Origin of the sequence: Psychrobacter sp. ANT_H56B (genome assembly GCF_008369245.1) — a bacterium.
In the GTDB taxonomy this organism is placed as follows: domain Bacteria; phylum Pseudomonadota; class Gammaproteobacteria; order Pseudomonadales; family Moraxellaceae; genus Psychrobacter; species Psychrobacter cryohalolentis.
Map to the genome: position 1 here is coordinate 288,358 of NZ_VOBF01000001.1, position 57,671 is coordinate 346,028.

Consider the following 57,671-nt stretch of genomic DNA (forward strand, 5'->3'; position numbering starts at 1 on the left):
GCAGGGCTATCGTGGCAACTGATAGCTGGTGCGGTTGCTTTGTCGATCCCGCTTGTTGCCTTTGCTTGGAATTTTTTGTTACACGACTATCAGCGTACCCGTGTACTCACACTATTCAATCCTGAGGCAGATGTGCAAGGTGCTGGCTGGAATATCATTCAGTCCAAAACTGCTATCGGCTCCGGCGGTCTAACGGGTAAAGGTTATTTAGAGGGTACGCAGTCGCATTTACATTTCTTACCAGAAGGTCATACCGACTTTATTATCGCAGCTTTCTCTGAAGAGTTTGGCTTGCTTGGCGTCATACTATTGATGTTTATTTATGCATGCTTATTGACCCGCGCCTTATATATCGCCTTTTCTCATCCTGATACTTATAGCCGACTATTAGCAGGCGCGATTGCGATGTCGTTTTTTGTGTATGTTTTTGTCAATGTTGGTATGGTCGGCGGTATTTTACCTGTCGTTGGCGTACCTCTGCCTTTTATCAGTTATGGTGGTACTGCCATTGTTACTTTAATGGCAGGTTTTGGTTTACTGATGTCCATTCATACGCACAAGTCAGACTAAGTATCTCCATTTTTATACCTAAAGAGACAATATTTTAATAATACGGTCTCTTTTTTTATACCCCCTATAAGCTATATCAAAATGCAATGAGTTTTTCAGAAATTAAATATTCAATAGCTTATGTCAGTATCTAAAACAGTGAAAATGGCGATGATACATAGATGGCTGAATACATAAACATAACATAACATAGCATGTTTCAAAATTGAATCGATTAACAAATAACCGCACAAATTTGACTTAAAATCTAGTTACTAAGTAACTATACGTAAAGATAGAATGTGCAAAAATCTTAGTAAATAAGTTCATTTTTGCCCATTTTATTTGTAATCAATTATATATGAACTATTATAAAAACTATAATTTTATTACTCCCTATTCAATCATAAGATTATGATTTAATTACTAATATTTTCAAATACTATCCTTGAAAATTCTACCTAATATTCAGTATTTAGGATTGAATACCAGTCTGTTTTATTCCTTGTCTTTTACAATTATTTGCGTTAATCTCGTCTTAGTGTCATTTATACATAACCCGTACAGACCTACTAAGAAAGTTAGCATTTAATTATATTGTCGTTGTAGCTCATCCGTATAGTTAGCAACTTGTAGATTTTAGACTTTCAAAGTCACTACTTAATTAACGGTTTAATAACAAACTCATACGTAAAACTCTCGAAACCCTTTATTAACTTAGCAATGTTAAAAAGGCTGTTTATCGAATATTAGTATCTGATTTTAGTTGTTGATGAATATTTTAATTAAGATTGTTAACTATCATTTGAGCGTGTCATAAGTGGATTATTTATAATCATCAATCCAGTTATGATCATGAATTAAAAATTACCATACGTTAGAACTTATAAAATCCGAATGATAAAATCAGTCATTATAAAGAAGATAGATTGATATCGGTTTTGGAGTTTGCGGTATTGTTAGATTGGTCTAACACTATCTCGCTCAATCTAAGATGTTTTTAGAGTTAGGTTCTAAGGTATAAGTCATAGAGGTATTTATGAATAAGCGTTTATCTGGTTTACTTACAATGTCAGCGGTACTATTTGCTGGCTCTGCAATCGCTTCTAATGCAAATGCTGTAGAATCAAGAACCTCCCTTGCTATGATCTCGCAAGATAACGCCTCCCATATCGACCGTGTACTTGGTGAACTTAGTCGTCAACATGACGGCGCATCAAGCTTAGTCAAGTCTGCACGCCAACCTGCTTCATTAGCGCTTAGCAGCTCACTGTTAGCCAGTGATACCGCCCAAGTCAGTAATGATGAAGATGTGTTAGAGCGCTTAACAGCTGTTGCCTCTAACTCTGTCAGCAAATTCAAGCAAACTGGTTTAGCTTCTTGGTATGGTCGCCAGTTTCATGGTCGCAAAACCGCCAGTGGCGAAACTTTTGATATGAATGGTTTAACGGCTGCACATCGCTCATTGCCATTAAACTGTTATGTTAGAGTGACCAACAAAACCAATGGTAAAAGCGTCATCGTTAAAGTAAATGATCGTGGTCCGTTCCATGGTAATCGTGTGATGGATTTATCTTATGGTGCTGCCAAAAAACTTGGTATTACTGCTAAAGGTGTCGGTAACGTCGCGATTGAGCGTGTTTCAGGACCTTCTTCTTAAACCATTAACGTTTTAGACCATTCGCGGTTTAAGCCTTTAACGGTTTTGTACAAATATTTTTAGATTTAAATAAAAGCGCCTAACTAATTGATAGTTAGGCGCTTTTTCGTGTCTTAAATTTACAAGGTTTATAGTTATAAATGTTAGATCAACAAACTATAACTCGAATGCACTCGCAATCGCATCATCAAGACGTTCGACTGCAATGACATTAATGCCTTTAAACTGCGGCGCATCTTTGGCAGGTGCATTAGCTTTAGGAATAATAGCATGCTTAAAACCATGCTTCATCGCTTCTTTTAAACGCTCTTGTCCATTGGGTACAGGACGAATTTCTCCTGATAGCCCCACTTCACCAAAGACCGCCAATGACGATGGCAATGCTTTTTCTCTAATGCTGGACGCACAGGCTAATAATACTGCCAAGTCCGACCCAGTTTCTATCACTTTAACACCGCCCACGACGTTGACATACACATCTTGCCCGCTAGTATGGATACCGCCATGGCGATGCATCACTGCTAACAGCATAGACAAGCGCTGAAAGTCTAATCCTAATGCCATACGTCTTGGTGAGCCTTGAGAGTCATCAACCAAGGCTTGTACCTCTACCAATAGCGGTCTTGTGCCTTCTCGGCTGACCATAACCACAGAACCCGCCACGGGCTTGTCATAGCGACTCAAAAATATCGCTGATGGATTGGCAACCTCTTTTAGTCCCATATCCGTCATGCCAAAAATACCTAGCTCATTGACCGCGCCAAAACGGTTTTTGACGGCACGAATCATACGAAAACGCGAATCAGACTGACCCTCAAAGTACAATACCGTATCGACCATATGCTCAAGAACGCGTGGACCAGCAAGCGTGCCTTCTTTGGTGACATGTCCCACTAGAAACAGCGCCGTACCCGTTTGCTTAGCATAACGTGTCAAAATCGCCGCTGACTCTCGAATTTGACTGACCCCGCCTGGTGCAGAGTTAATCGCATCAGTATAAATAGTCTGAATAGAATCAATAATAGCAATCGCTGGCTGCTCTTGAGTCAAGGCGGCACAAATAGTCTCGACATTGGTTTCAGCAAGTACACGAAGTCTGTCCGCAGGTAAATCCAAGCGCTTTGCCCGCATAGCAACCTGTGCCAATGATTCCTCACCGGTCACATAAAGAGCACTACCTGCCAGTGAATCCGCTTTTGCCATATTGGTCGCGGTTTGCAATAGAATGGTCGATTTTCCAATACCGGGGTCTCCGCCAATCAGTACCACAGAACCTGCAACCAATCCACCGCCCAACACACGATCAAACTCACTAATACCCGTCGGCAACCTAGTATCTAGACCTACGCTCACCGCATTGAGCGGCATCACTGCACTATGCGTTCCTGCATAATTGCCCGCCGGTGTACCAGCACCACTTGCATTACGAGGTATGGCGCGACCAGCATTGGGCTTTGCTACGTTTTTATTATGATGTGGCATACTGACGTTAGGCGCTTCAGTCAAGGTATTCCATTCGCCGCAATCACTGCATTGCCCTGCCCACTTGCCAAAATGAGCACCGCAAGCTTGACAGACATAACTGGTTTTATTTTTTGCCATAATATAGAAGCCTTATGCAGGTGTTCAAGTTTAAAATAGAGAGTATATGAAAGGGAATGACGCTTATAAGCGTATTTTTGAAAATGAATACTAAAGTATAAATATTAAGATAAACAAGCAGTTGCTGTAAGAAGCAATGTTTTATAGAAGGATTTTTGCGAACGGCACAATATAGAGATGGCTGACTAAGAATGCAAAGTAACAAATCTTATGTCAGCATAATTCAGTAATCAATCACTTAGTCTATACCTGAAAGTCTTTACCAAGATACACAGATTTCACCAGCTCATTTTCCAGAACTTCTTCTGAGGTACCCTCAGCAATGATAGCGCCTTCTGATACGATATAGGCTTTTTCACAAATCGCTAAAGTCTCACGAACATTGTGATCAGTGATTAACACACCGATACCACGTCGTTTGAGCGCTAAAATGACATCTTTGATATCACCGACAGAGATAGGATCTACACCGGCAAAAGGCTCATCCAATAAGATAAACTTGGGGTCAGCTGCTAGAGCGCGAGCAATCTCACAACGACGACGCTCACCGCCTGATACGCTCATACCTAGAGATTTTCGTACATGTTCTAAGTGAAAATCACCAATGAGCTTTTCAAGCTCTTGACGCTGCTGGTTACCATTTAAATCTTTACGAGTTTGTAAAATGGCTAAAATATTGTCTTCAATGGATAGCTTACGAAAAATAGAGGCTTCTTGCGGTAAATAACCAATACCGGCACGCGCACGCTCATGCATAGCATATTTAGATAAGTCCATATTTCCCAAGGTGACACGGCCTTTATCCATATTGACCAGTCCGACTACCATATAAAAACTGGTCGTTTTACCTGCTCCATTTGGACCTAACAATCCAACGACTTGCCCTTGCTCAACAGAGAATGAGACATCTTTGACGACCCAGCGCTTACCATAGCGCTTACCCAAGTTTTGCATCGACAAACGAGCGACCGGCTCAACAGCATCATGCGCTGTTATGGTTTGGTTTTCTACTAAACTGGCATTATTTTTATTATCATTCATAACTTACTCATAAGGTGGTCGCATTTAAATGGATAGCAACCACTGAAATGTTTAGTCGTTTGTTTATATTTATCGCAGGTGTTATGACTTAAGTCGTCATATAGCCTAACGTATACCACTCTGGCTGGTACTATTGTTAGGCGGGAATACCAATTCGACGCGCTGATTGCCGCCAGCAGTCGCTTCCACATCACCAGCTTTTAGGCTATAACGAATGACATTACCTGCGAAGCTTGCACCATTTTGTACCAATTTTGCATTGCCCGTTAGCGTCACGATACCCGTCACAGCATTATAGTCAATCTTATTTGCCTGACCTTTTGCCAGACCTTTTTCTTGCGTCACAACTTGCTGCATCGTCGCTGGACGCCCTGTTGCTACTGCAGAATTGATACTTCGACCTTGTGATAAATTGACCGTGATATTATCAGCGGTCATCTTAAACGTACCTTGAGTAATAACTACTGTACCAGAATAGCTTGTAATACCGCTACGCTCACTATAAGTGGCTTTGTCTGCCAATAATTTAATAGGCTGATTGGCATCTGATGGCAAAGCATGGCTGTATAGTGGCAGCGCCAACAGCATAACCACTGGCAGTGCACGCAATCTATGCGACACTTGAATAGAGCGTGTCGATAGCAAGCGTAAAGTAGGCAAAGAATTAGATTTCATGAAAATTACTCGTTTTATAATGGGTAGTAGAGTTTGCAAACTTCCTGCTAGATGCTTCACTGAATAATATGCTAATTAAAATAAGGCTTTGTCTTGACGATCAGCGGGCGTAAAAGAGACAGCCACTTGACCAAATTCATAGTCGCCCGTTTCAAGATTGGCTTTCATACTCGATGCCTCAAAACGGTTCATACCTTGTTCAACCTTAACTGGCTCATTACTATACACTTGACCTGACTTGGTATTGCCTTTCAATGTGACACCGGTGACCTTAATAGGTTCAACTTCAGGATTAGCTGTTTTGCCTTCACTGATTAAAGAAAATCCACCTGATAAGCTCAGCTCGCCCGTCTGCTGACTGATAGCTGCTGTACCCGCTTCGATACGATAACGCTGCTCATCTGAAGGCTCCCAATTCATGGTAATGCCTTTCATCTCATCTTTATTGGTCACCGGATTGTGCGTCAATGACTCAGCGCTCAGCTCATATTCGGTCTCGCCTTGCTCATTCGTTTGTACCGCTTTAATATCTGTTGCTTCATAATCGACATCAGAGGTTTCAATATTGACTGGCGGCGTAATGTCCCCTTGCTGCTTAAAAAACCAACCAGCAAGACCAGCGAGGATCAAGGTAATGACTATTAAAACACGAGTATTCACGATAAGTCATCCTGATTTTTTACTTCATCAAGCGTATAGTGCGCGATAAAGTCTTGGTAATGTCCATGACCCTTTAAAATGAGATCACATACTTCACGTACGGCGCCTGTCCCGCCGGCTCGCGTGGTTACCATATCACTGCGATTGATAACCTCTGCTTGGGCATTTGGCACAGTAGCAGCAAATCCTACTGTTTGCATGGCTTTGATATCTGGCAAATCATCACCCATATAAGCGCAATCAGCAGCTGTGATATTAAGCGCCGGATCAAGGCTTGCAAGCAGCTCATTTAATGCTACTAACTTATCATCACGTCCTTGGACAATATAATCTACGCCAATTTCAGTGGCGCGTTTATCGACCATAGAACTGCTACGACCGGTAATAATCGCAGTCAAAATACCATAACGGGCTAATGACTTGACGCCTACACCATCATAGACAGAAAACGCTTTGGTCTCAACACCATTGGCATCATAGATAATTTGACCATTTGATAAAATACCATCAACGTCCATGACCAATAACTTCACTTGTCCGGCTTTTTTAATTAAGTCTTGCATCAGTCATCTCTTCTATTAATAGATATTCTAATATAACGCTTATTTTACACCAGCTTGTAGTAAATCATGTACCGTAATAATAGCTTCTAGGCGCTGGTCATCATCGATAATAAGCAATTGACTGATAGCATTTTCATTCATCACGCTAAGCGCATCTGATGCTCGCATAGATTTACTGATACGACGAGGGCTACTTACCATCAGCTCACGCATCGGGGTCTGCAAATCAATGCCTTTTTCCAATCCTCGCCTTAAATCACCATCGGTAAATATACCAACTACTTTTTTCTCATCATCTGTGACCACCGTCATGCCCAATCGCCCAGCTGACATAATAAATAGTGCTTCTTGTAACGGTGCTTGCTGATTGATGAGTGGCAAGTCTTCTGTTTTAGTATGCATCAAATCTTCTACGCGGGTCAGTAATTGACGACCCAATGCACCTGCAGGATGCGATAAGGCAAAATCTTCTGAGGTAAAATTGCGGGCATGCACTAAGGCAACTGCCAATGCGTCACCGAGTGCTAGAGTTGCTGTGGTACTTGATGTAGGAGCAAGATTGAGCGGGCAAGCTTCTTGCGACTTACCAAGAGTCAAGATAATATCCGCAGCATGGGGCAGCATACCGCGTTTATCTCGACTGATACTAATCAGCGGAATATTTAAGTGCTTGACCACAGGCAAGAGCATTTTTATCTCATCTGACTCGCCAGAGTTAGAGATGGCAAGCAATACATCCCCTTTGACCAACATTCCGAGGTCACCATGCCCTGCTTCACCCGGATGCATAAAGAACGATGGCGTACCAGTAGACGCAAATGTCGCCGCTATCTTACGTCCAATCAATCCCGACTTACCCATCCCTGTCACAACCACACGGCCTTGACATGCCAAAATGATGTCACAAGCCTGAGCAAATCTATCATCTATTTGCTCGGTCAATAATGCTAGTGCCGCCTTTTCAGTATTGATGGCATCAATAGCGGTACTAATAAATTGCTCATGAGTTAGATTGCGTTCAGGACTATTCATACAGTGGCTCTATATTTTATTAATTTTTTGCTTTCAATGACTCTATGTTTTTGGCTATATATTCTTATAATTTGATGAATCATTTTACTATACATTTTATAGTACTATGAACCATATTAATAATTATGGCTAATATTAATATGATGCTGTAGGAATACAGCCCTAAGGCTATCGTGGGTGCATTAAAATGTTATTGCTTATAAGAATATCAATACAAAAAAACCCACTATAATAAATAGTAGGTCTCAATAGGATATCTCATGTCTTAGTAGGAGGGTCTAAGAGTTGCTATCATCAGATTCGTCATTAGGTTTGTTGTCATAACCCACATTCTCTGACGGCGCTTCAAAACCACGATCTTGACCAAAACCACCACGCTCAAAACCGCGTTCTTGACCTTGACCAAAGCTACCGCGCTCAAAGCCGCGCTCTTGGCCTTGACTAAAGCCACCACGATTAAAGCCACTACGATTGGCAAAACCACGTTCTTCAAAGCCGCCACCAGTAGCTGGATTTGCGCTACCGCCACGCTCAAAACCACCGCTCACACCGCCACTTTGACTCGGATAGCCCATTGGTGCTGCGCCTTGGCTTTGAGTAGTCGCGCTTGGCGTTGTGCTACTACGAGGATTACGTGCTGGGACGACTGTTGAGATAGCATGCTTATATACCATCTGACTGACGGTATTTTTCAGCAAAACCACATACTGATCGAATGATTCTATTTGACCTTGCAGCTTAATACCGTTCACTAAAAAAATAGAAACAGGAATGCGATCTTTGCGTAGTGAGTTCAAGAACGGATCTTGTAAAGTTTGTCCTTTTGACATGAAATCTCTCCTAAATATTATATAATTATTGTTAGCGCCAATTATTTTAAGGGTTACTGCAATTATAATGGCTAAGGGTAGATACAATAATAAGTTTTATTTATAAAACGTATCTAAATAAGTGCTAAAGCTTGTTAAGTCATTCTACTTTATCGTGAATATGTCATTATTTTCATAAATTAAGTAACCAAGTGTTGCATGGGTCACCTCTATCACCAAATGTTGATGAATAATCACTAAAAAGCAGTTAACGCTTGCAACAGTTAACACTTTCATATAATCAAATTATAACAGTTATATACATTATACTTTGAAACTAATTGTCATTACTTTCGTATCTTTGTATGATGTTATACGGTCATGCTGTGTTTTTATTACTACAGCTCGACCATTAATATTACAGAACACTAATGGTCTGACAAATCTAGATATAGGCAAACGACTGATATCACTCATTAAACCAAATACGCTCTCGCCTGCTCCATAGTGCTAAATGAGTGCAATATTAATTTATTTTTTTGAAGACCCGTCAGATCATCAGAGCCAACAGTGGATGTCGACAACGCTGTTATTGATCCTATTGCAGGCACTGCTGCCGTATTAGACAGTTGCATCACTTTTCGCAGCCACGTGTATTGGCGCTTTGCTAACTGCCTTGTAGCATATAATGCCTTATTTTGCATTTGCTGACAAGCAAGCGCTTCGGTTTGGTCAGTTGCCATTGGTAGATGCGTCTGAGTTATGCTACTTTGAATCGTGGTATCTTGCTCTTTACTTTCGTTACTTAATGGTTCCGATTGAGCAAAAGCATCATAAAACTGCGCTTTATCCAAATGGGGCTGTTCAAATACAGGGTGATTAGTCTGTACCAGATACTCTAACACTTGTCGATAACCAACACAGCGCATCGAAGGTAAGCTTGGGGTCAGAGGATAATGCTCAAGCAAACTGATAACCTCTGCTACCAATCCTTCACGCCACATGATATCTAATCGCTGCTCAATACGCGTATGCAACCATGGACGGTCTGGCATAACCGCCAATGCATGCCATTGTTGGTTAGGATTATGAGCCAATGCTTGCTTGGGCGGACGCTGCCAGTTACTAATAGGAATATCAGTTTGCAAATATACTTCAACAGCACGCGTAATACGCTGGGTATCAGTTGCATTAAGACGCTCATGGCTGATAGCATCAACTTTACCAAGATAATCATATAGCGCACTGATACCCTCATCTTGGCGCCACTGCTCAACGCGCGCGCGAACACTGTCATCACTATCAGGCACTGGTGAGAGTCCGTCGAGTAATGCCATGTAATACATCATCGTACCGCCGACCAACAAGGGTATTTTACCATTCTGATGACAGCTATCAATCAATCTTGCTACATCATTGACAAACTCAGCGACACTATAGCTTTGCATAGGATCAATGATATCGACCAGATGATGGGGGTATCGTGCCAGCTCAGTAGCATTTGGCTTTGCAGTACCGACCGTCATGTCACGATACACCAATGCTGAATCTACCGAAATCAGCTCATAACGACCGCTATCATAAAGCTCGTAAGCCAAAGCGGTCTTACCACTCGCGGTTGGTGCCATCAAGCACACCACGCTATTGTCCGCCAAATTGGGACTTAAGTAAGAAGATAGGCTATCAGACGAAAGTCGCATATACTTGCCTTTGATGGTCATGGTTTTAAGAACAATAAGGTAAATTATTGATAACTCAGCGATATGTCTTAACTATAGAAAATACGCTATTTTCCCAATAGCGCTATTTAAGCGCAGATGATAACATCAATGTGACTAATTGATGACTATCTATAGAGTGGATAGCATATTTGCTCAGTATAGCTTCCATATCTGCTACAAAAGCTTGTGCATCTTGTGATGACATCTGCTTAATTATCTTCGCCAATTGCTGATTAATAGTAGTGCTATTTAATACTTTGGCTTTGTCATACATAGTGCTGCTAAATATAGTTGACTCAAACAATACTTTTAATCTTGACTGCCATCTCTCAGCGCTAATTAGCGCACACTGTCCTTGATAATAAAATAGTAGCCAAGGCAGCGCTTTATCGTCATTGCTATATATAACTGAAGAAGCTACCAGACCAGTAATACTATCTATAACTTGTAAGCAAACTGGTAAAGGTGGTGTGTTTACAGGGTAACTGTTAACAGCATGACGACTGTCTTCTACAGGCTCATCAATATGTAAGTCTTTAATACTTTCGGATAACGACTCATTTTCTGACAGCTGATATGGTTGCTTAGGAGCTTGAACTTGCTGACTTGCCGTTGCATTGTTGGTAGATGATGTTATTGCGTCTAACGCATTAAACGACTGTTTTGTGGAGATATTATCATTTGGTGCTCGCTCTTTAGAGCGAACAATTTTCGCGGTATTAAGCCCTCTTAGCTTCGCACGAACCGCATGACTTAAATGCGCCATGATATTGTTCAGCGGGCTAATCTTGATACGCTGCTTGGAAGGATGAACATTAACATTGAGCCACTGAGTTGGTAATTCAAAATAAAGTGCATAACCCATACCTGCTAGCTGTACACTTTGAACCATTTGACGAAGCTGATTGCTAATTAATGCCTCTTTTACCAATCTGCCATTTACATAAATAAGCTTTGGCAAACTATGGTTGGCATCATAACTTGCCCACAACCAACCGCCAATACTCGCCAGTTGCATAGTGCGTACATTATCAGCATATCTACCATCAACATGAGTAGCAGAAGAACTTCCAAATTGCTGCGTTAGGCTAGATAAATCAACCGCGACTTCAATTGCCTGCTCTGTAAGTGCCAATCCAGTCGCTTGTTCCAAACGTGATAGCGGCAGATAATTTTCAGTATCTTTATTTATGGTGTTAACCGATAGTGATAGCCGTTTTTTATTATCATGAAAAAGCGTCAGCGCCACATCAGCGCGTGCTAAAGCCACTTCACGGACAATCGTTTCGATATGACTGAACTCAGTCGCGATAGATTTCAAATTACCGCGGCGTGCTGGTACGTTGAAATATAAATCTTTGACTGTAATAGTAGTACCGCGATGATGCACAACCGGTATCAGTTTTGGCGTATCGCCCAATATACCGGCAACTTGCAACTGACGACCAATACCGCTGCTATCATGACTACTGGTTAAGATCAAACGGGAAACAGCAGCCGTCGCTGCCAGTGCTTCCCCGCGAAAACCCAACGTTGTAATACCGTGCAAGTGTGCCACATCAGCGACTTTGCTAGTGGCATGACGCGTGACTGCCATGACCATATCATCAGGATGAATCCCAACGCCATTATCAATCACCTCAATCATACCCATGCCACCTTGGGTAATGCGGACCTCGATATCTGTGGCATGAGCATCAATTGCATTTTCCAGTAGCTCTTTGACCACAGCTGCTGGACGCGTCACGACTTCACCCGCTGCTAATTGATTAATAAGCAGCGGCGATAGTTTTTTAATGCGTGTATTGGTGTGGCTATGTAGCATTGATGGGTATCATATATTAAAAATAATAGAGGCAGATTTTAAGGCTTTAAACATCTGTAGCACGATTTGGACTAAAGATTTAGACTGGATAAGTCAAAACCTTGTACTTGTCCTGCCTTTGACAATCGTATTGCAACTTGGCGAGATTCTTTATCATCATTGCTATTACTTTGAATCATATCAATAAACATAGTAGGCGGCGGCAAATAGCTGTGCGCACGGCTAGCCCATTCAATGATAACCAACGCATTTGGCTCATCCAAATACTCATCAAAGCCAATAAAAGACAGCTCTTCTGGATCTTGTAAACGATATAAGTCAGCATGATAAACAGGTTTAATTGAGCCGTCATTTTGGGTAATACTATAAGGCTCAACCAAGGTATAAGTCGGACTTTTCACCGCTCCTTTATGCCCTAGCGCTTGCAACCAATAGCGAGTTAATGTGGTTTTACCCGCACCCAAATCTCCTGCCAGCCACACACTACCTGTCAGCGGCAAAGCTGCCAATTGCTCAGCCAAACGCTGAGTATCTTTTTCTGAATGCAGCGTCAAAGTCTTCAAATTCTTACCACCACTTATAGCTGCGTCTTCAATCGTTTGATTATTATTCATTAAACTCAATCTACCTGTACTTGCATTGTGACTGCTGGATTAACGAAACTCTCACCACGTATCAGTTTGGCATATAGCTCAGGGTCATGCCACTCTGCACATACTTGCTCGCTAAATTCGAAATCCTTTAGCACCAACTTACCCATTTGCTCATTGCTCACATCATCAGCAAAACACTGCGCGTAACCAGTCGCAGTTTCATGGGCAATCACCGAATACACGCTGACATCCGCTTCGCCATTTTGCATTTGTGTCTGTTGCAAAATCTCTTGCGCCCAAAAGAATATTACCCGTGAGAATTGCTCTGCGGACGGCGATACCGGCAAGCTGATCCAGCGTGCACTAAATTTTTTACAGGCAGCGATGTACTCAGGATCGTCTTTACTCCAAAAACAAATCGCATGATCGAAGCTGTCGATAATGTCTTTAATAGAGGATTTTAATAATCCAAAATCATAGACCATCTGCCCATGATCTAAACGCTTGGCCTCAAGTATCAGCTCAATCTGATAGCTATGACCATGAATCGAGTGTTTGCAGCGCTCAGAGCTACAGTTACGCACAATATGGGCGTTTTCAAATTTAAACAGTTTACGGATACGCATAATAATCAACCAAAACAGTAAGCATCATTGTGCTAAATAATAATAGGATAAAGGTTTGCCGCGATTTATCGGCTTGCTGCTCATTATAGCAAATCGTGATGTATTCGTAAGTAAGCACTTATTAACGCCAGCGTCCATTTGCTTGAAGCTAGCTATTAATCACCCTTAGGGCTATACTGATTTTAATAAGTATTAATCGGTCACATAAAAGGAAAACATTATGAGTAAAGGTCAAGATAGTAAGAAGAATGTCAAAAAGAAGCCGCTGTTAACGGCAAAAGAGAAAAAAGCGGCTAAACAATCAAAGAAAGATGATAATGGTAGCATCTTAGGAAAGCATTAATAGTAAGTGCCTCAACATGCCAATCAAGCTTAATGGTTTGATTGGCATTTTTTATTTATATAATCAGTGAAAAGCAATATCGATACCTTATAGTACTGCTGGTATTCATTTTTCTTGCTTGCTGTGCCTACGCAGACAGAGGCTAAAAAAAATTTATACCAGCAGTGCCGTAGCGTTTTTAGGGTATTTTGACTATATATTGAATTTACTAAATCTTGAATTAATAAGCTTTAATTTGCGCACTTTGACTCATAATCTAAGTACTGCGCGGTGCAAACATAATAATCGCCATGCCCAATAAAGCGATAGCAGAACCCACTATATCCCACGTCGTTGGGCGTATACCATTCACCGTCCACAACCATAAAATCGCCATCGAAATATAAACACCGCCATAGGCAGCATAGACCCTACCGGCAGCAGTGGGATGTAATGACAGCAGCCATACAAAAGCTATCAAACTCAGGGCACCTGGTATGAGTAACCAAACTGACTTGCCTTCTCGTAGCCACAGATAAGGCAGATAACAACCTGCGATTTCAGCCAATGCAGTAAGAGCAAAAAGCCCTACTGTTTTTAATTCAGACAAAAGTTACTCCTCGACTGTGATAAATCCCGTCAAATAATGCACAGCATGACCAGAGATAAGCACTCTATCTCCTGCAACCACACAGTCTAGTACCCCGCCACGTTTTGACGCTTGATAAGCAACCAATGTATTTTTACCCAGTCGCTGTGCCCATAATGGTGCTAATCCAGTATGAGCCGAACCCGTAACTGGGTCTTCATCACCACCATTGGCAGGCCAGAAGTAACGTGAAATGAAATCGTAGTCTTTGTAGTGGGCAGATTTAGCCTGACAAGTGACAACTACATCGTAAGGCGCAAGTTGTTTTAGCGCGTCATTATCACGCTCTACATTTAATACATCAGATTCCGAGTCATAAATCACAAAATATGCCTGTGAGTTTCTATAGACTTCAATAGGGGCAATAGACAATCCTGCCAGCAAACTATCAGGGATATCACTGACTTTCTCAGGCTTAGTATTGGGAAAATCCATCTGTATTTTATCATGATCGGTTTGCTTGACCGCTAAAACCCCAACTGCTTCAGCTGAAAACTTAATAGACGTCAAAGTAGGGTTTCTCTTAAACAGTACAAAGGCAGAAGCCAAGGTCGCATGACCACAAAAATCAATCTCCGTAAGCGGTGAAAACCATCGAATATAATAAGTGCTTTTATTATCCAAGACTATAAAAGCCGTTTCTGATAAATTATTTTCAAAAGCAATAGATTGCATGAGCTTCTCAGACAACCAGCTTTCTGTGATGATCACTGCCGCTGAATTGCCTTTAAACACAGTATCAGTAAAGGCATCGATAACATTGATTTCTAATTGCATATTGCGCTCTTATTTTTATGATAGGGATATCGCTGATTTACGGTAAAAAATACCCTGTTGCTGATAAAAAATAGGTCAAAGTTTTGCAGCCTTTATCAGGCTCTATCTAAAGGATTGTCGCATCAGTTTGAATAGCTTATTTGTAGACAATAACTCGGTATTTATCATCCTCTGTATTTTCCTACAGACTCTCGAGCTTATCTTTTGCACATCAGTATACATCTTTGAAAGATTTGCATTTACTATTTGGCGATTATAGACAGAGTATAATCATAGCTAAGGCAATATCTGAGGCGCGATATAATCGGTCAAATTAATGGTGGCTATCTTCTCAACCCAATCTGGCTCAGTTGGATGCGGTAAACTATCTAAAACCGTCAAAGGCTTCTGATAAATTGTTTCAAAAGCATCCATAAACCCAATTGCGGTATCGCCGCAAGGTACGATAATAATATCAGCTGGCGCTTGCTCAAACACTTCAGTTAATCGGCTAACAAAGTCTTTAAAAACACCGTTTTTCTTCAAATCGACAGGTAATTTATTCGGATTACTTTGATTTAAGTTTTGTTTGATAGCTGCCAATTCATTTACTTTTGCTAAGTCTTCACTATTTAAAGCGCAAGGGTAAAACGCTTTATTCAGTGGCAACGTAGAGGAGTTCAAAATACCCAGTGGCTGATAATTTAGTGCTTTGATATTACAGCCTAATGGCAATTGGGCATCAAAATCCTTTAAATACCCTTGAGTCATCAAAAATTGAGTGAGCTCAAGCGCCGACTCGCCTGCCGCTGGATGTTGATGGATATATTCATTCATATAGGGAGATTCTAGAATAAATAACACTTTTAACTTTTTCACATCCTCAATCAAGTTAAATACTTTATATTTTTCTAAAGACATCGCCATTCTCCTTATGCCATCTATAGCTATCAGTTTTATGATACTCGTTCTTATTATAGAAGCAGATACGTAAAAAAGCACCCTATCGAGTCTGCCTCAATAGGGTGCTTTTTATTTAACGAACAATAAAAACCAACACGACAATTTAGATATCAAACTCAAGCGCTCTATCGCCCTCGCTATCTTTGATGCGCGTAGGCAGACCAATTTTATTCAATAGATTGATAAATGGCTTGGCATCAAGCTCTTCAACGTTTACCATTTTTCCTGCATCCCACTCGCCTGTAGCAACTAGCATCGCTGCGGCGACTGGTGGCACGCCTGCGGTATAAGAGATACCTTGACTACCAACTTCGTTATAGGCATCTTTATGGTCTGCGATATTATAGATAAATACCTCACTATCGACGCCATTAATCTTGCCTTTGACCTTGTCACCGATACAGGTTTTACCGGTGTAATTTGGCGCAAGTGAACTTGGATCTGGTAGGACCGCTTTCACTACTTTTAATGGAATAACTTCTTGTCCTTCAGCAGTCATCACTGGCTGCTCAGACAATAAGCCCAAGTTTTGTAGAACGGTAAAGACATTGATATAGTGCTCACCAAAGCCCATCCAAAAGCGAATATTTGGCACGTCTAAGTTGGCTGATAAAGAATGCACTTCGTCATGACCACTTAAGTAACTGTTTTGCACACCAACAACAGGCAAGTCATCTGTACGCTTTACTTCAAACATCTTGTTAGACTGCCACTTACTGTCCTGCCAAGAATAAACCGTACCGGTGAATTCACGGAAGTTAATCTCAGGATCAAAGTTGGTGGCGAAGTATTTACCATGACTACCAGCATTAATATCAATAATATCAATATCAGTTACTGAACCTGCATCCATCATGTCATAACCAAGACGTGCATAGGCATTGACCATACCAGGATCAAAACCTGCACCTAAGATCGCAGTGACATTATTATCGGCACAACGCTGTTTGCGCTTCCATTCATAGTTATCATACCATGGTGGCGTCTCGCAAATCTTGCGAGGATCTTCATGAATAGCGGTATCAATATATGCTACGCCAGTCTCGATACAAGCTTCCAATACTGTCATATTCACAAATGCCGAACCGACATTGATAAGGATTTGAATACCCGTATCTTCAATCAGCTGTATCAGCGCTTGGGTATCCATGGCATCGACTTCATGCGTGTGCAATACCGCTGGCTGCTTAAAGCTGTTCTTTTCTATAACGCTCTGAGCGATGGCATCGCATTTATCTTGGGTACGTGAAGCGATATGAATCTCGCCAAGTACGTCATTATGCATCGCACATTTATGCGCGACTACTTGAGCGACGCCGCCAGCACCGATAATAAGTACATCTTTTTTACTAGGCTTAACTTGTTGGTTTGTGTTCAAAGAACAATCCTCCTTTGTGTCCCTGTCGATACCATTGATATTGGCTATGCAAAACAGAAACGAGTGAATGATATGCGTGAATTAAAAAGGAAGACCGAGGAAAACCCACGCACCCGTTAGACAAATCCTACTGTGTTTGCCAGTAGCAATTATAACAATTTTTACTGGCTTTTCGGCAAAAATTACAACATAACTTAAAAACGTCAAAGCGAATAAAGATTTATAGATAGTTGTTTGGCATTACCATTTGGTCATGCCAAATATGCGTCTAATAGCGTTATGACAAGCTTGCCTTATAATCTTGATAATCAAACTCGCGTTGGATATCGATACTGCCATCTAAGCGGCGAATGACAATCGCTGGCATATTCACGCCATTAAACCAGTTTTTCTTCACCATGGTATAGCCTGCTGCGTTACCAAAGGTAACGGTGTCACCTACTTTTAGCTTATTTGGCAAGGCATATTCACCAAAGATATCGCCTGCCAAACAAGAACGACCATAGATAATCGTATTATTAGCTGATTTAGCGTTCTCGCTTATGGGTGCAATGTTGGTAGGGTCGATATCAAGAGAGGCGATATTAATTAAATCACTATTAACAGCCGCTATCGGCGCTGACTCACGGTAAATCAGCAAATCAAGCATATGTGCTTCAATGGATGAATCTACTACTGCTAGGTTTTTTTCATTGTGCATCGTATCTAAAACGCTTGTGACTAGCGTACCAGCACCATGAATACTTGCCTCACCCGGCTCAAGGTAGACTTGTACGCCATATTTTTCGCTGAAGGCTTTTAGTCTATCCGCAAGTTTTTCGAGTGGATACTCAGGCGCGATAAAATGAATGCCACCGCCCAAACTGACCCATTCAAGCTGCTGCAAAACATCACCAAATCTGGTTTCAATATCAGCTAAGCTTTCACTAAATGCCTCAAAACTGTCATTTTCACAGTTGTTATGAATCATAACACCGCTAATATCACTTAACACGGCGGCAATTTTGTCTTTATCATGCTCACCAAGACGACTAAACGGGCGCGCAGGATCGGCAATGATAAATGACGAATTACTGGTCTTTGGATTTAAGCGTAGTCCGACTGGGATGTTTTGTGCTGATGCTTGATCTTTAAACGCATTTAACTGGGAGATTGAGTTGAAGATAATCTTATCGGCGTAACTGAGCACTTCAGGCATCTCATCCGCGCTGTAAGCCACGCTATAGGCGTGAGTTTCTTTTTTATCTTTGCTACTAGAATCGCTATTTTTACCAAAAGTCTCATAACCCAATCTGACTTCATTGAGCGAAGATGACGTCGTACCATGCAGATAAGGCTGCATGATATCAAAAACGCCCCAAGTCGCAAAACATTTGAGCGCAAGCAGTGCTTTTGCGCCAGACAACTCGCATAGGCGCGCGATAATCTGCATATTGGCGACGATTGCGGCTTCATCAAGCAAGTAATATGGCGTTGGTGGTAATGATGACTGAGTATTTTGTAGCGAATTTTTTGTATTCATAAGGTTTACCTAATAGCTGCTGCTCGTATCATGACAGACATAAATATTTGCGCTATAGTAGACTAAATCTATCATAATTAGAATAGCTTATGTCTCTCTCAACCGATTATTCCACCTCAAAAAGCCATGCCAATTTATCGTCACTTGATCCAAAAAACATAAGTTTAGAGTATCTCGATTCAGAGGCGTGTGCCGTATTGGATTTTTGGTTTGATAAGGACAATGAACAGTATTGGTTCGAGCAAAGCCATGAATTTGATCAGCAAATAAAAGAGCGGTTTGGTAAAATTTGGCAAGCAGTAAAGCAAGGGGAATGCGTCACTTGGCGCATTTCAGAAGCAGCAACCGACTGCAATAGCTCCATTACCGCTTTAGCTGGGCGTCTGGCAGAAATCATCGTTTTAGATCAATTTTCACGCAATTTATGCCGCAATAAAGCGGAAGCCTTTGCGCAAGATGGTATGGCGCTGGTGTTGGCTCAAGAAATCGTATTGCAGCCACATTTTTCTACCTTACCAATGACATGGCGCAAATTTGCTATTATGCCGTTTATGCATTCAGAATCTTTAAGGATTCATAATCGCTATCTGCCATTGTTTGAATGGCTCGATGATGCCATTACGTTAGATTTTGAGCAGCAGCACAAAGAGATTATCGAACAGTTTGGACGTTACCCACATCGCAATAACACGTTAGATCGTGAGTCAACGGATGAAGAAGAAGCCTTTTTGCAGCAGTGGAACTCGTCGTTTTGACGTGATAACGCTTTCATAGTGGATTGACCATTATATAAAACAAAGGCTGAATCAGATAACTGGTTCAGCCCTTGTTTTATAACTTGTTCTATAATAGATCTTCTAGATCACGCAATTAATTGTTCACAGCACCAGTTTTAAAGGTGAAGCTCTCACGCTCTATGGCTTTGCTATCGACTAAGATATCAAAGCTGACACGGTAATCACTATTGCCATGTAAACCACAATTTTCGTCTTTTTTACTGGTGCTTGTACAGCTTTTCAAATTGTCCGTAATGGGCAAGATGAACGCTTCGTTCGCTGGTAGCTCATATACGGTATTTTTATGGGGATCTTGGCGATAATCTAATAGCTCAATGGGCACATCCATATTACGCTGTATATCATGGAATTTAACATTGCTGATATCAATCGTTTGAGCAGACGGCATACTGACATAAATAGGCTGTCCGATAGGATCAGTTTGTAAGTCACGACCCGTTCCTTTGACCGGACTTGGCGTTTCGTTATACAACGCAGTGACGGTACCACTGACCCCTTGACATGGATAAGTGAATATTCCTGCCACCGTATTGTCTTTGGTTGCCTGCGTCGCTGAAGCATGGTTGACTAATACATAACCTTGATTATTAGCCGTATCCTTACCAAAAGGCTTATAAGTGACCATGCCCGTCCCTGTCAAACTTGAACCTGGTAGCATCAAAGAGCGCAGATGATAAGGCGCTGCCAATAACGACTTAGCCATTGAGGCTGCCACTATATCAGAGCCTATAATATTGCCTGCCGAGCTATAGTAAACCGATTGGGCAATATTCTCAGTCACACTATATCGGGCGTTGCCATATTTTGCCTGTAATAACCGGTCTGTGAAGCTAACGCCCTTAAAGAACGGGTTATTATCACCTGTGACGTTTGCGATATCCGCAATCTTATTCTCATAATGTGGACTAAAAGTAGTCGGTGTACTGTTAGCAAATACGTGCTTGATGTATTTGGCATGTTGAATCGCAATATTATCCAGTGCGGTGTCAGCGGACAAGCCACCAAGACCACAGCTGGTACGCGCTAGACTAAAGGTATTACTTGCGATTAATGCTGCTTGTGCCTCATTGTCGCTTGCCACATTATCAGGCTTATCAGTCGAGGTATCATCAGGGCTAGCAGCAGGTGCTGTTGGCTCTGGCGTAACGTCGTTAGCGCTATTATCTGAGTCTCCGCCACCGCCACAGGCCGTTAAAAAAGCCGTTAATAATATGATTGCAGCGAGGTTTTTTTCTGGCAATTTAAGGGTCATCTCTTATCCTATAAGATAATGGCGTGGTTATTATGAACAATAATTTGGGTATAACGGATATTATCGAATACTTATTCATATGTCATTTAATAAAAGTATAAAGCTTTAAAGCATGTTTATTGAAAAACTAACAAGTATTTCGCTTAGGCTATTTATTTAAACAAATCAGCCAATCTCTACCCACTCTTAACGCTCTAACGCCTTTCTCACTGGTGCAAAGCTGCGTCTGTGCGCGGCTAATACGCCATAAGTTTCGATTGCCTCCATATGTGCGCGTGTTGGATAGCCTTTATGCTTGGCAATGCCATATTCAGGATGCTTAGCGTCAAGCGCGTACATGGTTTTGTCACGGCTAACTTTTGCCAAAATACTGGCAGCGGCAATACTGGTATGACGCGCATCACCCTTGACCCATGCTTGACAGTCAACTACTTTTTCTTCGACACCAAGTTCTACGAGCCTTGCATAATTCAATTCAGGACAGCGATTCCCATCGAATAAAACTTCAGCATGCAGCTGGTGTACGTCTTGTGCCATGTCATTCAAATGATAAGCAATGACCTCTAACATTACCTCAGTACATAAACGCATCCCAAGCATGGTGGCTTGTAAGATATTCACTTGGTCAATCACTGCCGCTGGAATATCAGCAATGACATAACCAATGGCATGTTGCTGAACCAAGGGATACAGCATATCGCGCTTTTTTTCGCTCAACTGCTTGGAATCCGTCAGTATCGATAAGGGCGTATCTTTGAGAGGCTGCCCTTCAATCAGTCCTGACCAAGCACGTGGTAATATTGCCGACGCAACATTCACACTGCCCAATAACGGTCCACGTCCCGCTTCATCGACACCAATCTGAAGCACTGAGCGCGTATCACTCTGTGCAATATTATTCGAATATTGCGCAAGTAATTCGTTAATATTAAGTTGACCAGATAAATAAATGGGAGAAGCCAAATTAATATATTGTCCTTTTATATCAATCTGCTCGATACTGCGTTCAATTTTTAAAAGATTACTCTCTATATGTAGCATGCTATTCATTAATTTTATTGTCTTATTTTATGAAATGAAAAGGTATGTAATGAATTTTCTTACTAGATCTGCGGCGTTTTCGACGGATAATTTTGCAGATACCATTGTTCAATCACGCTATTGGCAGGCTCATGATTGCTTTGCTGTTGCAAAAGATGCTTGGTCTGAATCAGCGCATTCAATTGCTCCGCATAAGCACGTGGCTGCAAAAGGCGCATGACGGTACGGCAGATATTGTCACCACTTGCTTGCTCTTGAATAAGCTCCGGTACGATCGCGGTAGCTGCCAAAATATTTGGCAAACCCACATAGGGCACTTTGACCAGACGTTTAGCAATCTGATAGGTTAGCTGATTCAGCTGATAGACGACGACCATCGGACGCTCAAGTAGCATCGCCTCAAGCGTTGCGGTACCTGAGGCTAACATCACAATATCTGATGCCGCCATCGCCTGCTGACTAAAGGTTGGCTGGCTATCATCATAGACCACCACGATGGCGGCGCGCAGCTGCTCTGAGCGCTGATCAATCACGTCTTGGACGATATATTGATGGTTTTGATCGACAGTTGGGATGATAAAGCAAAGCTTTGGGTCCAATAAAAGCAGCTTTTGGATACCGTCTAGCATCAAGGGTAAAATAGCCGTTATTTCACCGCGGCGTGAGCCCGGCATCACACAAATAAGCTGACTGACCTCATCAAAGCGTTCGATAAAAAACTGCTGCAAACCATCGTTGTGCCAGACCAGCTCACTACGGCGCTGATTGATCGGGATCTCGAGTAGTGACTGGTCAATGGTATGCATCAGTGGATGCCCAACGCATATCGCCGGATGCTTATAACGCTCGTAAACAGGCAGCTCAAACGGAAACAGGCACAATACCAAGTGGGTTGCCGCTTTAATATTATGAATACGTGACTCGCGCCAAGCCCAGATAGAAGGACTAACATATTGCACGCAAAACACGCCTTTAGGCTTTAATTTTTTAGACACTCGTAGATTAAAATCAGGGGCATCTATGCCAATAAACCAATCAATATCCGCCTTTTTAAAAGCAGCCAGCAACTCACGACGCGCCTTAAGCAAATCAGGCAATTGCCCCATGACTTCTACCAGACCCATCACTGCCAAACGGGACAATGGAAAAATACTATTAAGCCCTTGTTCCTGCATTTTGGTACCGCCCACTCCGACCCAAACGATGTCATCACGTAGATTGTTCATCTGCTGCATAAAATCTGCACCCAGACTGTCTCCTGATACTTCACCAGCGACGATACCGATAACGAGCGGCTCACGCGCTACATTAGCCAACTCGTGAGTATCAAATGGCGCAGTTAAATCAGTCTGAAGCGTATGGTTATCGGTCATGAAAAGCTCTTAATAATAAAGTGTTACAGTGAAAGTCGTACAAGGGAGAAAACATGGATATTATAAAATATAACATGGGGTATCTATTATAGGATACGCACCATCATAATCAGCGGCGTTTGTGGTGCTCAAATTCAGCTATTTATACTGCCATCATACGTGACGATGATAAAAATAGCGAAGCTGCCCGAAGAAATCCAGTGGCATAAACGTCTCTTTATCCTACCTATAATCATCAAGTATAACCAAGTTTTCGCATCAGCATTCCAGTTATCAGTCAATTAACTGCTCGACTGCCCTTGTCAACCGGTACTTTTGTCCGCATAATGAAAGTCCCTATAAATCAGCTAGACGATATATAATCATGATAACAACCGCTACCCATAATGCAGAAATTGACGACGTGAATATTGAAAAATTTATTCCATTAATCACACCCAATGAGCTAAAAACCGAACTTCCTTTATCAAACGAAGCCTATAAAACCGTTTTAAATGGTCGTCACACTATCCAAAACATCTTGGATGGCAAAGACAAGCGTTTGTTTGTGGTGATTGGTCCATGCTCTATTCATGACATCAAAGCCGCTCATGAATATGCTGATCGCTTAGCCATATTGGCGAAAGAGATTGAAGACAGCGTATTCGTTGTGATGCGTGTCTATTTTGAGAAGCCGCGCACGACCGTTGGCTGGAAAGGCATGATTAATGACCCCGATATGAATGACAGCTTTGATATCGAAAAAGGTTTGCGTACAGCCCGTAAGCTACTGCTTGATCTCAATGAAAAAGGACTACCTTGTGCTACTGAAGCGCTTGACCCGAATACACCGCAGTACATGCAGGACTTGATCAGCTGGTCAGCGATTGGCGCACGTACGACCGAGAGCCAAACGCACCGTGAGATGAGCTCAGGCTTATCATGCCCAGTCGGCTTTAAAAATGGTACTGATGGTGGCATGACTGTTGCGGTCAACGCCATGCAAGCGGTAAAAGCGGGTCATAGTTTCTTGGGTCTGTCATCAGATGGCAAAGTGTCTATCATCAAATCTAAAGGCAACCCTTATGCTCACGTGGTATTGCGCGGTGGCAATGGTAAGCCTAACTATGATGAAACAGCGGTTGCTCAAGTAGAAGACGCACTCGCTAAAGGTAAAACCAGTAGCAAGATTATGATTGACTCAAGTCATGCCAACTCAGGTAAAGACCCTTACTTGCAACCGATGGTGATCCAAAACGTCGCGGAGCAAATCAGAAATGGTAACAAGTCCATCATTGGTATGATGATTGAGAGTCACTTAAAAGGTGGTCGCCAAGAGCTGACTGCTGATTTGGATGCGCTCGAATACGGCATGTCAATTACTGATGGTTGCTTAGATTGGGACAGCACGGTCACAGCACTACATAACTTACGTGATATGGTCAAAGACATCCTACCTAACCGTTAATAGCTGCTTATCAAAAAAGCCCGTTTGACACTAAATTGTCAGACGGGCTTTTTTCATGTTTAAGATTATGACTTTAGTTTTCTAAGACAGCTCTATACAGTCGCTGTACCCAGTACACTGCTTAGACTCTCATGCACATGCTTAGAGGATACTTGCTGCTGCACATCGAGCAGCTGCAAATGAGCCATTTGACGGCGTGGCTCAGCTAACGTATTCCAACGTGCCAATACTTGTAGTAAGCGCGAGGCTATCATCGGGTTAGAATCATCTAGTTTCTTAATCACGTCTGTATAGATATCCAAACCTTGTTGCGTCCATAATGCAGTTGGCTGCGAGGTAAAAGCGCTGATGACTGAACGTACGCGATTGGGCGTATTCCAATCGAAATCTTCATGTGCTAATAGTGATTTAATAACATCAGCATTGACGTTGTCAGCAGATGCTTGGACACTAAACCATAAATCAATCACCAAATCATCGGCTTGAAAACGCTGATAAAAATCTGCCAAGTACGCATCAGCATTTGCCACTTGATGATTGACCATGGCCTTTAGTGCGCCAAAACGTTCCGTCATACAGCTGGCATTATCATACTGCTGCTGTGCCCACTCTACAGCGCCTTCAACGTTTGCCGTCAATGCCATATCTAGCACCACATTACGTAGTGCCCGTTCACCACGAGCTTCTGCACTGTCTTCATAGGAGTGCAATGGCAGTTGCTTGTAAAGCATTTCCCATTGATCTTTTAACGCCTCTGCTAGCTGCTTATACAAACCTTCACGCTGCGCTTTGACCACTTCTGGATCATAATCTTCAGGAATAGCAGCCGCCAACTCTTGAGCTGATGGAATATCAAGTAAACGCGCTGCTAGCATTGCATCTTCACCTGCGAGCACTGGCAATGTCTGCGCCAATGCAGCTAGATAAACATCAGGATTGCTCTTTGTGCCTTGGGTGGGCAACAAAATACGGTTGACCAGCATCTGCGTCACTTGCCAACGATTGAAGCCATTGGTTTCATGTTTAAGTAAAAATGCCAAATCTTCATCTTGATAATCATAATTCAGCTGTACAGGCGCACTAAAATCACGTAGCAAAGACACCACAGGCTCAGCACTTACGCCTTCAAAAGTAAAGGTTTGTATAGCTTGGTCTAATAGCAACATACGCTCAGCAATAATTTTGCCGCTTTCTTTATCGAATAATGCCGTTGCAACTGGAATGGGCAACGGTTTTGGCGCATCAAAGCCGCTCACATGGCGGGTTTGCTGACTCAACGTAATCGTTAAGGTTTGCGTGGCGCTATCATAGTCTTGATGACCGGACACCACTGGCGTACCCGGCTGGCGATACCAATCGATAAATCCTTCTACTTTACCGTTAGTAATACTAAGCGCCGATAAGAAATCTTCAACCGTGACCGCCTGCCCGTCATAACGACGGAAATACTCGTCCGTCCCTTTTCGGAAATCATCAGCGCCCAAGGTATTGGCTATCATACGTACAATTTCAGCGCCTTTTTCATAGACGGTGGTGGTATAAAAGTTATTGATCTCAACAAAGCTCTCAGGGCGCACAGGATGCGCAAGTGGTCCTGCATCCTCTGCAAACTGATGGGCACGCAAAGTCGCGACATCATCAATACGTTGCACTGCGCTTGATTGCTGATCCGCTGAAAACGATTGATCACGGTAGACGGTAAAGCCTTCTTTTAAACATAACTGAAACCAATCACGACAAGTAATCCGATTGCCCGTCCAATTATGGAAATACTCATGGGCGATAATAGCTTTTACGCTAAAGCTACGGGTATCAGTCGTGGTTTCGGGGCTCGATAATACACAGGCAGTATTAAAGATATTTAGCCCTTTATTTTCCATCGCACCCATATTAAATTGACTGACTGCAACGATCATATAGCGGTCTAAGTCATAAGCACGACCGTAATTGACTTCATCCCATTGCATCGAATCTTTGAGTGCTTGCATACCGACATCACACTTATCGATATCGGCAGACTTTGCATACACTTCAAGCAAGACTTCTCGACCTTCACTGGTCATATAGCTATCCGCTAATACATCCAAGTCAGCGACCACACAAGCAAATAGATAGCTTGGCTTATTGGTCGGATCATGCCAAATCGCATAATGGCGGTTTGGCGCATCGATCATCTCCCCCGCTTCAACCAAATTACCATTGGCTAATAGTGTTGGATAGCGCTTGTCTGCTTCAAGGCGAGTGGTAAATATCGCGAGTACGTCAGGACGGTCTGGATAAAAAGTAATTTTACGGAAACCTTCCGGCTCGCACTGGGTGACAAACATCGTCTCATCACCACTGCCCGCCATATAAAACCCCTCAAGGGCAGTATTGGTCTGTGGACAGATACGCACTTGTAGCGCCAATGTCACCTCATCAGGAGCATCACTAATCGTAAGCTTACCTGTTGACAGCTCATAACGCTCAGCACTCAATACCTCACCATTCATGGACAGAGCCAGCAGCTCTAAATCTTCACCAAATAAAACGATATCGCCTGCGCTTTGACGTACCATCTTTAGAGTACTGTCTACCTTTGCATGGTCTTCAAATAACTTGATATCTAAGCTGACAGTTTCAACATCGAAGCTTGGCTCTTGATAGTCTTTTAAATTGATTTTACTGGGCGCATGGAGAGGTACATCAGGCATTTCAGCATTGATGATTTGCGCATCGTTTTCAGCGGTAGACATATAGATTCCTATTGGTTTTTATGATGGTTATATTTATAACAGCCTTTATAGCAAGACTTAAGCGACACTTTGATACTGTCGCAATACCTATGTAAGATACCTAAGTACATTGACTTAAAGCGCCAAATTTCAAGGTTACTGCTAAATTAAAATAAGAAAGGTAACGATGATAAGAATCCCTATATAATGGCGTAAATTTTGGCGTAATGCGCATTATATCTATTTGTAAACTCTAGCATTATTTACAGTAATAGTACTTACATAAAGTAACATTTAGTATATTATAGATAGCAATTGCCCAAGTTTTATCGTAAGCAGTTTACAACAACAAATGTAATTCATTAAAATTTTTGGAGCTTATTATGTCAACCAGTTTTTCAAAAATCGCTGCCCTCGCTGTATTATCAAGCGCTGTTGTTCTAGCATCAGGTTGTGCCACCAAGCGCGCCACTTCTGAAGTCGTCGTTGCCCCTCTAGGTATCCCAGGTGGTCAAGTTGGCTACAATGGTGCTGTTATCGTAGACAACTCAAACGCAGTTATTACCGGTGCTGAGAACATCCAAGCCGTTGTATACTTTGCCTTTGATAGCAGTGCGATCACTTCACAATCTGCAGGTGTCTTAAACCAACACGCGGGTCTGTTAAAATCTAACCCAAATGCAGGCGTAGTTATCGCGGGTCACACCGATGAGCGCGGTAGCCGTGAATATAACATCGCATTGGGTGAGCGCCGTGCCCAAGCAGCACGTGATTATCTTGCAGCACAAGGCGTTGCAGCAAATAATATCCGTGTCATCAGCTATGGCGAAGAGCGTCCTGCTGCTGCCGGTACGAACGAAGATGCCTATGCCCAAAACCGCCGTGCTGAACTGTCTTACTAAGCATATAGCATAAGACATTATAAGCATTCAAAAGCCCAACAAGCCTATTGTTGGGCTTTTTGTTAGGCTAAGATAAATCGCGATATAAACCATAAGTTTCTACAGTATACAGACTATGCAAAACTTAATGCTACACGATATTCTCTATACTCAGCTCGACCCCATGACAATGACATGGTGTGCGACTGCTCAAGTGCGCCCTATCCAGCCTTACTATGATCAAGCAGCCGATGCTCACTTATCTGCTCCTCAGATTGCTCGTCATCAGTGCCAGCAGCAACGTGCAGGTGTAAGGCTATTATTGCAGGCATTGCTCAAAAGACTGGATATCGTCGATCGTTTAGATGAATCAAATTTTCCTTATCGACTCACTCATAGCCAATATTATGTGTGTTTTAGCCATACCAATGGCAATAATAAAAATACTACTCGAATACAAAATGATATAGAAAAATCAGACATACCATACGTCAAGGTCGCTGTCGTTATCAGTCGCCATCGTGCCTCGGGTATTGATATCGAAGTCAATGCCGTGAAATGGCAGGTAGCAAAGCGGTTCTATCATCCAAAAGAGCTGGCTATCTTGCAAACATTGCCAATGATACAGCGTAACTCTGCCATAAGATGGCTGTGGCAAATAAAAGAGAGCTTTATTAAGATACATCAATATACGCTTGCCCAAGGTTTAGGCATGGATTACTCCGCCATCATTTACGATTTACTCAATCAGCCTATAGAAACCCTACCCTTGCTTACTCTGACTGACGATAAAACTAATTATAGAATTTCTGTTATTTCCTCACAGCAAACTGTTATTGTTTATTGATAAATATCAAATACCTGATAATAAATGACATTTATTACTTTATTTTAGACATAAAAAAACGACCCTCAAAAGGATCGTTTTTTTATACTTATTCTTCTGTTAACAACAGTATTTAAACGATTGTTAAATTAGAAGCGGTAAGTTGCACCAACTTTAACAATTGGCATCCACTCTAACCAGTCTTTATTTTCTAGCTCTCTTTCTGCTGCAGCTGCAACATCTTTACCTTGAACTACAGTAATATTGCCATCTGAGTCCTTAGCTGTAACAGGACCATTTGCATTACTTGAAGTGACAGTAGCATCAGTTTGACCCATATATGCAGCGCCTAGCTCGCCAAACAGACCAAAATTATTGGTAATGTTAGGACGGAAACCGATAGTAGCATAAGGAGCTAGTTTGTTACGATGTTCCATAGTACCTTCTAAAGTACCAGTTTGATTCGCATCGTAGTCAACATTATTGATTCTAAAGTTAGGACCATTAGCATTTGCACGTACATCAAAATCGTTATCAGGAACGATAATACCAGCACCCATAGTGAACCAGTTCGCCATAGGACGTACTTGTACGCCTAAGTACGGGTTGCTGAAGTCAGAATCGACTTCGTAGTTTACGTCGTTTGCATCAAAATCGCCGCCGAATAAATCAGCAACATCGCCACCTGCCCAACCAGCTTGAATTTCAGTTTTGTCGTTTAAGCCCCAAGCGATGTTAGCACCATAGCCTAAAGTACCAACTTCAGCACTGATCGCTGCTGGATGAGTAACAGTTTGGAAGAAAGTCTTAGTACCGCCAACAACTGCACCAGTGGTGTTACGTAACACACCAGCATCTGCATTATAGGCATAACCAGCGTCTGCTTGATAAGCAACTGCTACTGGCTCAGCTTCGTATACAACAGCGTCATTGCCATCAATAACGATAACTGGATCAGCTGCAAGAGCAGCAGTTGAGGCTAAAACGGCAGCAGTGATTGCTGTTAATTGAATAAGTTTCATAATTACTCTCCTAAAGTATGAAATAACACGCCCATAAAAAAATGAAAATCTAACTTTTTTAAACAATCATTTTGATGCGAGGATTAAAACAATTTTGGCTCAAAAAGTCACCCCTAAAGATGCACTTTTTATTTACCATTATGTAAAGATTGCATAGATATTGTAATAATTACTACACCAGCCCGCAATACTTCGCCCTTTTGTTACACAATGCTATTAAAGCCACCGCGCAGCCTACACATGATTATTGGAATGCTTAACGCTCATGTAAAGGTATTACAAAATATGTCTGCATGATGAAGCATCTTGAGAAATAACGCAATAACAGTTATAGAGTTAATTACTACAGATTGTTGTACTTTGTGACTGAACGTATCTAGTATAGCTACGAAAACCGAAAAATTCTCAGATAATTTTGTTATAAATTCACGCAATGTAAATACGTTACTATATAATAAGAGGTAGGCTTGTCTAAGGGTTATATTGTGCTAAATTAGAGTCAGTAAGCCAATTACTGTATGCTTTTATGCTTATCCATTTTTAGCCTTATCGCCTTGACTGTTCTGCTCTATTTTTAGAGGCGATTATATCCATAATGATATAACTACTTGCTTTGTTTTTTTATTATTACTGAGTCATTTATATGCCTAAAGTATCATCGATTACCCGTGTGCTAGAGATTATTGAGGCGGTATCTTATGCCTCAAAGCCGATTTCGCCACTAGAGCTATCGCAGGAGCTTGATATTCCGAAGCCAACCATTCATCGATTGATTCAAAATCTGGTTGATGAAGGGTTTGTGACAATTGATATTGGCGGCGGTATTATACCGGGCAAGCGGGTACGCAATTTGGGTGTTGAGCTTTGGCAGCAGCGACTGTTCTTTAATGAACGTCAAATGATTTTGCAAAAACTGGTCGATGAGCTAAAAGAAACCTGCGGTATCGGTGTTCCTTATAACATGAATATGATCTATACCAACCGCGCACAAACGACCTTGCCGATACAGATTTATTTACCAGTAGGCGCAAAGTCGCCAATGTGGTGTACAGCGACTGGGAAGCTGTATTTAAGTCAGTTGCCGAGTGCAAGCCGCGAAAAAATACTACAAAATTTGTCACTAGATAAGTTCACTAAAAACACCATCACTGATATCGACAAATTAAACGCTGAGCTTGATCGTATCGCTGAAACAGGCATAGGTATCGATAACGAAGAGTTTATCTCTGAGATGGTGGCAATCGCCGTACCGATACGGGATAGGAAATCACGATACCTTGCTTCGCTATATCTGCATGCACCGACCATACGGGTGTCTTTAGATGATCTCTTAACCTATGTGCCACGACTGCAAAAAGCGGCGCAAGATATTCAGTCTCTGGTCTATGAGCTGCCAAGTTAAATGCCTTGATATAAATTAGAAATAAGTCAAAAAAAAGGTCTGCACTATTACCATAATGCAGACCTTTTTTATTTGTGTGCTTGATAATTTAAGACAATACAGAGCTGTCGTGACGCGCCATAATGCTAGAAAAATCTCTATCACCATTCTCGATGGTATGCGCGGCATATAGCTCAGTTGCTTTTGCACCCATTGGCGTCTCTACCTGAGTGTCTTCAGCGGTTTGCATGGCAAGATTAAGATCCTTTTGCATCAGCTTACTCATAAATCCGCCTTGATAGCCATTGCTCGATGGGACATTTTCCATCACTTGCGGATAAGGGTTGTAGACTTCTAGCGTCCAGTTACGACCGGAGCTTTGTAGCATGATATCCGATAGCACTTTTGGGTCGAGACCATTTTTGACGCCTAGATTAATCGCCTCTGCCGTGCCTGCCATCAGAATTCCAAGCAGCATGTTATTACAGATTTTAGCCACTTGTCCTGCACCATGCTCGCCTGCGTGAAAGATGTTTTTTCCCATTACAGCCAGTATCGGTTCAGCTTTGGCAAAGGCTGCATCGTCTCCACCAACGATAAAGGTTAGCGTACCAGCGATAGCGCCGCCTGTACCGCCAGAGACTGGCGCATCTAAAAAATCAATACCAAGCTTACTTGCAGCTTCTGCTACTTTCCTAGCATCAGCTGCTGCTATAGTACTGCTATCGATAACCAAAGTACCTTTTGGTAAGTCTATAAGTAGACCGTCAGAGCTACCTTCTCTTAGATAGACAGAATGCACGTGCTTGCCAGCAGGTAACATACTGATCACCACTTGGGCATTTTGAGCAGCATCTTTAGGACTCTCTGCTATATTGGCACCCGCTTGTTGCAAGCGCGCGGTCGCCTCTACAGATAAATCATAAACCGAAAGCGTATAACCTGCCTTTAGCAAGTTTTCTGCCATCGGACCGCCCATATTACCAAGTCCAATAAAGGCGATATTTGGCTTTGCTGTATTACCATTATTATCAGTCGTAGTTGTACTACTTGAACCTATATCCTTTATAGCCATCTCATCGCTCCTTGATGATTGATTATGCAATTAGTTTTAATTTTTCAAATTTCACTTAATCTAGTCACTTAATCCAGTTAATTTGGCTTAAATCAGATGCTAAATATCTGGTTAGCGAACAGCCTCATTACCCAATGCAGCAGCGCTAAGCCAATCGTTTAAAGGATGCTTGCCTTTAGCATATGGGTTGGTAAAATGCTGCTGGATATAATCTTGTCCCTCTGCGCTCAAACACTCAGCTAACGTACGAGACCAGTTTGGCGTCCGATCTTTATCAATCAATAACGCCCGCACGCCTTCCTTAAAATCAGGGTTAGCCGCACAATGTACAGCGACATTGGTCTCTAGGTACAAGACTTGCTCTAGCGATAAATCCGTCACCTTATGATATAGCGCATAGGTCAATGCCGCAGTCATTGGACAGCCATGTCGATAGGTTGCAATGGCTCGTTGTGCCCAACTGTCGGCAGCAAAATCTGTATCAAGTTGTGTGAGCGCCTCATCACTTTGTAATAGCGCATCAATATCACCTAAACCGCCACTGTTCATTAGCTGCTGAATAGCACACCAATGCTGCGCAAGCTTACTAGCAGGTAGCTCAGCAACAGGCTGCGCCGCCAATGCTCGACTCACGATACTATGGGCGCTGTTGTTACTTTCTTTACTGTGCTTATTCTCTTTATTATTATCAGCTGCCGTTTGCCAGTCGCTATGTGTTAAGCGCTGCATGATGGCATCATAATCCTGACTTCCAACCCCATATTCTGCTAAGTTGGTCAATAATGCATCGCTACCATTACACATTGCACCTGTCAGCCCTAAGAATAAACCAGTTTTGGCCGGCATACGCTGTAAGAACCAACTGCCGGAAGCATCAGGGAATAGACCAATGGTAATCTCAGGCATGGCAAAACGTGTACGCTCAGTGACTAGACGATGGCTACAGCCTGCCATCAAACCCATACCGCCGCCCATAATGATGCCGTCACCCCATAAGATTAATGGCTTAGGGTAAAAATGCATTTGGCGATAAAGACTATATTCATGACCAAAAAAATCTGTCGCATAAGGATTTGGCATAGGCGCTGTTGCTGACATACTGTCATATAACCTACGAATATCACCGCCTGCACAAAACGCTTTGTCGCCTGCGCCTTTTAATAGCAATGCCACCACTTGCTCGTCACCTTCCCACTGCTCTAGTTGTTGCGATAACAACTGACACATCTCAACGCTCAAGGCATTAAGAGACTTTGGCATATTTAACGTCATTATCCCAATAAGGTGACCACAATCTGTCGCCTCGGTGCTGAATAATACCGGTGCGTCTGATGTGCCTTCTATAGCTGCTGTCATAAATGTGACCTACAAAATGAAAAGTGAAATGATATTATTATATTTACGCTAGGGTTATTTATTTTGCCAAACGGGCTTACGCTTCTCTAAAAATGCTTGTACCCCTTCGCGCTGATCTTCAGTATCGAACAATTTAACAAAGGCTTCACGCTCATGGATAAGGTTTTGCGCAGGTGGCGTCTCTCTTGCCGCTTGAATAAGCATTTTAGAATAACTGACCGCAACCGGTGATTGCTTAGCAACTTTTTGCGCCAATGCTTGAGCTGCTTGTAATCCTTCACCTTTCGCAGCAACTTCTTCGACTAAGCCAATACGTAGTGCAGTCTCGGCATCGACGCGCTCACCGCACAATATCATGCGCTTTGCCCAACCCTCACCTACCAAAGCCGTTAGATTTTGGGTGCCACCGGCACACGGCAACAAGCCAACGCCTGTCTCTGGTAATGCCATTTGAGCATGGTCTTCTGCAATACGGATATCACAAGCGAGCGCACACTCAAGACCACCGCCCATCGCATAGCCATTGATAACCGCTATACTCACGCCGCGATAGGCTGACAACGCTTCAAATGCTTCACCAAAGGCTATCGCCATACTGATCGCACGACCTTTATCACCATCTGCAAAATTGTTCAGATCGGCACCCGCTGAAAAGAACTTCTCGCCATCGCCATGGACGATTAACGCATACACCTCATCATTGGTATTGAGATCAGTGACCAATTGCTTAAGCGCCTTAAGACTGTCCATCGTCCACGTATGAGCAGGTGGGTTGTTCAATGTTAGCGTTGCAGTATGACCATCAATCGATAGTTTTAAGTTGGTATAATCCGTCATGATCAAACATCCTTATCATAAAATCATTTTATTCATATAAATAGGTTAGCGCAGTTGGCTCAATGCATCGTCTTGTAATAGCTGACGCGAGACAATCACGCGCATAATTTCATTGGTGCCTTCCAAAATCTGATGCACGCGCAAATCTCGCACATGACGCTCAAGCGGATACTCATTGAGATAGCCGTAACCACCGTGTAGTTGCAGAGCTTCGTTGGCGACATCGAAACAAAGATCAGTCGATAAGCGCTTTGCCATTGCGCAATAAGTAGAGGCCTGAACATCGTTATTATCGACTTTATTCGCCGCTAAATACAGCATTTGCCGTGCCGTGATGGTTTGAGTCAACATATCAGCAAGCTTAAACTGTACCGACTGTAAGCTAGCAATCGGGCTACCAAACTGACTGCGCTCTTGTACGTAATTGGTCGCTGTCTCAAGCGCCGCTTGCGCTGTCCCTACTGCACAGATACCAATATTAATCCGGCCGCCATCAAGCCCTTTCATCGCGATACGAAAGCCTTGACCTTCTTCGCCTATCAAATTTTCTACTGGAACTTTGACATCTTTAAAGCTAATCGTCCGTGTCGGCTGTGCTTTCCAGCCCATTTTATGCTCGTTTTTGCCGTATTCAATACCAGCACTATCGGCATCGACAACGAATGCTGAAATCCCCTTTGGTCCTGCGCCGCCCGTACGAGCCATAACCACTAACACATCGGTTGAGCCTGCCCCTGAAATAAAGGTTTTTTCACCGTTCAGCACATAATGCTCGCCTTGCTTATCGGCTTTGGTACGAAGTGATGCGGCATCAGAACCGGCATTAGGTTCTGTTAAGCAGTAACTGCCTAGCCATTCACCGCTGACCATATTTGGCAAATATTTTTTACACAATGTGTCACTGCCAAACTCACCAATCATCCAGCCTGCCATATTATGAATACTCATATAAGCAGCGACCGCAGTATCACCCCATGCTAGCTCTTCAAAAACCATGGCAGAATCTAAACGCGGCAATCCCAAGCCATCATATTCAGGGTTGGTATATAACCCTAAAAAGCCAAGCTCGCCTGATTTTTTAATCACATCAATCGGAAAATGCGAAGTACGATCCCATTCAGCGGCATTGGGCTTAAGCTCTTTTTGGGCAAACTGTCTTGCGGTTTGGCGAAAGGCAATTTGGTCATCGGTTAATGAAAAATCCATGGGGTCATCCTTGTGCTGAATATGGTGTATTAAGTCGTCAGTGCAAATATAGGTGATTCAGCGTTAAATTGAAATAGTCGTATTGACGCCGCGGCTTGCTTCATCATCAAACCAGCGCGCCGTAACGGTCTTGGTTTGGGTATAAAATTGCACCGCTTGCTTACCATAAGGACCCAAATCACCAAGCTTACTAGCACGTGAGCCTGAAAACGAGAACATTGGTAGTGGCACAGGAATCGGCAAGTTAATACCGATTTGACCGACTTGGATATCTTGCTGGAACTTATGCGCTGCAGCTCCTGACTGAGTGAAGATAGCAGTACCATTACCATGCGGGTTGGCATTCAGCATCTCTATCGCTTCATCTAAGCTGTTAGCGCGCATGATACACAGTACAGGTCCAAAGATTTCTTCTTTATAGATTTGCATGTCGCTAGTGACATTATCAAAGATAGTTGGACCAACAAAATTGCCCTTTTCATAACCTTCGACCGTAATGCCACGACCATCAAGTATCAAGCTCGCACCTTCTTCTACCCCTGTGCCAATCAAATGCTCAACACGCGCTTTTGCCGCAGGAGAAATCAATGGACCCAAATCTTTATCATGTTTACCGGCTGAGACAATCAAACCCTCTGCTTTGGCTTTGATGTCATCAATCCACTCACCAGCGGCACCGACAAGAACAACCACAGATAATGCCATACAACGTTGACCGGCAGCACCAAATGCAGCACCTGCTAGCTGATTAAGGGTTTGCTCTTTATTAGCATCCGGCAAGATAACGCCATGGTTTTTTGCACCCATCATACACTGAGCACGTTTTCCTGATTGACTGGCACGCTCGTAAACGTGTTTTCCGACGTTGGTCGAACCGACAAAAGAGACTGCTTTGATGTCAGGATGATCACAAATCGCATCAACGGTGGCTTTGCCGCCATGTACTACATTTAGAACCCCTTCAGGTACACCTGCTTCAACGGCAAGCTCAACCAAACGCATGGTCACCATTGGGTCTTGCTCAGAAGGTTTTAAGATAAAAGTATTACCCGTGGCAATCGCCATTGGGAACATCCACAGTGGAATCATCGCTGGGAAGTTAAACGGCGTGATGCCTGCACAGACGCCCAGTGGCTGCCAAATACTATAGGTATCAACCCCAGACGCAACGTTTTCAACGAAATCGCCAATCTGTAGATTTGCAATCCCAGCAGCATGCTCGACTACCTCCAAACCTCGGAATACATCACCACGCGCATCAGCAATGGTCTTGCCCTGCTCTGCGGTCAAGATTTCTGCTAGCTCATCCATATGGTCACGAATCAGCGCCTGATACTTTAAAAAGATACGCGCACGTGTGGTAATCGGTGTTTTGCGCCACGTTTGAAACGCTGCTTGAGCAGCAGCGACCGCTTGATTGATTTCATCATCAGTGGTTTGTGGGACTTTGGCAATGACTTGTTGAGTGGCAGGATCGGTAATATCAATCCATTCGCTAGTATTAGAATCAACAAATTGACCATTAATGAGCTGCTGAACGTGGTGCATAAGATATCCTTATCTTGTTTGCAAGACTGTCATTAGCTGACGTCTTAGAATTTTGAAAGTTTTGAGTTTGAAAACTTTAAATTTAAAAACTTAGAATTTATCATTTTGTTATATAATTTTAAAATGATTTATTTCGTATCGTTATTGACTATAACAATAAAACAATTTTAGGGTCAAGCTCTTTATGCTGCTTTTAGTAAAGTTAACGTTAATGTCCGATTTATCTACCATAACCCATAAGCTATTAACGACAATAAAAAAGCCCATGAGCATTCATGAGCTTTTTTAGATAAAGGTAATTTTAAAACGTGCCTGAAAATGCGCCTAGTAATCTTTCATAGATTGCTTGACCGCATCAATAGCCGTTGGATTATCAAGGGTAGACATATCACCAGTGGGTTTATCCTCTGCTAACGCCCGAATGGCACGGCGCAATATCTTACCAGAGCGTGTCTTTGGCAATGCTTGCGGGAAATAGATCGCCGCAGGCCTTGCGATCCCGCCCAAAGATTTGACGACCGCGCCTATCACTTGCTGCTCAAGGCGAAAGCGGTTTTCAGTCGTTGCCACCAGTTCATGATCTTTTAACACACAAAAAGCAATCGGCAGCTCGCCTTTTAGTTCATCTTGAATACCTACTACCGCACACTCTGCGACCTCTGCATGCATACTAATCGCCTCTTCAATCTCTTGGGTGCCCAGTCTATGACCGGCGACGTTAATGACATCATCGGTACGACCGAGAATATGAAAATAGCCGTCTTCGTCAACGACTGCATAGTCCGATGTCGAATATTGATTGCTATCCGCTAAGCTAAAGTAGCTGTCAATAAAGCGCTTATCATTACCCCAAACCGTGGTCAAACAACCCGGTGGTAAGGGCGCACGAATCGCCAGTAAACCTTTTTCACCCGCTTTACACGGCTCGCCAGTTTCTTCATTGATAACCTGCGCATCGTAGCCATACATAGGATAGCCAGGTGAGCCTTGTTTATGCGGTTTATCAGTGAACCTAGGAGTATTACTCAGAATAGGCCATCCCGATTCTGTCTGCCAATAATGGTCTAAAATCGGTACGCCCAAATGCTTGGTCAGCCAGCTGGCAGTAGACTCATCTAGTGGCTCACCTGCCAAAAAGAAGGATTTGACGCTTGAGACATCATAGCGCGTCATCCATGTCTCATCTTGCTTTTTGAGCATACGTACACCAGTCGGTGCAGTAAACAAAATATTGACCTTGTTAGCTTCCACAATTCGCCACCAGATACCAGGGTTTGGCAGATGCGGTAAGCCTTCATACATAACACTGGTCATGCCAGCGAGCAATGGCGCATAGATGGTATAAGAATGGCCAACTGCCCAGCCGATATCAGATATCGCCCAAAACGTCTCGCCTGTCTTACCGTCATAGATATAGTCCATCGATGTGGTCAGTGCTACTGCATGACCGCCGGTATCACGCTGCACGCCTTTTGGTGTGCCCGTCGTACCAGAGGTATAAAGTAGATACGATGGCGTATTAGATTCAAGCCATACAGGCTCGACGATAGCATTGGCTTCACAGCTGATACGGCGCTCAGTAGCATAATCCACATCCAGCTCTTTTACGTCAAACGGCAAAATACCACGATTGACCACTACTACATGCTCAGGCTTGGTGGTTGCCTGCTCGATACCTTGATTGACAAGGTTTTTATAGTTGACAACTTTACCACCACGCAAACCTGCATCCACTGTGATGACCATTTTTGCTTCAGCATCATCCATACGAATGGCTAAATTATGGGCAGCAAAGCCACCAAATACCACCGAATGCACTGCACCGATACGCGCACAGGCGAGCATTGCATAAGCGGCCTCTAAAATCATCGGCATATAAATGATGACACGATCGCCCTTCTCAATACCGTAACGCTTTAATACATCGGCAAAATAATTCACTTCTTTATAAAGGTCGTTATAAGTCAGGCGGCGCTTGGTGTAGTCGGTATAAAATTCAACGTTATTACCCAAGTCTTTAAAAGCATCGACTACAGCAGGATAGGTTTCTACGAGTTCTTGATTAATCTCTGATGACAGCCAAATAAAAGCATCCTGTTCTGCACGTTCTTCAAGATGACGATCGACACAGTTATAGCAAAGATTGGTCTCGCCGCCAACAAACCACTGCGCAAATGGCAAATTACTGTCATCAAGGATTTGCTCAGGCTCTTTATGCCAATAGATACGCTTGGCTTGCTCAGCCCAAAACTCTTCTTTATTTTCAATAGAAGACTGATAAATCTCAGCAAAGGTTTGAATCGTATTTAGTGCTTGAAATGTTGGGGCTGACGTTTGATTGGTCATTGCAGTGGCGGTTTGCGCGCTCATAATAGCTGTCCTTAGCATAAATGATGGGTAATGCGATGTGATTTGTCCGATAATATCATAATATAAGACTGGCTATCCCGGCCAGCTATCCTTACTAAATCAAAAAAAACCGATACACTACGTATCGATTTAGTGTGTATCGGTTTAAAATGTAGCAGAGCCAATCATAAAGGTCAACTATTAAGCCTGTTATCTCCTTAATAGTTGAGTTAGTTTAAAAAAACTATACCTCGCTCTGATTGGTATACATCTCACGCATCACTTTTTTATCGTGTTTACCAACAGAGGTCTTTGGTAGTTCATCTACAAACTTAAACTGACTAGGTATACCGTATTTTGGAATGATACCACGGGCTACTGCCTGCTCTGCCAGCGCTTTGATGTCATCGACTTTGGTATCTTGGCAATTTGGTTTGAGTACTACTAATGCTAATGGACGTTCGCCCCATTGCTTATCACGTACCCCAATCACAGACACATCCGCCACCGAAGGATGTAGCGATAGAATCGTCTCAATCTCTAGCGAGGATATCCATTCGCCACCTGACTTAATCACATCTTTTAAGCGATCGGTGATTTTGATATAGCCATCAGGTCGTATATAAGCGATGTCTTGGGTATGCATGTAGCCGTTTTCCCATAGCTCTTTGCCAGCGTCATCATTTTTTAAATAGCTTTGGGTCAACCACGGTGCGCGTAATACCAGCTCGCCAGTATTGTCCTGACCTGTACCAACTGGCTGATTGTTCTCTCCCCATACTTGAGCATCAACCATAAGTACAGGCTTACCCGTCATACAGCGGCGAGCGATATCTTCTTCTTCACTCAGCTGCGGTTCATTAAGACTAAAGTCAGTCAGACTGATTAGAGGTGCGGTCTCCGACATGCCATAACCGGTATAAACTTCAATACCCTGATCCATCGCCGCTTTTGCCAAACCTTCTGTCAATCGTGAACCACCAATAATCATTTTTAGACCATTAAAGCTGGCACCGCGGTCTTGCGCTTCTTTGAGTACCATTTGCAAAATTGTCGGTACACAGTGGGTGATGCTGACCTTTTCATTGATAATCAAATCCATCAACAAATCGGGTGCATAACGACCAGGATATACTTGCTTTAGACCTGTCATAGTAGCTGTAAACGGAAAGCCCCACGCATGGACATGGAACATCGGGGTCATTGGCATATAGACATCACCATAGCTGACGCCTTGTTTATTTGGCAACATACCAATCGACGCTGCTTCCGTCAGGGTATGCAATACTAACTGACGATGGCTAAAGAACACCCCTTTCGGATCACCTGTCGTACCTGAGGTATAAAAAGTTGTAGCAATGGTGTTTTCATCAAAATCCGGGAAATCAAAATGGTCATTAGCAGCATCAAGTAGCGCCTCATATTCACCTTTCACACGGTTCTGGTTACCCCCGAATACGCCCTCAGAGGTCACACCATTATCATCTAACCAAATAATATGCTCAATGCTGGAGTTTTCAAACTGATAATCTTTGACCAAGGGCGCAAATTCAGAGTTGAGTAGCAGCACCTTTGGTTTCGCATGATTGATGGTGTAAAGGATTTTGTCAGGCGATAGACGAATATTGACCGTTTGCAAAATATACTCTGACATCGGCACCGCAAAGTAGGATTCAAGATAGCGATGACTGTCCCAATCCATCACAGCAACCACATCACCAGCATCAAGGTTTAAGCCGTCTAAAACATTCGCCAAACGATTGATACGGTTAAATAAGTCTTTATAAGTAAAACGTTTTTTATCTGCATAAACGATTTCTTGATCTTGTGATACGGTTTTGGCGCGGTTTAATAACTGCTTAACCAATAGCGGAAAATCATAGGCGGATGGCGCACTGTGATAGATATTTGACATAAGTTTGACGTCCTTGTTTATAGTATTTTTGAGTGCAGATAAAAACCAATTGATTGGATATCAGTCGTGATTACATAGTGATGTTTTTATCAATAACCTCTTGATAGTAAGAAAAAACCAGCGTCATGTAAAGGCATGACACATAAGTGGCACAATACTCATTGTTCGAAAATAATCGTTTCTCGATTGCTTAGCTTGTGATAGCTTATTTTATCTCTTATGTTGGTTTGTCTGGTGTCAGCTTGTCTGGCATTAAGCAGGACGCGGTTTTGTTTTTATCATGCCAAAACTTGCGACCAAAAGTGCCAATACTTGTACAAATAATAATAGCCAAACGGTCAATGACCATTGTCCACGTGCATAAACGATACCGCACAGCCATGCGCCCATCGTGCCGCCCGCATAATAAGCCATGTAATATAAACCTGAGGCTAATGAACGTCCGTTTTTGACATTGACGGCGATATAGCTAATGGTTGCTGCTTGGGTAACAAAAACGCCTGACGACATAATGGCAAGCCCAATAATAATGCCCCATAATGGCGTGACCAGCGTTAATAACGCACCAAGCATCGAAAAAATCACTGCCACTCGAACGGTGCGTGCTGCCCCAAATCGACGTAATAATGTCGTCGACAATGGCGTGATAATCACTCCGATTAGATACACCGCAAAAATATTGGCAAGCGCGCCAGTGCTAAGCTCATAAGGCGTGCCAGCAAGATGTAGATTGATAAAGGTAAAGCAACCAACGAGCGAAAAAAGCACACAAGCACCGAGCAAACATGCGGTTACCACATAACGATTGGTCAAATGCTCACCAAGCGTCTGCATCGCTGAGCGAAAATTTGGATTGGCTACAAAATGCCGCGACGATGGCAACATCTTGCCAACCCATAGTGCACCGATAAGCGTCATCGCTGCCATCACATAATAGCCTGCACGCCAGCCAATAAACTCGTGCAGATGCCCCAGTAAGAACCGCCCCATAAAGCCGCCAAGTACCGAGCCTGAGACATAGAATGACATCAGCTCTGTGACAGCTCGCCCCTCGAACTCCTCACCGATATAGGCAATGGTCACAACCGTAATGCCTGGGACAGACAATCCTTGCATAAAGCGCCACATACCAAGCCAGCCAATACTAGGACTTTGGGCGATTAAAGCAGTAGGTATCGCTAAAAACAACAATGCCCCAACGATAAAAGATTTGCGCCCGACCGCATCAGATAGCATCCCTAAAAACGGTGACATAATGGCAATAGCCATCACTGTTGCGCCAACAACCATCCCTGCCTGCACTTCAGTCGCTAAAAAATCTACCATCAATACTGGCAATACCGCTTGAATAGAATACACCTGCAAAAAGGCGAACATCCCAATCAGACCAATAGTTAACTTCAGCACCCATGAAGGCGAATCAAAGGGTATCTTTGTAGTGTTGTTATTTATATGATTATTCAAAAGAGTACTGACTATAAAAAGGCTCATTTAGCTTAGGCTAATTGGGCGTGGGTGATAGAAATACGGCAATCGTACACAAAATATCTAATCTAATAACTGTAAAAATCATGATTTAATATCAAAAAAATTTAATGAATAAGAGTTTAATCACAGTATTGTCTATTAAAGTCTTATTCATTAAAGCAGCTGAGTTCCAAAGCCAATAACTTTCAAAAAGTTAAGTTGCATTTTATCACAGCACATAACAAACACAGGTTGCGCTATGTTACAAAACAGCATTCAACACCATAATGGCAGTAGCCTGCAAATAGAAGCCTATAACTATAAAAACGGCTTATAAAGTGCTCAATATAGTAAACTGTGGATAAACTCAATCGTCTCTTGAGTCAGCGCAGGTAGGGTGCTATTTTACAGTCCCTTCCAATGTATGGCGTTCAGCAGTAACACAAATGATGTTAAAATAACGATTTTTTCGTATTTTACCTACAGTATTGCCCGTAATTTCAGCCATATGTTGCCTAAAACGCTATGCTTAATTTTAAAAAGGATGTAAGTCATGATTAACACCAAAATATACAAGTCCGTTTATACCTTGGCTGAAAAGCTACTAGAAGCCGATAGAAAAGGACATCAAGAAGCCTTTAATTGGCTATATAGCGAGTTAAAAGCGATTTGTGTCGATAATGAAAATACCGATAAAGACCATCCAGAGCAATGGGAAACGCTAGCCGACTTCACTGCAGAGTTAGATGAAGCGTTGGTCATTTATGATAAGGCACTTGAAAAAGCCAAAGCCATCAACTCAAAAGACCATCTGTCATCCATTGCGTTTTCTATGGCAGTTATCCAAGTTGAATTGGGGCAAAAAGAAGCTGCAATTACCAGCCTGCAGAACGCAAAAATTACTGCCAATAAAATCGAAGATAAAGAGTTTAAAGCGGAAATAGATGAATTACTTACCAAATTGTTAGAAGAATAAACAACTCAAACTTTCGATCCGGCACCAACACAACATCAAATCAATACATTTCTACATTCGTATATTGATACACATCCTGCTATCTTTTTTATGGCAAACTTTGTATACCTATACCTATACATAGGCATAAGCGTTTATATATCAGCAGCCGTATAACCACTAAAATAGTTAAAAAAATAAACCATAAGGACGAGTATTAATGAGCGATAAAATCATAGATTTGGGTGCAGGATTTTGGAACATTCGTGGTACGTTTCGTTTAGGCGGTGTGCTGAATATCGGTACACAATGCTCATTGGTTAAGCTTGCCTCTGGACGATTTGTTTTTTTAGACAGCTATACCTTGACTGATGACGTGCAAGCGCAAGTGATGGCCCTGACTAACAATGGACAAGATGTCGAAGCGGTACTTAATTTGCACCCCTTTCATACGGTCCATTGCGCGCAAATGGCAAAAGACTTTCCGCAAGCGACTTTTTATGGCAGTAGTCGGCATCATAAAAAAGTACCTGAAGTGCAATGGGCAGACGATTTGGTCGAAAGTGATGTGGTCGCTGAGCGTTATCCTGAGCTTAAGTTCTCATTGTCACAAGGGGTTCACTATATCGCACCTAATGAGATGATTCATGCAGGTTCGCTGCTGGCATTCCATCCTGCTAGCAAAAGCTTACACGTCGATGATACTTTTATGAGTCCACCAACCAAATTGCTAGAAGCAGTGTTACCTGAATTATTGCTACATCCTACTACCAAAAAAGCACTAAAGAATGAGCCGAACGCTGGTAAAGAGTATTGTGATTGGGCAAGTAACTTGGCAGATGACTGGCGCGATGTACGCAACTTTTGCGCAGCACATTCTTATTTGGTCAAATTTAAAGATGGCGAGTTTGAGAAAGCATTATTAAAAGCGATTGCAAAAGCACGACCTAAGCTTGAAAACGCGTAATGGTTGATTGGATAAACGATAAAAAAGGCTACCAAAATGGGTAGCCTTTTTTATCGCGAAACCCTGTTTGCAACGTCGGGGCAACTTGTATGATACTGTCTTGAGTGGCGTTGCTAACCATATCTAAACTTGAGCAACCTGTTAATAACATAACTGCCATAGCAGCTGACGCGCTCATTTTGCAAACGCATTTTATGATATGACTCTTTAATAATTTTGAAGTTAATTTAAATAATTTTCACTAGAACAGCATAATATTAATCGTAACCTCATAATGATTGGTAAGTAGATCACAACATCCTGTCTTATTTAAATTGCCTTTCAAAATAGAGAAAATATGTTATGACAATTATGATAATAACGCTGCAAGCTCATCCTTATTCTCGATAATGTCTGCCAATGTATAACGTTCAAGCACGGCAATAAATGCTGTCAACGCTTCAGCAAGCACCTGTTTTAGCTGACAGACCGGACTGATAATACAGCCTGAAGCTATGTGACTTACAGTTTCATCAATCAGTTTTAATGACATATCGTTGACGCTAGCGTTCTTTTCATCATTTATTACAACACTATTAATATCAGCGATCGAGCTGTCCAATGAGTTTGTAGAAAAGCACTCAACCAAAGCAAAATCCGGCTCTATTTGTTTAATCAATTCACCCAAATTAATGTCTTTTGGCGCGTGCGCTAAGCGAATACCGCCATTCTTACCGCGCACACTATCGATATAACCAAGCTGTCCGAGCTGCTGGATAATCTTGGTCAAATGACTTTTAGATATATGATAACTATTGGCAATATCACTGATATTTGCCAATAGCGTCGGCTCGGGCTTAGTCGCCAAATATATTAACGAGCGCAGTGCATAGTCACTGTAATTGGTCAATCGCACCTTAAAGTGCTCCTATTCTTAATGGTTTATTCATTTATTCTAAGGGCTATGCTAGATAAGTAAAGTGATTTAAAACCGCTTTATAAAAAGAAATGGATTGAATGTGGAATAACGCCCTAAGCTTATCGAATCAGTTATTATCCGCTCTCACAAAAACAGTAGAAATCTATTGCTTTCATCGACTTAGACTATTCATGTATAAAAACCATCAGGAGTCTAAATGTCTAAAGAGAGAAATAGAAGTTAATGAATGCTATTCTGGCAACAAAAGCATCCTATCTATGTCTATTTTGAAGTGCTTCAACTACAGTAGCTTAGCATAATAATGAGCACCAAAAAGGCAGCTAATACTGCTCGATGAAATTCCAATTAACCAGTATAACAACCTCACCCATATTCGGTTAAATTTGCTACAATACGCCCAATTTTGATTTACTATTTTACTAAGTCTTATATCAACTGATTTTATCAATATATTGAGAGCATGTTATGGGTTTTAATTGCGGCATCGTCGGTCTACCAAACGTGGGTAAGTCCACCCTGTTTAACGCCTTGACCAAAGCGGGTATCGCCGCTGAAAACTTTCCATTTTGTACCAAAGATCCCAATACGGGTATCGTTCCAGTGCCTGACCCACGCCTAAAGAAACTGGCGGATATCGTTAACCCTGAGCGCGTACTACCAACGACGATGGAATTTGTTGATATCGCAGGTTTGGTCGCTGGTGCGTCAAAAGGCGAAGGCATGGGCAACCAATTCTTAGCCAATATTCGTGAGACCGATGCGATTGCGCACGTGGTACGCTGTTTTGATGATGACAACGTCGTACACGTTGATGGTCGCGTTAGCCCGATTGATGATATTGAAACCATTAATACTGAATTGGCATTGGCCGATTTAGAAGCCGTTGAGCGCGCGATCTTCAACTTAACCAAAAAAGCCAAAGGCGGTGATAAAGACGCTGGCGCTATGCTTGATATTTTTAAGAAAATCGAGCCATTATTAGCAGAAGGTCAAGCCGCACGCGCCGCCAATCTTGATGCTGATGAGAAAAAATTAATCAGAAGTTATGGTTTAATTACTCTGAAGCCTACCATGTATATCGCTAACGTGAGCGAAGATGGCTTTGAGAATAATCCATATCTTGATGCCGTACGCAACTATGCCACTGGCGAAGACTCTATCGTTATCGCATTGTGTAACCAAATCGAATCTGAAATTGCCCAGCTTGATGAAGATGATAAAAAAGACTTCTTGGCTGAAATGGACATGCTCGAGGCCGGTCTTGACCAAGTCATTCGCGGTGGTTATGATTTGCTTGATATGCAGACTTACTTTACCGCTGGTGTAAAAGAAGTGCGTGCATGGACAGTAGCCGTTGGCGCAACCGCACCTCAGGCAGCTGGCGTGATTCATACTGACTTTGAGCGTGGCTTTATTCGCGCTGAAGTCATTGCTTATGACGACTTTATCGAACATAACGGCGAAAAAGGTGCTGCTGCTGCCGGTAAATCACGCTTAGAAGGCAAGACTTATATCGTACAAGATGGCGATGTGATGCATTTCCGTTTTAATGTTTAATGTTTAATGTTTAATGTTTAATGTTTAATGCTTAACCTTTAATACTACACAGCATGTTTACACAGTCTTAGCATAGAACAACCAAAAGCCAGCCTTGATGCTGGCTTTTTTTATTATACTGGGAGCGACAACCGTTAAATAATAAGAATAAAGGATTATGTACTATGATCGCTCCTATCAATAAATCACTTAATAGCCGTAGCCACTGGGCAAAACTATTTAGTGCCCAGCGTTTAGGCAGTCATAAAAAAGCCCCTGCTCAAGATACTGCGCGCTCTTCTTTTCACAAAGATTATGACCGATTGGTGTTTTCGCATTCCTTTCGTCAACTCAATCAAAAGACCCAAGTCCATCCATTGACCAATCAATTGGGCATTCATACCCGACTTACACATTCGCTAGAGGTTTCTTGCATTGGGCGCTCTTTAGGGATCATGGCAGCCGAGAAGCTACATTACAAACTAGAAGGTGGTTTACCTGATGGTGTCACGCCAGCTGATGTGGGTGTGATTGTACAAGCAGCCTGCCTCGCCCATGATATCGGCAATCCACCCTTTGGGCATGCGGGAGAGTACGCCATTCGTGATTGGTTTATGCATTCTGAACGTCAAACCATTCTGCAAAATATGAGCAGCAATGAGCAATTAGACTTGCTGGCTTATGAGGGTAATGCGCAAGGATTTCGTATACTCATCCGTAATGAGCATCACCCTGATGCAGGTGGTATGCGCTTGACTTGTGCCACGCTAGGCGCGTTTATGAAATATCCTTGGCTTGCGACGCATAGTAATAATGACACTCAAAGCAGTCATCAAAGTACTCCGCACAGCAGGATATCAGCTAAGGCACAGAAATTTGGCTGCTTTTATAGTGAAGCCGCACAGTTAGAAGAGTTAGCAGCATGCTTGAATCTACCTCGCTCAGAGCAGCATGACGGTTATGCTCGCCATCCCCTCGCCTATTTGTTGGAAGCTGCTGACGATATTTGTTATGCGCTGATAGACTTAGAAGATGGCATCAATCTAAATATGCTTACCTACAATGAGGTGGCTGCTATCTTCTATGAGCTGATTGGCGAGCGTCCTAACACTATCAGCCTGCCTACACATATGTCCGTCAGGCAGCATCTGGCATCACTACGTGCACGGGCAATGATGCGATTGGTCAACACCGTCACCGATGCGTTTGTTGATAATAGTGATGCGATGCTAGCGGGTACACTGCAAGGCAGTCTATTTACCCATTGTGATGCGACCGTTCAGCACGGTATTACCCAAGCCAAAGAGTTAGCACGTGAAAAAATTTTTAACCATCCAAGTAAAGTGCGCATGGAGCTAATGGCCAATCAATGTCTGCATCGCCTGTTAGATGCTTTTATGCCGTTAGCTTGGACAAATCAGACAAGCACACCGATGTCCTTTGAACAACAGCGTTTGCTCATGTTGCTAAAACCACATCTTGATGAGCATCACCGTGTTTTAACAGATAATATTTATCAAAATATGCTCAATGTCTTAGACTTTATAACGGGCATGAACGACCATGAAGCTTATCGATTGGCTCAAGAGCTACAAGGACATTGGGGAACTGTCGTTTAAAAGCGACATTTAAGTGTATTTCATTCGTATTTTTGCAATGAAATGAGTATGATAGACATCTATCAGTTAATTTTGAAATATTATGAGCAGTCGCGAACAAAAAAAACTTCAAACTCGGCACGCTTTTTTTAATGCAGTGCTCGATTTATGTATGACAGGACAATCTTTTAGCTCTATTAGCCTCAGACAAGTCACGCGCGAGGTTGGTGTCGTGCCGACCGCATTTTATCGCCATTTTGATGATATGGAATCGCTCGGTCGCGCTTTGGTGATTGAAGAGCTAGGTGGTACATTAGCCACTTTGAGTGAGAGTTTGCATATTGGACGTAAACGCAGCTTTGAGCGTCAAATTGCCAAAAGTATCCAGCTATTCTTGCATATGGTCAGTGAGCAACCCTACTATTGGCAGTTTTTGGTCAGTGAGCGCTATGGTGGCTCGGACGCCGTCCGTAAAGCCATCAATGAGCTTATCAAACAGCATGGGGGAAGCTTGGCAGACGATTTGGCGTTACAGCCTGCTTTTACCCACATTAATACTTATGATCGTAGACTGCTGGCTGAGGCTGGGGTCAATATGTTCTTCTCTTGGATTATTGATTGGCTAGAGCTGACTTATACTGAAGATCATGATGATGAAGTCGACTTGGCTGAAATTGAACAACGAAAGCAGCTGATGCTACATAATTGTACGCGCCAAGCACAGATGTTGTTTTATGGCGCTTATAATTGGAAATCTACTGAAGAAACTCATTTAAGTTATTAATAAGACATATATTTGGTTGTTTTTGATGATTATCGTTTAGTGATAATCATCAAAAATTCGGTCGAAATGCCCAAAGTCGTTGCGTCACCACGCGAACCTCTTTGGGCTTTTTGTTATCAGCGTTTTTATTATTGATATTGGTATCATCGCTATTATTGCTATTTTCCGTAACATCAGTAGCAGTCTTGCTAATCATTATGGTTGCATAGCGTTGTCTTGCTTGACCAACAGTTGCATTATCCGTAGCAGTGATAAGTGCCGTAAAAGCTTGGCTATCAACCGCTAGGAGTGGCGCTAGTGCTTTTCGTTGCTTCTCATTTAAACTACCTAATATTGGCAGCTGCCATATCTCATCAATAGATTCGAATACTTGCTTTTCCCGTAGATCAACGATGGTTTGCATTTGCTGGCTAGTTGCGCCGTCGATCAGAGCAGCAAGTATCACCGGGCTGGCTGTATTCATATTAATAGGTAAATAATGTGGCACTACTGTGATGTAAGGTCGTAGCACTGCCAATACTTCCGCATTGATGCCTTTCACATTTTGCAGCTGATCAATATTGACCAATCGTTGATTGGGCAAATCGTTATCCACTGAGCTATTAGACTGCTGGTTATAAACCGTACTTTCATCGCCGCCATCTTGATAAACCTCACTGTCTGCATCTTGATAATCAAGAACAGCAATAGCAATATCTGGCGCCAAATTCAATTGGGTTAATAGCCGTTGCAATACTGCCAAAGCATTACTATCGACTGCGCCATTTTGATATAAATTATTGATATTAAAGCGACTGGCTTCATCACGCATTTCAATGCCAATACTATGTGCCCCCAAGGTATAAGGGGGTACAGGCTTTGCCCAGATATCTTGCGTACTATCAGTGTCATTTAGATTAGCATCGGCACGAATCATCGTAACCGCTAGTTGCTGACCGGCATCGATATCTTGTAAGAGCTGGTTTTGATCAAACAACAAACCGCTGCGTCTAATCGCAATTTTTTGGCTGGCAAGTATCGCCCCTGCGACCACCGTAATACTAACCACTAGTAATAAAATGGTAAGTAGCGCGACACCACGCTGAGAGTCGGTTTTCATGGGCATAACTGGCATGCTTGGCATATATTAAATTCCATTCCCTGAATTATTATCTACATTGCCATTGGCTGCATCATTGTTACTTGTGCCGTTGCCGTTGCCGTTGCCGTTGCCGTTGCCGTTGCCGTTAGAATTATCAGGAGTATTATTTTTATTTACACTATTATTTGGTATTGGCTGCGGAGCAAGTGCCCATTGCCAAGTGATCGGCATATCTTGATAAGTGAAAGTGATAGCAACTCCTTTCGGTAGCAGCACACTCTCAGGCTGAGCAGTGGTTGACGCCGCGTCTTGTCCAAATTGGCTGTTCAAGCTGGCATTGTTACTATTACTGTCTTCATTGGGAAACTTTGTACTCATTTCTGGCAGATACGCTTGCCATTGCCCTGCTGTCACCCCTTCCAGCAAGACACTATCCAAACTGATACTATCACTACCTCCGCCTATACTGGCATATTGACGGCGAATCAAACGCTCGTCAGCAAAAATATATTCGACATGCTGCATACTAGGACTGCTTTGATATCGAGGATCAGGATCAGCAAAACGGACAAAGCTGATACGCGTACTATCCAGATTCATAAAAGGTTCAGGCGCAGGCTGTAGTGCATTTTCTTGATTGCTATTATTTGCATTATCAATATTTAAAGCACTGGCAATTTGAGTATCTACTGCTTGATAAGGAACGATTTGCCCCATATCTTGCTGTAGCTGCAGATAAGCATATTGCAAAACGGCTAAATTATCTGCATGGAACTGGGCACGTTCTCGAGCACGATTGACGCTATCAAACACCTGCCAGCCTGCCACTGCTAGCATTGCAAATATTGCCATAGCAACCATAAGCTCAAGTAAGGTAAATCCATGCTGCGATTTCACAGACTACCTCCATTTGGGTTTGAGCCAGTCAAGTCCAAACTACCTATATCTTGCTTTGAGTTGCTCAGTATCACATTAATATCATTGACTGCGGTACGCGTCTGACCATCTATGATAGGCGCAACGGCGATATTCACTTTTTTTAATGCTGGCGTTATATCCTGACTCACAGTCATCGTAATTTGCCAGTCGCGACCTTGGGCATTGATTGTTTGGGTACTATTAGCAGTTAGCCAGGTGTCTTGAATACGTAAGTCAGCAGCAGCATTTTGGGCAACAAAATGTGCAAGCGTACGTGTCCGTAATACATCGACCGAGCTTAAATAAGCACTACTGGCACGGCTCGCAGCCACTGCCACAACCGCTAAAATCGCTAGAGCAACCATCACCTCAATCAAGGTAAATCCGCTCTCATGCTTTGGTAGGTTTGGCTTTCGGTTTACATGGTTAGGTTTGGCTCTGTCATTATTTATCATCGGTTATTGCCCTTGACCTATCGATATACTGCCATCGGGCATAATCGTAATGACCTCACCTACCAGACGCGAATTATGGCGCACTTCAATGGTCACCGGTGCTGCTTGCCCTGTGCCAAACCATAATACTTGCGGCACTGTTTGATCTGTAAACCAAGGTTGCAGTGCTTGGATTTGTCCTCTATTTGACATATTACCAGCATCTAGGCTTTGTATGGCTAAGCTCACCCCAGCAGGCAGCTCAGGCAAAGTGACTTCGGACTCAAGCTCCCAGCTTGGTGTTGGTAATTTATCTTTAATCCCACTAGACATATTGGATAAATCGGCAGATAGCTCCATTGAATTCTTAGGCGTACTGTCTCCACTAGAAGACGCCGAGGTATCAGTTTGATAAGCCACATAAGGATTAGATAGAGTGACAATCACAGGGGTAATTTGACCTTGCTTATTGGCTTGCAGACTCAAACCCATCGGCTGCATACGTTCAGCCGATAACAGCCTAACATAACTCAATGAATCCGTCAGATGCTCATAAAAAGCACGATTTTTACGCGATTCACTACTACCTACTGATAAGCTCATCATGCCAGCGAATATAGACAAAATAACGACGACGACAACAATTTCAACCAACGTAAAGCCAGCTTGGGTGTGATGATGTGTCATTGATGATGAGAGTTTTGACATACAGAGGTCATCTAGGATGGCGTCATTCTTTTAAGAATGACGTTATATTGGGTGAGATATAAAACGGGAGAGAAAATTGATTGTATCAAGTAAAGGTTAATATGCTGCTATATAGCATATAACAACACAGATTTTTATAAAATAACGACTCATGGCTTTTAAGTTACAGTAAAAACCTAATAATTGGTGTTGCGATGCTCTTCTGACTCAGTATCAATCTGTTCGACCAATTCCTGCATATCCTCATCCATCACTTCATCCTCAGCCGCCGGGTAATGGCTTGGCAGCTCTAGCATTTGTTGGACAAAGGCATAACGCAGAGTGTCGCGGCGTCCCAAATAACGCTGATAAAAACTTGAGTTCAACAGCCCTGCACCGCCCTGACCCATCGCCCAGATAGAAGATAGATAATCACGCGTGCTTAAGCTACTGTGTTCATCCTTCAGATAAGCACTGATGATATCAATCAAGCGCTTCATGCGCTGACGGCGAATATCATACAGCTCACCAAATAAGCGGTTAAGACCTGTCACTGATGCTGCTAAACGCTCTTCGATTTGGTTGAGTAGCATGGCTTTTTGTGGATTAAATAATTGCTGAAAAATCATACGAGCGACGCCTGCTGATGGGCAATCGTCAATACGATTAATTTCAAACAGCTGCTCTTCATAACGAATGATAATACGCAGATAGAGCTCATCTTTACTAGAGAAATGCTTATACAATGTGCCTTTAGCCAGATCAAGCTGGTCTGCCAAGCTGTCTAAAGTGATGTCGCCATCGCCTGACTCAAGTAGCAATTGCTCTGCCATTGCTAAGATATTCTCTTCTCGTACCTTGAATTGATGCTGACGACTCATAACTTCTCCTAAAACTTGACAATATCATGCATATGACCACAGTTCGTATTGGCATATCGGCATTCGGAGTATCAAATACTACAAAGACTGCGCGACGGATACAATAAAGGAATATGCGTATGTTTGCTAAATAATCATTTATAATCATGTACTTATATTTAACGCTGCAAGACGGCATGCATAAAAAAGCTGCCACTTGCAAGAAATGACTGAGTGGTCATAGCATAACCATTTTAATGATACTGTGCTAGTAAATTCTCAAAGTTTTTTGCAGTCAGTGCACCGACCTCTTCGCTACTGCAATCATACATCTCTGCAATACAACTGGCGACATAAGGCACGTAAGCTGGTTCATTAGGGCGACCACGTTTAGGGACAGGTGCTAGATAAGGGCTATCCGTTTCGATCAATACTCTGTTTCTTGGCATATTTTTTGCCGCATCTTTGATATTTTGCGCGCTTTTAAAGCTGACAATGCCTGAAAATGAGATGTAAAATCCTAAGTCTAAGGCACGTTTTGCGGTTTCCCAATCTTCGGTGAAACAATGAATAATGCCGTGCTCAGCACCTTCTGCTTTTAGAATATCAATCGTATCTTCTTTAGCATCACGCATATGGATGACAAGCGGTTTTTTTAGGCTTTGGCTGGCATGAATATGACGGGCAAGGCTGGCTTGTTGCGCTTTTTTATTTTCTGTCGACCAGTAATAATCAAGTCCCGTCTCCCCTATTGCCCACACATGGTCAGCGCTAGCCGTTTCTATCAAACGTTCAACGGTTGCAGATTGTAAAACGCTGATATCTTCACAAGGATGTATACCAACGCTCATACCAAGATTGAGCGTTTCATCGCCGTAGGTACTGACGATATTGGCAATCTCATCATATTCAGCGAAATCACACATAATTGCCATCGCACGAGTGACATTGGCTTCTTTCATCGCGGCAATTGCGCCAGACAATTGACCATCGTATTTGGTCAAATCTAAACGGTTAAGATGGCAGTGGCTATCGGTAAACATAAACAATCTCGTTATAGTCATTTTTAAAAATTATTAGGATAAAAAATTTAATTTGTATGGTATTTATTGTTTTGAAGCGTGCACTTTTCAAGCACTGCTTAACAAACTTACTTTTAATGCAATGGCATCTTTTAATATAGCGGCACTACTAATGCAAAGGTACCACGCGCATCACCTCTTCCATGGTTGTTACCCCTTCACTAATACGCTTCGCACCCGATAGGCGTAATGGCTGTACACCTTCACGGTATGCTTGCTGCTTTAATACATCCAGATTGGCATCAGCAGCGACCAGTTTTTTCAACTCATTTGATAATGGCATAATCTCATAAAGACCAATACGACCTTGATAACCAGTATGGCGGCAATGCTCGCAACCCTGTGCCTTATAAATCTGCGCTGGCACGGACGCGCGCCACGGCTGTACTAATTCTTGCCATTGAATGGCAATCTCGCTATCTGCCGTAACATCCACGGCTTGCTTACAATGTGGACATAATGTCCGTAACAAACGCTGTGCCATGATGCCCAAGATAGTCGCTGACGTCAAAAACGGCTGAATACCCAAATCGTTCAGTCGAGTAATTGAGCTTGGCGCATCATTGGTATGCAAGGTTGAGAGCACCAAATGCCCTGTTAAAGATGCTTGTACCGCCATGTTTGCCGTTTCAGCATCACGAATCTCACCAACCATAATAATATCAGGATCTTGACGCATTAAAGAGCGAATACCATCAGTAAAATGTAAATCAACTCCTGGATTAACCTGCATTTGATTAAAGGCAGGTTCAATCATTTCAATCGGATCTTCAATAGTACAGACATTGACTTGCTCAGTGGCGAGCTGCTTGAGCGTACTATATAAAGTGGTCGTTTTACCCGAACCCGTCGGACCGGTAACCAATATAATGCCATTTGGATGCGCTGTCAGCTCGTGCCAAGTCTCCAGCTGCTTACCTGACAAACCAAGCTGAGCAAAGGAGCGTACTAGTACCTCAGGGTCAAATACCCGCATGACGAGCTTTTCACCAAAGGCAGTCGGCATCGTGGATAAACGCAGCTCCGTCTCTAAGCCTTTTGGTGTACGTGTTTTTAGTCGCCCGTCTTGTGGTTTGCGTTTTTCTGCAACATTGAGCCTTCCCAAGATTTTAATACGTGCCGTTACCGCCACTATAATAGCGAGTGGCATCTCATAAACACTATGCAGCACCCCATCAATGCGAAAACGCACCTTGCCCGTCTCACGACGTGGCTCTAAATGGATATCACTGGCGCGCTGCTCAAAGGCATATTGCAACAACCAATCGACGACTTTGACAATATGTTGGTCATTGGCATCGGGGTTGGTATTGTCCCCTAGCTGTAATAGTGCTTCAACATTAGTGATATCAGATGCGGCACGTTTATGTAGTGAGTTCGCCCCTGCAATCGCTTGCGTGACTTGGTAAAATTCTTGCCGATAGCGATTGATTTGTTCAGGATTAATAAAGACTGTACGATAGCTTTTTGACTTAATGAGCTTTTCAATATTGCCATGCCAATCGGTATAAAATGGCTGATCGGTACCGATAACCACCTCATCAAGCGTTACTTCAATCGGCAAAATATGCTGCGAGCGTGCATACTCAAACGACATGAGCTGCGTCACTGCTGGTACATCGACTTTTAACGGGTCAATACGGACCAGCGACATATCTGCTTTGGCAGCCAACCATTGATTGAGCCATGCCAAAGTTAATTTATTTTCAGTATTATTATCAAGTGCATGACTATTAGGCAGACCAAACTCACTTATAGTCAATAGCGGATGCTGACCCTTACTGCGGCGGCTGGTAATGACGAGATTATAACCCCGTTGGTCTATCACTCGATCTGCCAGCAACTCATCAAGGCACCAACGCAAATCAATTACTATCGAATACTGTTGAGCAGGCATATTTTTTCTTCTTTTATGGTTTAAAGCATTTGCGCAATGTCGATATTCATCTTACCTATTAGACTATATTGTGTCGATATCCGTTATCTGTAATTCACCTGAACCTATCAATTGAAAACTCACATCAATAGATTTATAGCGCATGATAAATGAAGTATTAACCTCTTTCTGGCGATAAGCAGGGCGTGGGTCTTGTGCTATCAACGCTTTAATATTATCAAGATCAGGCATAAGCAATTGTTTTTGCATTTTATGAATGACCGATTTTACCGTTGCTTTTTCATTGTGAGCTATTTTTTCTGCTTCATTGTGAATATGTTGATTGTCTATAATTTGCACAAACTGCTCATAGGCAACTTTAGTGACAGTCACCTCCAACAAATGCGGCGCAGAGGGCGCAAAACCGCTTTGTGCCTCAGGTAACGCATCACTATAAGCCACATAAGGCTTGATATCGATAATTGGCGTACCATCTATCATATCAGCACCGCTAATGATAAGTAGCACCCGTCCTTCTACA

The 57,671-nt window shown here is 42.6% G+C and carries 51 protein-coding genes and 1 pseudogene (2 of these 52 only partly in view); 13 read left to right on the forward strand and 39 right to left on the reverse strand.

Going from position 1 to position 57,671, the window contains the following annotated elements:
- On the forward strand, nt 1-570 hold the end of the coding sequence (gene rodA / locus FQ082_RS01115) for a rod shape-determining protein RodA (protein WP_011513816.1). It extends 573 nt beyond the left edge of the window; only the last 570 of its 1,143 coding nucleotides appear in the window; its start codon lies off the left edge, out of view; the stop codon is at nt 568-570.
- A 1,291-nt stretch (nt 571-1,861) separates the two neighbouring features.
- Nucleotides 1,862-2,209, forward strand: a pseudogene (locus FQ082_RS13200) (septal ring lytic transglycosylase RlpA family protein); the annotation flags it as partial.
- A gap of 156 nt (nt 2,210-2,365) precedes the next feature.
- On the opposite strand, the gene radA reads toward FQ082_RS13200, so the two are convergent.
- From radA to FQ082_RS01175, 11 genes are all read right to left on the reverse strand, one after another.
- On the reverse strand, nt 2,366-3,811 hold the full coding sequence (radA, locus tag FQ082_RS01125) for a DNA repair protein RadA (protein ID WP_133104583.1): 1,446 nt from the start codon (nt 3,809-3,811) through the stop codon (nt 2,366-2,368).
- A gap of 243 nt (nt 3,812-4,054) precedes the next feature.
- A complete protein-coding gene (gene lptB, locus FQ082_RS01130) occupies nt 4,055-4,852 on the reverse strand; it encodes an LPS export ABC transporter ATP-binding protein (RefSeq protein ID WP_020443639.1) in 798 nt (265 codons plus the stop codon).
- 105 nt (nt 4,853-4,957) lie between these two features.
- Nucleotides 4,958-5,527, reverse strand: a complete 570-nt coding sequence (gene lptA, locus FQ082_RS01135; protein WP_011513820.1) for a lipopolysaccharide transport periplasmic protein LptA — start codon at nt 5,525-5,527, stop codon at nt 4,958-4,960.
- 75 nt (nt 5,528-5,602) lie between these two features.
- Entirely contained in the window at nt 5,603-6,187 is a 585-nt protein-coding gene (gene lptC, locus FQ082_RS01140) for an LPS export ABC transporter periplasmic protein LptC (protein ID WP_149491719.1), read from the reverse strand.
- On the reverse strand, nt 6,184-6,750 hold the full coding sequence (locus FQ082_RS01145; protein WP_149491720.1) for a KdsC family phosphatase: 567 nt from the start codon (nt 6,748-6,750) through the stop codon (nt 6,184-6,186). Before FQ082_RS01145 ends, lptC begins: the two co-directional genes overlap by 4 nt.
- 39 nt (nt 6,751-6,789) lie before the next feature.
- Entirely contained in the window at nt 6,790-7,782 is a 993-nt protein-coding gene (locus FQ082_RS01150) for an SIS domain-containing protein (protein ID WP_149491721.1), read from the reverse strand.
- A gap of 278 nt (nt 7,783-8,060) precedes the next feature.
- Nucleotides 8,061-8,612, reverse strand: coding sequence for an RNA chaperone Hfq (gene hfq, locus FQ082_RS01155; RefSeq protein WP_149491722.1), 552 nt, complete (start codon nt 8,610-8,612; stop codon nt 8,061-8,063).
- A gap of 455 nt (nt 8,613-9,067) precedes the next feature.
- Entirely contained in the window at nt 9,068-10,291 is a 1,224-nt protein-coding gene (gene miaA / locus FQ082_RS01160) for a tRNA (adenosine(37)-N6)-dimethylallyltransferase MiaA (protein ID WP_262498118.1), read from the reverse strand.
- Nucleotides 10,292-10,394: 103 nt separating this feature from the next.
- On the reverse strand, nt 10,395-12,137 hold the full coding sequence (gene mutL, locus FQ082_RS01165) for a DNA mismatch repair endonuclease MutL (RefSeq protein ID WP_149491724.1): 1,743 nt from the start codon (nt 12,135-12,137) through the stop codon (nt 10,395-10,397).
- Between the two features lie 71 nt (nt 12,138-12,208).
- Nucleotides 12,209-12,751, reverse strand: a complete 543-nt coding sequence (tsaE, locus tag FQ082_RS01170) for a tRNA (adenosine(37)-N6)-threonylcarbamoyltransferase complex ATPase subunit type 1 TsaE (protein WP_149491725.1) — start codon at nt 12,749-12,751, stop codon at nt 12,209-12,211.
- A 5-nt stretch (nt 12,752-12,756) separates the two neighbouring features.
- A complete protein-coding gene (locus tag FQ082_RS01175) occupies nt 12,757-13,356 on the reverse strand; it encodes a 6-pyruvoyl trahydropterin synthase family protein (RefSeq protein WP_011513828.1) in 600 nt (199 codons plus the stop codon).
- 220 nt (nt 13,357-13,576) lie between these two features.
- On the opposite strand from FQ082_RS01175, the gene FQ082_RS13105 reads away from it, so the two are divergent.
- A complete protein-coding gene (locus FQ082_RS13105) occupies nt 13,577-13,699 on the forward strand; it encodes a hypothetical protein (RefSeq protein WP_020443648.1) in 123 nt (40 codons plus the stop codon).
- Between the two features lie 256 nt (nt 13,700-13,955).
- On the opposite strand, the gene FQ082_RS01180 is transcribed toward FQ082_RS13105, so the two are convergent.
- From FQ082_RS01180 to FQ082_RS01200, 5 genes are all read right to left on the reverse strand, one after another.
- Nucleotides 13,956-14,288: a YnfA family protein gene (locus FQ082_RS01180; RefSeq protein WP_149409487.1), complete on the reverse strand. Its 333-nt coding sequence runs from the start codon at nt 14,286-14,288 to the stop codon at nt 13,956-13,958.
- Nucleotides 14,289-14,291: 3 nt separating this feature from the next.
- On the reverse strand, nt 14,292-15,104 hold the full coding sequence (locus FQ082_RS01185) for a PhzF family phenazine biosynthesis protein (RefSeq protein WP_149491726.1): 813 nt from the start codon (nt 15,102-15,104) through the stop codon (nt 14,292-14,294).
- Nucleotides 15,105-15,380: 276 nt separating this feature from the next.
- Nucleotides 15,381-16,004: a hypothetical protein gene (locus FQ082_RS01190; RefSeq protein ID WP_262498119.1), complete on the reverse strand. Its 624-nt coding sequence runs from the start codon at nt 16,002-16,004 to the stop codon at nt 15,381-15,383.
- 145 nt (nt 16,005-16,149) lie between these two features.
- Nucleotides 16,150-17,424, reverse strand: a complete 1,275-nt coding sequence (locus FQ082_RS01195; RefSeq protein ID WP_011513832.1) for a saccharopine dehydrogenase family protein — start codon at nt 17,422-17,424, stop codon at nt 16,150-16,152.
- A 277-nt stretch (nt 17,425-17,701) separates the two neighbouring features.
- Nucleotides 17,702-18,946 carry a carboxynorspermidine decarboxylase gene (locus FQ082_RS01200; RefSeq protein ID WP_149491728.1) on the reverse strand — a complete coding sequence of 415 codons (1,245 nt, stop codon included), beginning with the start codon at nt 18,944-18,946 and terminating at the stop codon, nt 17,702-17,704.
- An 89-nt stretch (nt 18,947-19,035) separates the two neighbouring features.
- On the opposite strand from FQ082_RS01200, the gene FQ082_RS01205 reads away from it, so the two are divergent.
- Nucleotides 19,036-19,701 carry a DUF924 family protein gene (locus FQ082_RS01205; RefSeq protein WP_149491729.1) on the forward strand — a complete coding sequence of 222 codons (666 nt, stop codon included), beginning with the start codon at nt 19,036-19,038 and terminating at the stop codon, nt 19,699-19,701.
- A gap of 115 nt (nt 19,702-19,816) precedes the next feature.
- Here FQ082_RS01205 and FQ082_RS01210 read toward each other — a convergent pair whose 3' ends face one another.
- From FQ082_RS01210 to lpxB, 3 genes are all read right to left on the reverse strand, one after another.
- Nucleotides 19,817-20,995: a CAP domain-containing protein gene (locus tag FQ082_RS01210; RefSeq protein ID WP_149491730.1), complete on the reverse strand. Its 1,179-nt coding sequence runs from the start codon at nt 20,993-20,995 to the stop codon at nt 19,817-19,819.
- A 186-nt stretch (nt 20,996-21,181) separates the two neighbouring features.
- Nucleotides 21,182-22,045, reverse strand: a complete 864-nt coding sequence (locus tag FQ082_RS01215) for a ribonuclease HII (RefSeq protein WP_149491731.1) — start codon at nt 22,043-22,045, stop codon at nt 21,182-21,184.
- A gap of 53 nt (nt 22,046-22,098) precedes the next feature.
- Nucleotides 22,099-23,409 (reverse strand): lipid-A-disaccharide synthase, encoded by a 1,311-nt coding sequence (gene lpxB, locus FQ082_RS01220; RefSeq protein ID WP_149491732.1) that lies wholly within the window; start codon nt 23,407-23,409, stop codon nt 22,099-22,101.
- Between the two features lie 364 nt (nt 23,410-23,773).
- On the opposite strand from lpxB, the gene FQ082_RS01225 reads away from it, so the two are divergent.
- The gene (locus FQ082_RS01225; protein WP_011513838.1) at nt 23,774-24,856 is read left to right on the forward strand and encodes a 3-deoxy-7-phosphoheptulonate synthase; all 1,083 of its coding nucleotides are present in this window, start codon (nt 23,774-23,776) and stop codon (nt 24,854-24,856) included.
- 92 nt (nt 24,857-24,948) lie between these two features.
- Here the strand turns inward: FQ082_RS01225 and pepN are convergent, their stop codons facing one another.
- Nucleotides 24,949-27,549 carry an aminopeptidase N gene (pepN, locus tag FQ082_RS01230; protein WP_223145335.1) on the reverse strand — a complete coding sequence of 867 codons (2,601 nt, stop codon included), beginning with the start codon at nt 27,547-27,549 and terminating at the stop codon, nt 24,949-24,951.
- A gap of 404 nt (nt 27,550-27,953) precedes the next feature.
- Between pepN and pal the strand changes: the two genes are divergently transcribed.
- Complete coding sequence (gene pal, locus FQ082_RS01235; protein ID WP_011513840.1) at nt 27,954-28,472, forward strand: peptidoglycan-associated lipoprotein Pal; 519 nt, start codon at nt 27,954-27,956, stop codon at nt 28,470-28,472.
- 115 nt (nt 28,473-28,587) lie between these two features.
- Nucleotides 28,588-29,298 carry a 4'-phosphopantetheinyl transferase family protein gene (locus FQ082_RS01240; RefSeq protein WP_149491734.1) on the forward strand — a complete coding sequence of 237 codons (711 nt, stop codon included), beginning with the start codon at nt 28,588-28,590 and terminating at the stop codon, nt 29,296-29,298.
- A gap of 128 nt (nt 29,299-29,426) precedes the next feature.
- On the opposite strand, the gene FQ082_RS01245 is transcribed toward FQ082_RS01240, so the two are convergent.
- On the reverse strand, nt 29,427-30,299 hold the full coding sequence (locus tag FQ082_RS01245; RefSeq protein ID WP_149491735.1) for a hypothetical protein: 873 nt from the start codon (nt 30,297-30,299) through the stop codon (nt 29,427-29,429).
- 643 nt (nt 30,300-30,942) lie between these two features.
- Here FQ082_RS01245 and FQ082_RS01250 point away from each other — a divergent pair.
- Nucleotides 30,943-31,701, forward strand: coding sequence for an IclR family transcriptional regulator (locus tag FQ082_RS01250; RefSeq protein WP_149491736.1), 759 nt, complete (start codon nt 30,943-30,945; stop codon nt 31,699-31,701).
- 88 nt (nt 31,702-31,789) lie between these two features.
- Here FQ082_RS01250 and mmsB read toward each other — a convergent pair whose 3' ends face one another.
- The 8 genes from mmsB to FQ082_RS01290 form a co-directional block, all read right to left on the reverse strand.
- Nucleotides 31,790-32,755: a 3-hydroxyisobutyrate dehydrogenase gene (gene mmsB, locus FQ082_RS01255; RefSeq protein ID WP_149491737.1), complete on the reverse strand. Its 966-nt coding sequence runs from the start codon at nt 32,753-32,755 to the stop codon at nt 31,790-31,792.
- A 111-nt stretch (nt 32,756-32,866) separates the two neighbouring features.
- Nucleotides 32,867-34,111 carry an enoyl-CoA hydratase/isomerase family protein gene (locus FQ082_RS01260; RefSeq protein WP_149491738.1) on the reverse strand — a complete coding sequence of 415 codons (1,245 nt, stop codon included), beginning with the start codon at nt 34,109-34,111 and terminating at the stop codon, nt 32,867-32,869.
- Between the two features lie 54 nt (nt 34,112-34,165).
- Entirely contained in the window at nt 34,166-34,948 is a 783-nt protein-coding gene (locus FQ082_RS01265; RefSeq protein ID WP_149491739.1) for an enoyl-CoA hydratase, read from the reverse strand.
- A 45-nt stretch (nt 34,949-34,993) separates the two neighbouring features.
- Complete coding sequence (locus tag FQ082_RS01270; protein ID WP_149491740.1) at nt 34,994-36,154, reverse strand: acyl-CoA dehydrogenase family protein; 1,161 nt, start codon at nt 36,152-36,154, stop codon at nt 34,994-34,996.
- A 63-nt stretch (nt 36,155-36,217) separates the two neighbouring features.
- The gene (locus FQ082_RS01275) at nt 36,218-37,702 is read right to left on the reverse strand and encodes a CoA-acylating methylmalonate-semialdehyde dehydrogenase (protein WP_149491741.1); all 1,485 of its coding nucleotides are present in this window, start codon (nt 37,700-37,702) and stop codon (nt 36,218-36,220) included.
- 324 nt (nt 37,703-38,026) lie between these two features.
- Entirely contained in the window at nt 38,027-40,072 is a 2,046-nt protein-coding gene (locus FQ082_RS01280) for a propionate--CoA ligase (protein ID WP_149491742.1), read from the reverse strand.
- Nucleotides 40,073-40,295: 223 nt separating this feature from the next.
- Nucleotides 40,296-41,966 carry a fatty acid--CoA ligase gene (locus tag FQ082_RS01285; protein ID WP_149491743.1) on the reverse strand — a complete coding sequence of 557 codons (1,671 nt, stop codon included), beginning with the start codon at nt 41,964-41,966 and terminating at the stop codon, nt 40,296-40,298.
- 252 nt (nt 41,967-42,218) lie between these two features.
- Nucleotides 42,219-43,457: an MFS transporter gene (locus FQ082_RS01290; RefSeq protein ID WP_262498120.1), complete on the reverse strand. Its 1,239-nt coding sequence runs from the start codon at nt 43,455-43,457 to the stop codon at nt 42,219-42,221.
- 529 nt (nt 43,458-43,986) lie between these two features.
- Here FQ082_RS01290 and FQ082_RS01295 point away from each other — a divergent pair.
- Entirely contained in the window at nt 43,987-44,409 is a 423-nt protein-coding gene (locus FQ082_RS01295) for a tetratricopeptide repeat protein (protein WP_149491744.1), read from the forward strand.
- A 199-nt stretch (nt 44,410-44,608) separates the two neighbouring features.
- Nucleotides 44,609-45,355 (forward strand): hypothetical protein, encoded by a 747-nt coding sequence (locus FQ082_RS01300; protein WP_149491745.1) that lies wholly within the window; start codon nt 44,609-44,611, stop codon nt 45,353-45,355.
- Between the two features lie 28 nt (nt 45,356-45,383).
- Here the strand turns inward: FQ082_RS01300 and FQ082_RS12935 are convergent, their stop codons facing one another.
- Nucleotides 45,384-45,533: a hypothetical protein gene (locus FQ082_RS12935; RefSeq protein WP_188018880.1), complete on the reverse strand. Its 150-nt coding sequence runs from the start codon at nt 45,531-45,533 to the stop codon at nt 45,384-45,386.
- Between the two features lie 171 nt (nt 45,534-45,704).
- Nucleotides 45,705-46,250 carry an Rrf2 family transcriptional regulator gene (locus tag FQ082_RS01305; protein WP_149491746.1) on the reverse strand — a complete coding sequence of 182 codons (546 nt, stop codon included), beginning with the start codon at nt 46,248-46,250 and terminating at the stop codon, nt 45,705-45,707.
- Between the two features lie 489 nt (nt 46,251-46,739).
- Between FQ082_RS01305 and ychF the strand changes: the two genes are divergently transcribed.
- From ychF to FQ082_RS01320, 3 genes are all read left to right on the forward strand, one after another.
- Nucleotides 46,740-47,831 (forward strand): redox-regulated ATPase YchF, encoded by a 1,092-nt coding sequence (gene ychF / locus FQ082_RS01310; protein ID WP_011513855.1) that lies wholly within the window; start codon nt 46,740-46,742, stop codon nt 47,829-47,831.
- A gap of 164 nt (nt 47,832-47,995) precedes the next feature.
- Nucleotides 47,996-49,429 carry a deoxyguanosinetriphosphate triphosphohydrolase gene (locus tag FQ082_RS01315; RefSeq protein WP_149491747.1) on the forward strand — a complete coding sequence of 478 codons (1,434 nt, stop codon included), beginning with the start codon at nt 47,996-47,998 and terminating at the stop codon, nt 49,427-49,429.
- Nucleotides 49,430-49,511: 82 nt separating this feature from the next.
- A complete protein-coding gene (locus FQ082_RS01320) occupies nt 49,512-50,192 on the forward strand; it encodes a TetR family transcriptional regulator (RefSeq protein WP_149491748.1) in 681 nt (226 codons plus the stop codon).
- Nucleotides 50,193-50,241: 49 nt separating this feature from the next.
- Here the strand turns inward: FQ082_RS01320 and gspK are convergent, their stop codons facing one another.
- The 8 genes from gspK to tsaA form a co-directional block, all read right to left on the reverse strand.
- Entirely contained in the window at nt 50,242-51,315 is a 1,074-nt protein-coding gene (gene gspK / locus FQ082_RS01325; RefSeq protein ID WP_149491749.1) for a type II secretion system minor pseudopilin GspK, read from the reverse strand.
- Nucleotides 51,316-51,318: 3 nt separating this feature from the next.
- Nucleotides 51,319-52,170, reverse strand: coding sequence for a type II secretion system minor pseudopilin GspJ (gspJ, locus tag FQ082_RS01330; RefSeq protein ID WP_149491750.1), 852 nt, complete (start codon nt 52,168-52,170; stop codon nt 51,319-51,321).
- Nucleotides 52,167-52,646, reverse strand: coding sequence for a type II secretion system minor pseudopilin GspI (gene gspI / locus FQ082_RS01335; RefSeq protein ID WP_149491751.1), 480 nt, complete (start codon nt 52,644-52,646; stop codon nt 52,167-52,169). Before gspI ends, gspJ begins: the two co-directional genes overlap by 4 nt.
- A 3-nt stretch (nt 52,647-52,649) precedes the next feature.
- A complete protein-coding gene (locus tag FQ082_RS01340; protein WP_149491752.1) occupies nt 52,650-53,333 on the reverse strand; it encodes a prepilin-type N-terminal cleavage/methylation domain-containing protein in 684 nt (227 codons plus the stop codon).
- Nucleotides 53,334-53,509: 176 nt separating this feature from the next.
- The gene (locus FQ082_RS01345; RefSeq protein WP_011513862.1) at nt 53,510-54,193 is read right to left on the reverse strand and encodes a TetR/AcrR family transcriptional regulator; all 684 of its coding nucleotides are present in this window, start codon (nt 54,191-54,193) and stop codon (nt 53,510-53,512) included.
- Between the two features lie 233 nt (nt 54,194-54,426).
- Nucleotides 54,427-55,215 (reverse strand): TatD family hydrolase, encoded by a 789-nt coding sequence (locus FQ082_RS01350; protein ID WP_149491753.1) that lies wholly within the window; start codon nt 55,213-55,215, stop codon nt 54,427-54,429.
- A 148-nt stretch (nt 55,216-55,363) separates the two neighbouring features.
- Nucleotides 55,364-57,151: a GspE/PulE family protein gene (locus tag FQ082_RS01355; protein ID WP_149491754.1), complete on the reverse strand. Its 1,788-nt coding sequence runs from the start codon at nt 57,149-57,151 to the stop codon at nt 55,364-55,366.
- A 63-nt stretch (nt 57,152-57,214) separates the two neighbouring features.
- Nucleotides 57,215-57,671, reverse strand: the 3' portion of a protein-coding gene (tsaA, locus tag FQ082_RS01360; RefSeq protein WP_133104542.1) for a tRNA (N6-threonylcarbamoyladenosine(37)-N6)-methyltransferase TrmO. 386 nt of this gene lie beyond the right edge of the window; only the last 457 of its 843 coding nucleotides appear in the window; its start codon lies beyond the right edge, outside the window; the stop codon is at nt 57,215-57,217.

What these genes read in the sequence shown, in the direction of transcription:
- radA (WP_133104583.1), bottom strand. Translation starts at nt 3,811, where the DNA reads ATGGCAAAAAATAAAACCAGTTATGTCTGTCAAGCTTGCGGTGCTCAT.
- lptB (WP_020443639.1), bottom strand. Translation starts at nt 4,852, where the DNA reads ATGAATGATAATAAAAATAATGCCAGTTTAGTAGAAAACCAAACCATA.
- lptA (WP_011513820.1), bottom strand. Translation starts at nt 5,527, where the DNA reads ATGAAATCTAATTCTTTGCCTACTTTACGCTTGCTATCGACACGCTCT.
- FQ082_RS01145 (WP_149491720.1), bottom strand. Translation starts at nt 6,750, where the DNA reads ATGCAAGACTTAATTAAAAAAGCCGGACAAGTGAAGTTATTGGTCATG.
- FQ082_RS01150 (WP_149491721.1), bottom strand. Translation starts at nt 7,782, where the DNA reads ATGAATAGTCCTGAACGCAATCTAACTCATGAGCAATTTATTAGTACC.
- hfq (WP_149491722.1), bottom strand. Translation starts at nt 8,612, where the DNA reads ATGTCAAAAGGACAAACTTTACAAGATCCGTTCTTGAACTCACTACGC.
- miaA (WP_262498118.1), bottom strand. Translation starts at nt 10,291, where the DNA reads ATGCGACTTTCGTCTGATAGCCTATCTTCTTACTTAAGTCCCAATTTG.
- mutL (WP_149491724.1), bottom strand. Translation starts at nt 12,137, where the DNA reads ATGCTACATAGCCACACCAATACACGCATTAAAAAACTATCGCCGCTG.
- tsaE (WP_149491725.1), bottom strand. Translation starts at nt 12,751, where the DNA reads ATGAATAATAATCAAACGATTGAAGACGCAGCTATAAGTGGTGGTAAG.
- FQ082_RS01175 (WP_011513828.1), bottom strand. Translation starts at nt 13,356, where the DNA reads ATGCGTATCCGTAAACTGTTTAAATTTGAAAACGCCCATATTGTGCGT.
- FQ082_RS13105 (WP_020443648.1), top strand. Translation starts at nt 13,577, where the DNA reads ATGAGTAAAGGTCAAGATAGTAAGAAGAATGTCAAAAAGAAGCCGCTG.
- FQ082_RS01185 (WP_149491726.1), bottom strand. Translation starts at nt 15,104, where the DNA reads ATGCAATTAGAAATCAATGTTATCGATGCCTTTACTGATACTGTGTTT.
- FQ082_RS01190 (WP_262498119.1), bottom strand. Translation starts at nt 16,004, where the DNA reads ATGTCTTTAGAAAAATATAAAGTATTTAACTTGATTGAGGATGTGAAA.
- FQ082_RS01200 (WP_149491728.1), bottom strand. Translation starts at nt 18,946, where the DNA reads ATGAATACAAAAAATTCGCTACAAAATACTCAGTCATCATTACCACCA.
- FQ082_RS01205 (WP_149491729.1), top strand. Translation starts at nt 19,036, where the DNA reads ATGTCTCTCTCAACCGATTATTCCACCTCAAAAAGCCATGCCAATTTA.
- FQ082_RS01210 (WP_149491730.1), bottom strand. Translation starts at nt 20,995, where the DNA reads ATGACCCTTAAATTGCCAGAAAAAAACCTCGCTGCAATCATATTATTA.
- FQ082_RS01215 (WP_149491731.1), bottom strand. Translation starts at nt 22,045, where the DNA reads ATGAATAGCATGCTACATATAGAGAGTAATCTTTTAAAAATTGAACGC.
- lpxB (WP_149491732.1), bottom strand. Translation starts at nt 23,409, where the DNA reads ATGACCGATAACCATACGCTTCAGACTGATTTAACTGCGCCATTTGAT.
- FQ082_RS01225 (WP_011513838.1), top strand. Translation starts at nt 23,774, where the DNA reads ATGATAACAACCGCTACCCATAATGCAGAAATTGACGACGTGAATATT.
- pepN (WP_223145335.1), bottom strand. Translation starts at nt 27,549, where the DNA reads ATGCCTGATGTACCTCTCCATGCGCCCAGTAAAATCAATTTAAAAGAC.
- pal (WP_011513840.1), top strand. Translation starts at nt 27,954, where the DNA reads ATGTCAACCAGTTTTTCAAAAATCGCTGCCCTCGCTGTATTATCAAGC.
- FQ082_RS01240 (WP_149491734.1), top strand. Translation starts at nt 28,588, where the DNA reads ATGCAAAACTTAATGCTACACGATATTCTCTATACTCAGCTCGACCCC.
- FQ082_RS01245 (WP_149491735.1), bottom strand. Translation starts at nt 30,299, where the DNA reads ATGAAACTTATTCAATTAACAGCAATCACTGCTGCCGTTTTAGCCTCA.
- FQ082_RS01250 (WP_149491736.1), top strand. Translation starts at nt 30,943, where the DNA reads ATGCCTAAAGTATCATCGATTACCCGTGTGCTAGAGATTATTGAGGCG.
- mmsB (WP_149491737.1), bottom strand. Translation starts at nt 32,755, where the DNA reads ATGGCTATAAAGGATATAGGTTCAAGTAGTACAACTACGACTGATAAT.
- FQ082_RS01260 (WP_149491738.1), bottom strand. Translation starts at nt 34,111, where the DNA reads ATGACAGCAGCTATAGAAGGCACATCAGACGCACCGGTATTATTCAGC.
- FQ082_RS01265 (WP_149491739.1), bottom strand. Translation starts at nt 34,948, where the DNA reads ATGACGGATTATACCAACTTAAAACTATCGATTGATGGTCATACTGCA.
- FQ082_RS01270 (WP_149491740.1), bottom strand. Translation starts at nt 36,154, where the DNA reads ATGGATTTTTCATTAACCGATGACCAAATTGCCTTTCGCCAAACCGCA.
- FQ082_RS01275 (WP_149491741.1), bottom strand. Translation starts at nt 37,702, where the DNA reads ATGCACCACGTTCAGCAGCTCATTAATGGTCAATTTGTTGATTCTAAT.
- FQ082_RS01280 (WP_149491742.1), bottom strand. Translation starts at nt 40,072, where the DNA reads ATGAGCGCGCAAACCGCCACTGCAATGACCAATCAAACGTCAGCCCCA.
- FQ082_RS01285 (WP_149491743.1), bottom strand. Translation starts at nt 41,966, where the DNA reads ATGTCAAATATCTATCACAGTGCGCCATCCGCCTATGATTTTCCGCTA.
- FQ082_RS01290 (WP_262498120.1), bottom strand. Translation starts at nt 43,457, where the DNA reads ATGAGCCTTTTTATAGTCAGTACTCTTTTGAATAATCATATAAATAAC.
- FQ082_RS01295 (WP_149491744.1), top strand. Translation starts at nt 43,987, where the DNA reads ATGATTAACACCAAAATATACAAGTCCGTTTATACCTTGGCTGAAAAG.
- FQ082_RS01300 (WP_149491745.1), top strand. Translation starts at nt 44,609, where the DNA reads ATGAGCGATAAAATCATAGATTTGGGTGCAGGATTTTGGAACATTCGT.
- FQ082_RS12935 (WP_188018880.1), bottom strand. Translation starts at nt 45,533, where the DNA reads ATGAGCGCGTCAGCTGCTATGGCAGTTATGTTATTAACAGGTTGCTCA.
- ychF (WP_011513855.1), top strand. Translation starts at nt 46,740, where the DNA reads ATGGGTTTTAATTGCGGCATCGTCGGTCTACCAAACGTGGGTAAGTCC.
- FQ082_RS01315 (WP_149491747.1), top strand. Translation starts at nt 47,996, where the DNA reads ATGATCGCTCCTATCAATAAATCACTTAATAGCCGTAGCCACTGGGCA.
- FQ082_RS01320 (WP_149491748.1), top strand. Translation starts at nt 49,512, where the DNA reads ATGAGCAGTCGCGAACAAAAAAAACTTCAAACTCGGCACGCTTTTTTT.
- gspK (WP_149491749.1), bottom strand. Translation starts at nt 51,315, where the DNA reads ATGCCAAGCATGCCAGTTATGCCCATGAAAACCGACTCTCAGCGTGGT.
- gspI (WP_149491751.1), bottom strand. Translation starts at nt 52,646, where the DNA reads ATGATAAATAATGACAGAGCCAAACCTAACCATGTAAACCGAAAGCCA.
- FQ082_RS01340 (WP_149491752.1), bottom strand. Translation starts at nt 53,333, where the DNA reads ATGTCAAAACTCTCATCATCAATGACACATCATCACACCCAAGCTGGC.
- FQ082_RS01345 (WP_011513862.1), bottom strand. Translation starts at nt 54,193, where the DNA reads ATGAGTCGTCAGCATCAATTCAAGGTACGAGAAGAGAATATCTTAGCA.
- FQ082_RS01350 (WP_149491753.1), bottom strand. Translation starts at nt 55,215, where the DNA reads ATGTTTACCGATAGCCACTGCCATCTTAACCGTTTAGATTTGACCAAA.
- FQ082_RS01355 (WP_149491754.1), bottom strand. Translation starts at nt 57,151, where the DNA reads ATGCCTGCTCAACAGTATTCGATAGTAATTGATTTGCGTTGGTGCCTT.